General features: G+C 53.8%; 53 protein-coding genes and 3 pseudogenes (1 of these 56 running past the window's edge). 30 read left to right on the top strand and 26 right to left on the bottom strand.

The annotated features are described in order from the left end of the window. The 3 genes in view from AB9F29_RS18035 to AB9F29_RS18025 are tightly spaced (at most 3 nt apart) and all read right to left on the bottom strand, a layout consistent with a single transcriptional unit that may run on beyond the window. Positions 1 to 501, bottom strand: partial view of an amino acid ABC transporter ATP-binding protein gene (locus AB9F29_RS18035; protein ID WP_369756669.1) — the 5' portion only. Its footprint begins 231 nt before the window's first position; 501 of the gene's 732 nt are visible here — the first part of the coding sequence; the start codon lies at positions 499 to 501; its stop codon lies off the left edge, out of view. Continuing rightward, positions 498 to 1172: an amino acid ABC transporter permease gene (locus tag AB9F29_RS18030; RefSeq protein WP_369756668.1), complete on the bottom strand. Its 675-nt coding sequence runs from the start codon at positions 1170 to 1172 to the stop codon at positions 498 to 500. Before AB9F29_RS18030 ends, AB9F29_RS18035 begins: the two co-directional genes overlap by 4 nt. A 3-nt stretch (positions 1173 to 1175) precedes the next feature. Next, on the bottom strand, positions 1176 to 1934 hold the full coding sequence (locus AB9F29_RS18025; protein ID WP_369756667.1) for an amino acid ABC transporter substrate-binding protein: 759 nt from the start codon (positions 1932 to 1934) through the stop codon (positions 1176 to 1178). Between the two features lie 516 nt (positions 1935 to 2450). Between AB9F29_RS18025 and AB9F29_RS18020 the strand changes: the two genes are divergently transcribed. Continuing rightward, a complete protein-coding gene (locus tag AB9F29_RS18020; protein WP_369756666.1) occupies positions 2451 to 3128 on the top strand; it encodes a type 1 glutamine amidotransferase domain-containing protein in 678 nt (225 codons plus the stop codon). Between the two features lie 75 nt (positions 3129 to 3203). Here the strand turns inward: AB9F29_RS18020 and AB9F29_RS18015 are convergent, their stop codons facing one another. The 5 genes from AB9F29_RS18015 to AB9F29_RS17995 all read right to left on the bottom strand — a co-directional run bounded on the left by AB9F29_RS18015 (position 3204) and on the right by AB9F29_RS17995 (position 9121). Beyond that, complete coding sequence (locus AB9F29_RS18015) at positions 3204 to 3572, bottom strand: hypothetical protein (RefSeq protein WP_369756665.1); 369 nt, start codon at positions 3570 to 3572, stop codon at positions 3204 to 3206. A 28-nt stretch (positions 3573 to 3600) separates the two neighbouring features. After that, on the bottom strand, positions 3601 to 3741 hold the full coding sequence (locus AB9F29_RS18010; RefSeq protein ID WP_369756664.1) for a hypothetical protein: 141 nt from the start codon (positions 3739 to 3741) through the stop codon (positions 3601 to 3603). A 335-nt stretch (positions 3742 to 4076) separates the two neighbouring features. Further along, positions 4077 to 4646, bottom strand: a complete 570-nt coding sequence (locus AB9F29_RS18005; RefSeq protein ID WP_369756663.1) for a fasciclin domain-containing protein — start codon at positions 4644 to 4646, stop codon at positions 4077 to 4079. Positions 4647 to 4828: 182 nt separating this feature from the next. Then, positions 4829 to 7945, bottom strand: a complete 3117-nt coding sequence (locus AB9F29_RS18000; RefSeq protein ID WP_369756662.1) for an efflux RND transporter permease subunit — start codon at positions 7943 to 7945, stop codon at positions 4829 to 4831. A 21-nt stretch (positions 7946 to 7966) separates the two neighbouring features. Further along, the gene (locus AB9F29_RS17995; protein ID WP_369756661.1) at positions 7967 to 9121 is read right to left on the bottom strand and encodes an efflux RND transporter periplasmic adaptor subunit; all 1155 of its coding nucleotides are present in this window, start codon (positions 9119 to 9121) and stop codon (positions 7967 to 7969) included. Between the two features lie 198 nt (positions 9122 to 9319). Between AB9F29_RS17995 and AB9F29_RS17990 the strand changes: the two genes are divergently transcribed. The 5 genes from AB9F29_RS17990 to AB9F29_RS17970 all read left to right on the top strand — a co-directional run bounded on the left by AB9F29_RS17990 (position 9320) and on the right by AB9F29_RS17970 (position 12603). Continuing rightward, on the top strand, positions 9320 to 9991 hold the full coding sequence (locus AB9F29_RS17990; protein WP_369756660.1) for a TetR/AcrR family transcriptional regulator: 672 nt from the start codon (positions 9320 to 9322) through the stop codon (positions 9989 to 9991). Positions 9992 to 10177: 186 nt separating this feature from the next. Continuing rightward, the gene (locus AB9F29_RS17985; protein WP_369756659.1) at positions 10178 to 10717 is read left to right on the top strand and encodes an SCP2 domain-containing protein; all 540 of its coding nucleotides are present in this window, start codon (positions 10178 to 10180) and stop codon (positions 10715 to 10717) included. Between the two features lie 2 nt (positions 10718 to 10719). After that, on the top strand, positions 10720 to 11697 hold the full coding sequence (locus AB9F29_RS17980; protein ID WP_369756658.1) for a peptidase U32 family protein: 978 nt from the start codon (positions 10720 to 10722) through the stop codon (positions 11695 to 11697). 4 nt (positions 11698 to 11701) lie between these two features. After that, on the top strand, positions 11702 to 12169 hold the full coding sequence (locus AB9F29_RS17975) for a hypothetical protein (RefSeq protein ID WP_369756657.1): 468 nt from the start codon (positions 11702 to 11704) through the stop codon (positions 12167 to 12169). Further along, positions 12103 to 12603 (top strand): U32 family peptidase, encoded by a 501-nt coding sequence (locus tag AB9F29_RS17970; RefSeq protein WP_369756656.1) that lies wholly within the window; start codon positions 12103 to 12105, stop codon positions 12601 to 12603. Before AB9F29_RS17975 ends, AB9F29_RS17970 begins: the two co-directional genes overlap by 67 nt. Before the next feature lie 109 nt (positions 12604 to 12712). Here AB9F29_RS17970 and AB9F29_RS17965 read toward each other — a convergent pair whose 3' ends face one another. Further along, a complete protein-coding gene (locus AB9F29_RS17965; protein ID WP_369756655.1) occupies positions 12713 to 13786 on the bottom strand; it encodes a ParB N-terminal domain-containing protein in 1074 nt (357 codons plus the stop codon). Further along, entirely contained in the window at positions 13783 to 15093 is a 1311-nt protein-coding gene (locus tag AB9F29_RS17960) for an AAA family ATPase (protein WP_369756654.1), read from the bottom strand. The genes AB9F29_RS17965 and AB9F29_RS17960 overlap by 4 nt, the downstream gene beginning before the upstream one ends. 383 nt (positions 15094 to 15476) lie before the next feature. Here AB9F29_RS17960 and AB9F29_RS17955 point away from each other — a divergent pair, with 383 nt between their 5' ends. Further along, positions 15477 to 16190, top strand: a complete 714-nt coding sequence (locus AB9F29_RS17955) for a DnaA N-terminal domain-containing protein (protein WP_369756653.1) — start codon at positions 15477 to 15479, stop codon at positions 16188 to 16190. Positions 16191 to 16384: 194 nt separating this feature from the next. Continuing rightward, positions 16385 to 16972 (top strand): CBS domain-containing protein, encoded by a 588-nt coding sequence (locus AB9F29_RS17950; RefSeq protein ID WP_369756652.1) that lies wholly within the window; start codon positions 16385 to 16387, stop codon positions 16970 to 16972. Between the two features lie 149 nt (positions 16973 to 17121). Here the strand turns inward: AB9F29_RS17950 and AB9F29_RS17945 are convergent, their stop codons facing one another. Both AB9F29_RS17945 and AB9F29_RS17940 read right to left on the bottom strand, forming a co-directional pair. Further along, entirely contained in the window at positions 17122 to 18735 is a 1614-nt protein-coding gene (locus AB9F29_RS17945; protein ID WP_369756651.1) for a DUF1254 domain-containing protein, read from the bottom strand. A gap of 157 nt (positions 18736 to 18892) precedes the next feature. Next, the gene (locus AB9F29_RS17940) at positions 18893 to 19822 is read right to left on the bottom strand and encodes a MurR/RpiR family transcriptional regulator (protein WP_369756650.1); all 930 of its coding nucleotides are present in this window, start codon (positions 19820 to 19822) and stop codon (positions 18893 to 18895) included. A gap of 188 nt (positions 19823 to 20010) precedes the next feature. On the opposite strand from AB9F29_RS17940, the gene AB9F29_RS17935 reads away from it, so the two are divergent. From AB9F29_RS17935 to AB9F29_RS17910, 6 genes are all read left to right on the top strand, one after another. Beyond that, entirely contained in the window at positions 20011 to 20532 is a 522-nt protein-coding gene (locus tag AB9F29_RS17935; RefSeq protein ID WP_369756649.1) for a TRAP transporter small permease, read from the top strand. Beyond that, positions 20529 to 21812 (top strand): TRAP transporter large permease, encoded by a 1284-nt coding sequence (locus AB9F29_RS17930; RefSeq protein ID WP_369756648.1) that lies wholly within the window; start codon positions 20529 to 20531, stop codon positions 21810 to 21812. Before AB9F29_RS17935 ends, AB9F29_RS17930 begins: the two co-directional genes overlap by 4 nt. A gap of 37 nt (positions 21813 to 21849) precedes the next feature. Further along, on the top strand, positions 21850 to 22890 hold the full coding sequence (locus tag AB9F29_RS17925; protein ID WP_369756647.1) for a DctP family TRAP transporter solute-binding subunit: 1041 nt from the start codon (positions 21850 to 21852) through the stop codon (positions 22888 to 22890). 89 nt (positions 22891 to 22979) lie between these two features. After that, the gene (locus AB9F29_RS17920; RefSeq protein WP_369756646.1) at positions 22980 to 24446 is read left to right on the top strand and encodes a M81 family metallopeptidase; all 1467 of its coding nucleotides are present in this window, start codon (positions 22980 to 22982) and stop codon (positions 24444 to 24446) included. Continuing rightward, positions 24446 to 25498 (top strand): D-TA family PLP-dependent enzyme, encoded by a 1053-nt coding sequence (locus AB9F29_RS17915; RefSeq protein ID WP_369756645.1) that lies wholly within the window; start codon positions 24446 to 24448, stop codon positions 25496 to 25498. The genes AB9F29_RS17920 and AB9F29_RS17915 overlap by 1 nt, the downstream gene beginning before the upstream one ends. Before the next feature lie 51 nt (positions 25499 to 25549). Then, on the top strand, positions 25550 to 25954 hold the full coding sequence (locus tag AB9F29_RS17910) for a RidA family protein (protein ID WP_369756644.1): 405 nt from the start codon (positions 25550 to 25552) through the stop codon (positions 25952 to 25954). A 131-nt stretch (positions 25955 to 26085) separates the two neighbouring features. Here the strand turns inward: AB9F29_RS17910 and AB9F29_RS17905 are convergent, their stop codons facing one another. From AB9F29_RS17905 to AB9F29_RS17895, 3 genes are read right to left on the bottom strand one after another with little or no spacing between them, the layout of a single operon-like run. Continuing rightward, entirely contained in the window at positions 26086 to 27552 is a 1467-nt protein-coding gene (locus tag AB9F29_RS17905) for an NAD(P)H-dependent flavin oxidoreductase (protein WP_369756643.1), read from the bottom strand. 56 nt (positions 27553 to 27608) lie between these two features. Further along, a complete protein-coding gene (locus AB9F29_RS17900; RefSeq protein ID WP_369756642.1) occupies positions 27609 to 28343 on the bottom strand; it encodes a 5-formyltetrahydrofolate cyclo-ligase in 735 nt (244 codons plus the stop codon). 37 nt (positions 28344 to 28380) lie between these two features. After that, positions 28381 to 29304 carry a LysR substrate-binding domain-containing protein gene (locus AB9F29_RS17895; RefSeq protein WP_369756641.1) on the bottom strand — a complete coding sequence of 308 codons (924 nt, stop codon included), beginning with the start codon at positions 29302 to 29304 and terminating at the stop codon, positions 28381 to 28383. A 164-nt stretch (positions 29305 to 29468) separates the two neighbouring features. On the opposite strand from AB9F29_RS17895, the gene xdhA reads away from it, so the two are divergent. The 5 genes from xdhA (at position 29469) to guaD (ending at position 37144) form a co-directional block, all read left to right on the top strand. Beyond that, entirely contained in the window at positions 29469 to 30932 is a 1464-nt protein-coding gene (xdhA, locus tag AB9F29_RS17890; protein WP_369756640.1) for a xanthine dehydrogenase small subunit, read from the top strand. A gap of 14 nt (positions 30933 to 30946) precedes the next feature. Continuing rightward, positions 30947 to 33265 carry a xanthine dehydrogenase molybdopterin binding subunit gene (xdhB, locus tag AB9F29_RS17885; RefSeq protein WP_369756639.1) on the top strand — a complete coding sequence of 773 codons (2319 nt, stop codon included), beginning with the start codon at positions 30947 to 30949 and terminating at the stop codon, positions 33263 to 33265. A 3-nt stretch (positions 33266 to 33268) separates the two neighbouring features. Further along, positions 33269 to 34219, top strand: a complete 951-nt coding sequence (gene xdhC / locus AB9F29_RS17880; protein WP_369756638.1) for a xanthine dehydrogenase accessory protein XdhC — start codon at positions 33269 to 33271, stop codon at positions 34217 to 34219. Further along, positions 34194 to 35777, top strand: coding sequence for a xanthine/uracil/vitamin C permease (locus AB9F29_RS17875; protein WP_369756637.1), 1584 nt, complete (start codon positions 34194 to 34196; stop codon positions 35775 to 35777). The genes xdhC and AB9F29_RS17875 overlap by 26 nt, the downstream gene beginning before the upstream one ends. A gap of 62 nt (positions 35778 to 35839) precedes the next feature. Beyond that, entirely contained in the window at positions 35840 to 37144 is a 1305-nt protein-coding gene (guaD, locus tag AB9F29_RS17870; RefSeq protein ID WP_369756636.1) for a guanine deaminase, read from the top strand. A gap of 3 nt (positions 37145 to 37147) precedes the next feature. Here guaD and AB9F29_RS17865 read toward each other — a convergent pair whose 3' ends face one another. The 5 genes from AB9F29_RS17865 to bhcA all read right to left on the bottom strand — a co-directional run bounded on the left by AB9F29_RS17865 (position 37148) and on the right by bhcA (position 42534). After that, positions 37148 to 38128, bottom strand: a complete 981-nt coding sequence (locus AB9F29_RS17865; protein WP_369756635.1) for a type I glyceraldehyde-3-phosphate dehydrogenase — start codon at positions 38126 to 38128, stop codon at positions 37148 to 37150. Between the two features lie 43 nt (positions 38129 to 38171). Next, positions 38172 to 39140 (bottom strand): iminosuccinate reductase BhcD, encoded by a 969-nt coding sequence (gene bhcD / locus AB9F29_RS17860; RefSeq protein ID WP_369756634.1) that lies wholly within the window; start codon positions 39138 to 39140, stop codon positions 38172 to 38174. Positions 39141 to 39204: 64 nt separating this feature from the next. Beyond that, positions 39205 to 40368 (bottom strand): 3-hydroxy-D-aspartate aldolase BhcC, encoded by a 1164-nt coding sequence (gene bhcC, locus AB9F29_RS17855; RefSeq protein WP_369756633.1) that lies wholly within the window; start codon positions 40366 to 40368, stop codon positions 39205 to 39207. A 13-nt stretch (positions 40369 to 40381) separates the two neighbouring features. Beyond that, positions 40382 to 41344 (bottom strand): beta-hydroxyaspartate dehydratase BhcB, encoded by a 963-nt coding sequence (gene bhcB / locus AB9F29_RS17850; protein ID WP_369756632.1) that lies wholly within the window; start codon positions 41342 to 41344, stop codon positions 40382 to 40384. Continuing rightward, positions 41344 to 42534, bottom strand: a complete 1191-nt coding sequence (gene bhcA / locus AB9F29_RS17845; protein ID WP_369756631.1) for an L-aspartate--glyoxylate aminotransferase BhcA — start codon at positions 42532 to 42534, stop codon at positions 41344 to 41346. Before bhcA ends, bhcB begins: the two co-directional genes overlap by 1 nt. A gap of 169 nt (positions 42535 to 42703) precedes the next feature. Here bhcA and bhcR point away from each other — a divergent pair, with 169 nt between their 5' ends. Beyond that, positions 42704 to 43537: an HTH-type transcriptional regulator BhcR gene (gene bhcR, locus AB9F29_RS17840; protein WP_369756630.1), complete on the top strand. Its 834-nt coding sequence runs from the start codon at positions 42704 to 42706 to the stop codon at positions 43535 to 43537. 31 nt (positions 43538 to 43568) lie between these two features. Here the strand turns inward: bhcR and AB9F29_RS17835 are convergent, their stop codons facing one another. Then, positions 43569 to 44804 carry a urate hydroxylase PuuD gene (locus AB9F29_RS17835; protein ID WP_369756629.1) on the bottom strand — a complete coding sequence of 412 codons (1236 nt, stop codon included), beginning with the start codon at positions 44802 to 44804 and terminating at the stop codon, positions 43569 to 43571. Positions 44805 to 44903: 99 nt separating this feature from the next. Here AB9F29_RS17835 and AB9F29_RS17830 point away from each other — a divergent pair, with 99 nt between their 5' ends. Continuing rightward, positions 44904 to 45833 (top strand): LysR family transcriptional regulator, encoded by a 930-nt coding sequence (locus AB9F29_RS17830; RefSeq protein ID WP_369756628.1) that lies wholly within the window; start codon positions 44904 to 44906, stop codon positions 45831 to 45833. Here AB9F29_RS17830 and uraH read toward each other — a convergent pair. Continuing rightward, positions 45818 to 46171, bottom strand: coding sequence for a hydroxyisourate hydrolase (uraH, locus tag AB9F29_RS17825; protein WP_369756627.1), 354 nt, complete (start codon positions 46169 to 46171; stop codon positions 45818 to 45820). The two genes, AB9F29_RS17830 and uraH, sit on opposite strands and share 16 nt — an antisense overlap. A gap of 163 nt (positions 46172 to 46334) precedes the next feature. Between uraH and puuE the strand changes: the two genes are divergently transcribed. The 3 genes from puuE to AB9F29_RS17810 are packed head-to-tail and all read left to right on the top strand — an operon-like array spanning position 46335 to position 49721. Beyond that, positions 46335 to 47747, top strand: a complete 1413-nt coding sequence (puuE, locus tag AB9F29_RS17820) for an allantoinase PuuE (protein ID WP_369756626.1) — start codon at positions 46335 to 46337, stop codon at positions 47745 to 47747. Then, positions 47744 to 48223, top strand: coding sequence for an ureidoglycolate lyase (locus AB9F29_RS17815; RefSeq protein WP_369756625.1), 480 nt, complete (start codon positions 47744 to 47746; stop codon positions 48221 to 48223). Before puuE ends, AB9F29_RS17815 begins: the two co-directional genes overlap by 4 nt. Before the next feature lie 55 nt (positions 48224 to 48278). Continuing rightward, on the top strand, positions 48279 to 49721 hold the full coding sequence (locus AB9F29_RS17810) for a solute carrier family 23 protein (RefSeq protein ID WP_039003043.1): 1443 nt from the start codon (positions 48279 to 48281) through the stop codon (positions 49719 to 49721). 69 nt (positions 49722 to 49790) lie between these two features. Here the strand turns inward: AB9F29_RS17810 and AB9F29_RS17805 are convergent, their stop codons facing one another. Next, positions 49791 to 50624 carry a bifunctional allantoicase/(S)-ureidoglycine aminohydrolase gene (locus AB9F29_RS17805; RefSeq protein WP_369756624.1) on the bottom strand — a complete coding sequence of 278 codons (834 nt, stop codon included), beginning with the start codon at positions 50622 to 50624 and terminating at the stop codon, positions 49791 to 49793. 321 nt (positions 50625 to 50945) lie between these two features. On the opposite strand from AB9F29_RS17805, the gene AB9F29_RS17800 reads away from it, so the two are divergent. From AB9F29_RS17800 to AB9F29_RS17785, 4 genes and pseudogenes are all read left to right on the top strand, one after another. Next, the gene (locus AB9F29_RS17800) at positions 50946 to 51188 is read left to right on the top strand and encodes a type II toxin-antitoxin system ParD family antitoxin (protein ID WP_369756623.1); all 243 of its coding nucleotides are present in this window, start codon (positions 50946 to 50948) and stop codon (positions 51186 to 51188) included. After that, positions 51178 to 51477 (top strand): type II toxin-antitoxin system RelE/ParE family toxin, encoded by a 300-nt coding sequence (locus AB9F29_RS17795; protein WP_369756622.1) that lies wholly within the window; start codon positions 51178 to 51180, stop codon positions 51475 to 51477. Before AB9F29_RS17800 ends, AB9F29_RS17795 begins: the two co-directional genes overlap by 11 nt. A 172-nt stretch (positions 51478 to 51649) precedes the next feature. Continuing rightward, positions 51650 to 51880 (top strand): annotated as a pseudogene (locus AB9F29_RS17790) (IS6 family transposase); the annotation flags it as partial. A 48-nt stretch (positions 51881 to 51928) separates the two neighbouring features. Next, positions 51929 to 52676 (top strand): annotated as a pseudogene (locus tag AB9F29_RS17785) (IS6 family transposase). An 873-nt stretch (positions 52677 to 53549) separates the two neighbouring features. On the opposite strand, the gene AB9F29_RS17780 reads toward AB9F29_RS17785, so the two are convergent. Continuing rightward, the gene (locus tag AB9F29_RS17780; RefSeq protein ID WP_369756621.1) at positions 53550 to 54467 is read right to left on the bottom strand and encodes a fatty acid desaturase; all 918 of its coding nucleotides are present in this window, start codon (positions 54465 to 54467) and stop codon (positions 53550 to 53552) included. 214 nt (positions 54468 to 54681) lie between these two features. Here AB9F29_RS17780 and AB9F29_RS17775 point away from each other — a divergent pair, with 214 nt between their 5' ends. Further along, complete coding sequence (locus AB9F29_RS17775; protein WP_369756620.1) at positions 54682 to 55599, top strand: LysR family transcriptional regulator ArgP; 918 nt, start codon at positions 54682 to 54684, stop codon at positions 55597 to 55599. Positions 55600 to 55672: 73 nt separating this feature from the next. Here the strand turns inward: AB9F29_RS17775 and AB9F29_RS17770 are convergent, their stop codons facing one another. Next, complete coding sequence (locus tag AB9F29_RS17770; RefSeq protein WP_369756619.1) at positions 55673 to 56158, bottom strand: hypothetical protein; 486 nt, start codon at positions 56156 to 56158, stop codon at positions 55673 to 55675. A gap of 682 nt (positions 56159 to 56840) precedes the next feature. Beyond that, the gene (locus AB9F29_RS17765; RefSeq protein ID WP_369756618.1) at positions 56841 to 56969 is read right to left on the bottom strand and encodes a hypothetical protein; all 129 of its coding nucleotides are present in this window, start codon (positions 56967 to 56969) and stop codon (positions 56841 to 56843) included. Between the two features lie 15 nt (positions 56970 to 56984). On the opposite strand from AB9F29_RS17765, the pseudogene AB9F29_RS17760 reads away from it, so the two are divergent. Then, positions 56985 to 57209: pseudogene (locus tag AB9F29_RS17760) on the top strand (DDE-type integrase/transposase/recombinase); the annotation flags it as partial. Positions 57210 to 57245: the final 36 nt, after the last annotated feature.

Genomic DNA, 57245 nt, shown 5'->3' with positions numbered 1-57245 from the left:
TGTGGGCTCGTCAAACAGCATCAATCCGGCATCCAGCGCCATCGCACGCCCGATCCCAACGCGTTGTTGTTGCCCGCCGGATAAAGCGGCGGGATAGGACGATGCCTTTTCCGCCAGCCCCGTTTCACTCAGGATTGCGTCCGCGCGTTGGTTGGCAACGGCCCTTGACTGCCCTTTGACCGTAATCAACGCTTCGGTGATGTTTTCACGAGCGGTCTTGTTGGCAAAAAGCGCGTAGTTTTGAAAGACAAAGGCCGTGCTGCGCCGCAGGGCCAAAATTTGAGCGCGCGTGGCGTTGGCTGCATCCACCGACAGATCGCCCACACGAATGATGCCGCCTTCCGGTCGATCAAGGAAATTGATACAGCGCAACAGCGTAGACTTACCGGTGCCCGAAGGCCCAATGATGACCACCCGTTCGCCAGAAGCTATATCGAAGGAGATGTCCTTGAGAACGGCGGTCGCCCCAAACGTTTTATTTATTCCTGAGAGTGAGATCATCTGGCATGCGCCTTGTTCAAATAGATTTCCAAGCGACGCTGCGCCCAAGAAAGCGCTTCAACGATAACCCAGTATATCGCCGCCACGACCAAGAACGCCTCGAAATACAAAAAGCTCCCTGCGGCCTCTTTCTGTGTGGCGCCCATCAACTCGGTTACGCCAAGGGTAAAGGCGAGTGAGGTGCTTTTGATCATGTCGATGAAGTAATTCACCAGAGTCGGGGCCGCTACGCGCGTCGCCTGCGGCAGGATAATTTTCCGCATCATCTGGCCTTGGGTCATTCCAACCGCTTGCGCGGCCTCCCACTGGCTGCGATCAACACCAAGGATCGCCCCGCGGATGCTCTCTGCCATATAGGCCGAAAAATGCAGGGTCAGGCCCATGATCGTCGCCGTCACACCGTTGATGCCCGTGAGGAAAGGCAGCATTTGCGGCAAGCCGTAGTAGAACAAAAACAGTTGCACAAGCAGCGGCGTCCCGCGAAAGAAGCTTATGAAAAGTCGAACGAATGCGTCCAACACTGGCACCTGAAACACCCGCTCCACCGCCATGACCGACGCGAGGAGTAGTGCAACCACCATCCCCACGACAGCCATAAAAAGCGTCAACGGAACATAGCTCAACAATACCGGTAGCAGGTCGAGCATGTAAGTGAGATCAAGGGCCCGCATGGGCTATTCCACGACGGTGATGTCGGTGCCGAACCACTTCATCGAAATCTCGGTCAGCGTTCCGTTCGCTTTCAAAGTCGTGATTGCCGCGTCAACCTCATCCCGCATTGCGCGACCTTCTTCGGTATTGGCGAAGGGGAGCGCATTGTGAATTTCGCTGAACGGCGGGCCAGCCAACGCAAGCGGCAGTGGGCTTTCCTGAATGAGTTGCACCGACGACACCCGATCCATGGCAAAGGCATCCATACGTCCCAGCGCCGTTTCCTGCGCAATGTTGCTTTCATAGGTGCGTATGTCGATTTCCGCGGCATTGGGCAGCGCATTCAGCAGCTCTTCGAAGTTGGAACCAAGGTTCACCGCAACGGTTTTGCCACTCAAGTCCGCGACACTTTTGATGGTGTCTTCGTTGCCCGCCTTAACCACGATCTGTGCGCCGTCAAAAACATAGGGTTGTGAAAAGGCAAACTTCTCCTCCCGCTCCGGCGTGATCGTGATCTGGTTTGCGATGGTGTCGATCCGCCCCGCGTCCAATGCGCCGACCAGCCCAGAAAAGGACATGGTAACGAAATTGATATCACTCCCGATTTCAGCGCCAATTGCATTCATGAAATCAACTTCAAAACCCTGAAGCTCGTCCAGCTTAACGAAGGTGAAAGGAAAATAACCGCCAGACATACCGACGTTCAAGGTCTCGGATTGGGCTGGGCTGACAGATGGGATCAGCGCGAATGCGAATGCCGCGATAGCGAGTGCTTTGGTCATGTGGTGCTCCGTTCAGTCAATTTTGGTCCAACAATTTGCTGACGCACCTATACTAGGATAATGTGGACCGCCGTATTAAAGTAGCGTTGATCACGAATTGTTGTGGCGCCCCTTTTAGGTGACGTTTGAATATCCTGCCGCCGACGATCGGGGAATGATCTTCGGCGGCAGGATATTCTTAGCAGTCGTCAAGAGCATCCAAGTAGATCAGCCCGCTCGGGGGGGCGATTAAAAGAGCGTTCCGATCAATGTGGACAACGCACTTACGGGTATGCTGTTCCCTAAAAAATTTAAATTTCTTTGGTGACCCCACGTAACTTCGCAAGAAACCCCTTATACGCTGGTTTCTCGCCAACCTTTGGAACAAATGCGGCTTTGCCACGTTGAATTACGCGATCACAATGCGGATATAATGAATGATCCTGCTGCCTTTATTGGGTTTCTGCAGGGCACGATTTTCGCCAAGCGGGGTCTCCGCAATGGCTCGAATACGTACCAAAATCTAAGGAGACGAACATGAAGATTCTAATGGTCCTGACATCGCACGACAAACTGGGTGACACTGGCAAGAAAACCGGCTTCTGGTTGGAGGAATTCGCCGCACCATACTACGTTTTCCAAGACGCAGGTGCAGAGATCGTTTTGGCGTCGCCTAAGGGTGGTCAGCCACCGGTTGATCCAACAAGCGATCAACCCGATGCACAAACCGACGCAACGCGCCGCTTCAAGGCGGACGACGCCGCCCAAGCGGCACTCGCCGATACCGTCACCTTGAAAAGTGTCGATGCCGACGGTTTTGACGCCATCTTCTATCCTGGCGGGCACGGGCCCCTTTGGGATCTTGCTGGCGACGCAGACAGCAAACGCCTAATCGAGGTTTTCGCAGGAAGTGACCGTCCAGTTGGCGCAGTCTGCCACGCGCCTGCGGTGCTGCGCGACACAGTTGCCAGCAACGGTAAGCCACTGGTTTCGGGACGCAAAGTCACGGGTTTCACCAATACCGAAGAAGAGGCTGCGGGGCTGACAGACGTCGTGCCGTTCCTCGTTGAGGATATGTTGAAAGCGAATGGCGGCGACTATTCCAAGGGTGACGACTGGGCAGAATACGTCCTCGTTGATGGAAAACTCGTGACCGGACAAAACCCAGCCTCCTCGTCAGAGGCAGCGCGGGCAGTGCTCAAACTACTGAAGTAATTTGGTACTATCGCAGGCAGAAAAACCAAAGTTTTTTTGCCTGCGACCGAGGGGTCGGTACTGTCCCCTCGGTCATCACATGGCGGTATCTGAATTCTGAATTAAACTCTCCAGCTCACGAGCGTGTAAGCTGGATAGGGTTCCGATCGTTGCCAATTCTATGGTCACCCAAGCTGATCGCCAAAAGAAAGAGTTGTTCAAATCGAGGTAGGGTTGGACGGAGAACCCCTCGACCCCGCCCTTTTCGGCCAAAATCGAGAAGCGAAAGATGTAAGCGCAGGCCTCGAGAAAAGGGAGAATGGCGATCTGGGCTGGGTTTTCACCGAACGTCGGCCGGTTGTTGCGAAGCTCGGACAATTTTGCGAAGGCTGCATCGGCGTCGGCTAGGTTTGGCAATTGATTGAGGTCAGGCTGGGACGAAAGGCCGTCATCGGCGAGTTCCACAGCGCCAACACCCGCAAGCGTGATGACATCATATTGCGGCCGTTGCTTCCTCGAAAGGTTTTGCAATGTGGTCCAGAACAGCAAGTCCGGTGTTGTCGGACCACGTCAAAAGATGAACGGTTTTGCCCGAAAAATCTTGGCTCCCTGCGGCACGGACAATCGCGGGCATAGCCAAAACGCCTGCCATTCCAGCACCAGCTTTTAACGCAGCGCGCCTCGTAAGTTAGAAAGTCATGGTTAGATATCCTTCGTGTTATCGATGCTTGGCTGTCAAATGCGACAACGGTCCCGCATTTCATCGCAGAGACTTAAGGTGTGAAAAATGGCAATAAATTAGACCAAAATTGCATAACAATGAAACTTTGTTTTTGGCGCTTTCCAGAACACGGTGATATCAATTCAAAATTCAATCGCTTGTATTGATTAAATGTAAAACGGCCCCAGAAAACTGAGGCCGTTTAGGGAGAAGTACAATTTTGAACTCGTTAAATAGGAACCACGTAATTACATTTTAGGAAGTAAAACCGCATCAATTACGTGAATCACACCGTTAGATTGCACAACATCCGCAATCGTAACCGTCGCCATGCCACCGTTCTCGTCCTGCAAAGTCATAACGCCGTCCGCATAGGACGCTTGCAGAGTACAACCGCCAACAGTTGGAACAGGATGAACGCCACCGTCATCCGCGATCATGCCTTGCAACGCTTCAGCCATCACAGCTTTGGCAACAACGTGGCAGGTCAACACCGTGGTCAACATCTCTTTGTTTTCTGGTAGGAGCAGCGTCTCGACAGTGCCTTCTGGCAGGGCATCAAACGCGGCATTCGTAGGAGCGAAAACAGTAAACGGACCCTCGCTTTGCAACGTTTCTACAAGGCCCGCAGCCGTAACCGCAGCCACAAGTGTTGTGTGATCCGCAGAGTTAACCGCGTTTTCGACAATGTTTTTGTCCGCAAACATTGCGGCGCCGCCGACCATTGGGTTTTTCATGGCATCGCCATCAGCAAAGGACATGCCCGCAGAAATTACAACAGCAACAGTCGCGCTTAGAACAGTTTTGGTAAAAGACATAATATGTTTCCTTTTCAAGTCGCCCAGAGTTTTTCGGGGAGATACAAGGAACCACGAGTGCGGGCGGCAGAAAGTTTCAATATTTTTTACTTTTTTTAAAAAAGTAAAATGGGCGCGATTTTGGGCGGTATGTTTGCCGCTCTAGGAAACATACCGCCAATGCCAAACCCTCGTATTCTGCGTTACGTCGGTTCAGACTCGTTTGCTTTTTGCCGACCCAACATCTTGCGCACCAAGATAAAGAACAGTGGCACGAAGATAATGCCAAGAACCGTCCCCGTAATTGTCCCGCCAAGCACGGCTGCGCCAATCGCACGACGACCACCAGACCCCGCACCAGATGACAACACGAGCGGCACAACTCCAAGCGAGAACGCGAGCGACGTCATGATGATCGGACGGAACCGCAGGCGCGCAGCGGTCGCGACGGCCTCGAAAATGTCCTTGCCGCTCTCGGCCTGTTCTCGGGCAAACTCCACAATCAAAATGGCGTTCTTCCCCGTCAATCCGATGACCGTTAGAAGGCCCACTTGGAAAAACACGCCGTTCTGAAAGCCAAAGTGCCAAGCGGTAAAGAGGGTACCCAAAATCCCGACGGGCATGACCAACATCACCGAAAGCGGGATCGCCCAACTCTCGTAAAGGGCCGCAAGACAGAAGAAAATCGCCGCGAGGGACAAGGCATAGAGTAACGGTGCCTGAGAGCCAGATTCACGCTCTTCAAGGGATAGCCCAGTCCAAGCCACAGAAAAACCGGGCATTTGCTCGACGAAACTTTCGATTTCCAACATAGCTTCGCCGGTTGTCACACCCTCTGCAGGTGACCCTTGGACCTGCATCGCAGGCGCACCGTTATAGCGGTACAGTCCTTGCGGACCATATTCCCAGCGTTCACTGGAGAAGTTGGAGAAGGGCACCAATTCACCCGACGTGTTGCGCACCCGCCATTTTTGCAGATCAGACGGTGTTGCGCGAGCGTCGGATTCGCCTTGCACATAGACCCGTTTGGTGCGGCCATTATCGTTGAAGTCGTTGACATAGGTTCCGGCCATCGCGATCGCCAAAGTGTTGCCCACGGTTGTCGGCGACACACCCATTGCGCCAGCGGCGCGCCAGTCGATGTCTAGGTTGAACTGCGTCGCATCCTCAAGGCCAGACGGGCGTGCGGAGGCAATAAGCGGGCTTTGCGCCGCCATGCCCAACACCGCATTGCGGGCTTCAAGAAGTTGCTCATGCGATTGGCCGCCCTGTGCTTGCAGGTAGAAATCAAAGCCAGACACGTTTCCAAGTTCCGTCACCGCAGGGGGGACGATGGGAAAGGCCATGGCTTCTTTGATGCCCATCATCACAGGGAAGGCACGCCCCGCGATGGCCTGAACGGATTGCGCAGGGCTTGGGCGTTCTTCCCAGTCTTTCAACCGCACGAACGCAAGGCCGTTGTTTTGACCCGCCCCCGCAAAGGAGAAGCCTACAACACTAAACACGGAATCGACGTTTTCACTTTCGGTCTTGAGGAAGTGATCCTGAATTTGCTGCGTAGCTTTTAGTGTGTTCTCGGCCGTACTCCCCGAAGGGCCCTGAACGAAAGCGAGCATAATGCCCTGATCTTCATCCGGCAAAAATCCCGTAGGAGTTTGCATGAAAAGCCAAACAATCCCTGCACTCATCGCTGCATAAACCAGCAACATGCGCAACGGACGGCGGATAACAAAATTCACCGTCCGGCCATAACCGCCAGCAAGCTTATCAAAGCCACGATTGAACAACCCGAACGGGCCGCGCGTCGTATGCTCGGTATCCTTACTTTTCAAAAGCGTCGCGCAAAGCGCTGGCGTCAACGTGAGGGCCACCAAAACAGACAGCATCATCGCCGACACAATCGTCACCGAGAACTGCCGATAAATCACGCCCGTAGAGCCGCCCAAAAATGCCATCGGAACGAACACAGCAGAAATCACAAGCGCGATCCCCACCAGCGCACCGGTGATTTGGTCCATGGATTTGCGCGTGGCTTCGCGGGGGGAAAGCCCCTCCTCTTCCATGATCCGCTCGACGTTTTCCACCACAACAATGGCGTCGTCCACCAGCAAACCAATCGCAAGCACCAAGGCAAGCATAGTCAACACGTTGATGGTAAATCCGAACACACCAAGAATCGCAAACGTCCCAAGAATAACAACAGGAACCGCAAGCGTCGGAATAAGCGTCGCTCGCAGATTTTGCAGAAACAACAGCATCACAAAGAACACGAGGATGATCGCTTCGATCAGCGTTTTTTGCACTTCGTGAATGGAAATTTCGACAAACGGCGTGGTGTCATAGGGAATGACATAGGTCATGCCTTCGGGGAAAAATTCCGCATATTCCGCAATTTTCTCGCGCACGAGTTCCGATGTATCAAGCGCGTTGGCCCCCGGTGCAAGTTGGACCGCCATCCCCGATGCGGGGTTGCCGTTAAACTGCGCGATGGCCATGTAGTTTTCGGCGCCAATCTCGACACGGGCCACATCTTCGAGCAACACAAGTCCGCCATCGCCTTCTGATCTCAGGATGATGTTGCGGAAATCTTCAGGCGTTTCCAGCAGGGATTGCGCCGTGATGGTTGCCGTAAAGGCCTGACCGTCAAGCGAAGGAAGCGAGCCGAAAGAGCCTGCCGATATCTGCGCGTTTTGCGACGAAACAGAAGCGACCACATCGGAGGGCGTCATGTCGAAGGCGGCAAGTTTGGAAGGATCAAGCCAAATCCGCATGGCATATTTTGCCCCGAAAACCTGTGTGCCGCCCACGCCTTCAATGCGACTAAAGGCATCCACAAGGTTGGAGTTCAGATAGTCCGACAAATCGGCCTGATCCATTTTGCCATCTTCGGAGATCAAACCGATCACCATCAGGAACCCAGCCGAGGATTTTTGCACCGTCACACCTTGGCGCTGTACGGCTTCGGGCAAAAGCGCGGTGGCTTGTGACAGTTTATTCTGCACCTGAACTTGCGCAATATCAGGGTCCGTGCCCGTCTCAAACGTCAAGGTAATCGACGACGACCCCGATGAGGTTGACGACGATGACACGTAGCGCATCCCGTCAAGGCCGGTCATTTGTTGCTCAATAACTTGGGTCACCGTATTGGCCACGGTTTCCGCCGATGCCCCCGGATAGGCCGCGTTAATTGTCACCGAAGGCGGTGCAATCTGGGGATACTGCGCCACCGGCAGCGTTGTAATCGACAACACTCCGAGGCCCATAATGAGGATCGAAATCACCCATGCAAAAATGGGGCGGTCAATGAAAAAACGGGCCATGGGATACTCTCAGATCTGAGCTTAGTTGTTTTCAACAGGAGGCTCTGTGGCCCCTTGTTCTTGAGGAGCCACAGTCGCGCCGGGCGCGGTTTTTTGCAGCCCAGAGACAATGACACGGTCGCCAGCCACAACACCTGCGGTCACAACCCAGTCGTTGCCGTGATCGCGCAAAACGGTCAGCGTACGTTGCTCAACCACATTGTCAGCGTTGACAACCAGCGCCATAGGCACGCCGCGACGATCACGGCTAACGGCTTGTTGTGGCACCAAAATCGCGTCTTTCACCACACCTTGCGGCATTTCAACCTGCACGTACATCCCAGGCAGAAGGAAGCCTTCGGAATTGGGGAACGACAGGCGCAACACAATGGTGCCCGTGGTTTCTTTCACATGCGGCTCAGCGGCGGAAAGCTCGCCTTGATGTTCATAGATCGTGCCATCGGCAAGTTTGAGTTCCACGACCTGACCAAGCTCTTCGGCGAATTTTGCACCACCATCAGCGCGGCGCCACCGGAGGATATCGGCGGCGGCTTGCGTCACATCGACATGGACCGGATCAATCGTGCGGATCGTGGTAAGCGGCGTGGCTTGGCCAGCGGTCACAAGCGCGCCCTGACTAACTTCGCTCAACCCGACTACCCCTGCAATTGGCGCGCGAATGTCGGTGCGCTCCAAGTCGATATTGGTCGTCAGCAGATGCGCCTCCGCGACTTTCACGCTGGCTTCTGCAATCTCGCGGGCCGAAATAGCGTTATCGAGATTCTGTTGCGAAACAACATTGCGCGCTTTCAATTCCTGCTGGCGGTCAAATTCCCGCTGAGCAGACCTGAGTGCTGCATGGGCCTGCGCGAGTAGCGCTTCAGACGATGCTTTTTGCGCTTCATACGAAGATGCCTCAATGCGATAAAGCAGATCACCCTTGGCAACCGGACGCCCCTCAACATAAAGGCGTTCGCGGATAATGCCGTTCACCTGTGGCCGAACTTCCGCTTGCGCCGAGGCCGCAACACGACCAGGAAGCGAGGCGGTCAAGGTAACATCGCTGGCTTCAAGCGTCACAACAGTAACGGCAGCGGGAGGACGGCCCTCTTGGGCAAACGCACTCAGCGGGAGGCTTACAGCGAGGATAAGTGCAGCCGGTAGTTGACCCAACCGTGCGAAAAGTGAACGAGGCATTGAGAATGGCTCCAATGGATTGGGCAATCACGGGGATCGGTCGTGAAACAGTGACGGATAGCGATATTTGCTATCTGATTGCGCGATGAACTAAAAATACTCTTGCGCCGCGAATATGGAAACCCGATAGTTTTGTAAAGTGCATTCGTTTAGGCTAATGTGAAGCACACTTCAATAAACGGTGATAGGAGCGAGGCAATGAAAAAAGAGGGAGACTTATCCGAAGACACAACTTGTTGCGGTAAAACACGGCGTGGGCGCCCGCCCCAAATGCAGCGCCCTGCCCGCGAAGCCGCGATTCTTAGGGTGACGACGCAATTGCTTTTGGAAATACCCTTTGACGATGTGACCATGGCGGTGATCGCGACCAAAGCTGGCATGTCCAAACGTACCGTGTACGAGCATTTCAAAAACCGCGAAGATTTGCTAGTAAGCGCCATCATCGATGTCTCGCGCACCATTTTTCTACCGTTGAGTTCCGAAGACGCACAACGCCCCTTACTTGAACGATTATCGCTTTTATTGCAGATTAATACTCCGTCGGGGTTTGAGGCAAACAAGCTGGAATGCCTAAGGTCGATCATCGCAAAAGCGCAAGCCTATCCGGTTTTGGCCCAACAACTCTACGCAAACGGGTTTGGCGCGTTGACAGGTTTTGTTCACACCGAACTTTCGCAGGCCATCAAAAGTGGTGAAATCGTTTTGGCCGAACCCGACGTGGAAATGGCCGCGGAAATGCTCTTGGATATGGCGTTTGAAAACACCCTGACCCGCCTATTGCATCCAAATGCTCCGCCACCAAATGAAACCGAAGTAGAGCGGCGCCGTGAATTCGCTATCACTGTTTTCCTGCGAGGATGCGCACCCTGACTCGGTCCTCATCTACCCGTGCAAATCATCAAAATCACTGACCTATCGTTCAACATGCACGCGCAATCAAAGGCGTAGCCACAGCGCCGCGGTCAGGCGTGAACTTGGTGCGCCTGCTTGACGGGCGTCAAGGGCTTCTCACTTCAGGTTTGATAGACGAAGGCCAAAACCTACGAAGGAAATGTGATGCCGCACCGCCCCTTGGCCATTGAAACAACCCCCCGATTGCTGGCTTTTGCCCTTCGCCCCCTGCCCCTGCGTCCCCTTGCCGCCGCGCTCTCGGCGTTGACGCGCAGTGTCGCAAAACGGCACCCCGCGCTGTTTCGCCGTCTTGGGCCGCATGCCACAGCCTGCTTTGTGTTGGACCCGACCGACCTGCCCTTCGTGATCTGCCTCTATCCAACCACCACCAATCCGCATGTGACCCTGCACCGCAACAGTCAAGTCGGCGATGCCAAGATTGCCGGCCCCATGTCGGCCTTGCTTGGCCTCGTGCATGGCGCCTTCGATGGGGACGCGCTGTTTTTCTCGCGTGATTTGGTGATCGGGGGCAATACCGAGGCGGTTTTGGCGCTGCGAAATGCGATTGATGATGCGGAACTCGATATCGGCGCCGAATTGCAGGCGGTCTCGGGGCTTTTCGCCCGCCCCCTGCGCCGCGCGATTGATATCGCACAGGCGCGCACGGGGTTTAGCCTGACACGATCAGAAAACGAAGGGTTTTGAGAATGGAAATCGTTTGCCCTGCGGGCACTCCCGCATCCCTGCGCGCGGCCGTCAAAGCGGGGGCGCATACCATCTATTGCAGCTTTGCCGATGAAACCAACGCCCGCAATTTCCCCGGCCTGAACTTTGATCGCTCCGAAATGCGCGATGGCATCGCTTTTGCCCATAACCATGGCGCTAAAGTATTGATTGCAATCAATACTTTCCCCCGTGCCGGAGCTGAGGCTATCTGGCATGCAGCGATTTCGGATGCCGCAGATTTGGGAGCAGATGCGGTGATCCTCGCCGACCTTGGCCTGCTCAGTTTTGCCGCCGAGTCCCATCCTGATCTGCGCCGCCATCTATCGGTACAAGCGGCGGCGGCAAATGCAGATATGGTCAACTTCTACGCCGAGGCGTTTGGTGTGAAACGAGTGGTCTTGCCGCGGGTTTTGTCGGTTCCCGAAATCGCCGCGATCAATGCAGAAACCGAGATCGAGACCGAAGTTTTTGTGTTCGGCGGGCTCTGTGTGATGGCCGAAGGGCGGTGCTCGCTCTCGTCCTATGCCACGGGAAAATCACCCAATATGAACGGTGTTTGCTCGCCCCCGAGCCATGTGGATTACCGTGAGGACAAGGGCGTTTTGCAGGCGCGCTTGGGGGGATACCTCATCCATAGCGCCGCCAAGGACGAACCTGCGCCCTATCCAACCCTGTGCAAAGGCAGCTTCACGGCAGGCGACAATAGCGGCTATCTGTTTGAGGATCCCGTCAGCTTGAACGCCGAACAATTGATCCCCCAGCTTCAAAAAGCGGGGGTGACCGCGCTCAAAATCGAAGGCCGACAACGTTCCGCCTCCTATGTCGCGCAGGTGGTGAAGAATTTCCGCGCGGCGGTTGATCCTTTGGCCGCAGGACAGGCGATGCCTGCGGGCATGCTAACACGATTGTCCGAGGGGCAAGCCAGCACCGTGGGTGCCTATAAAAAAATATGGAGATAGACCTGTGAAACTCACCGTTGGCCCGAACCCGTTTTTCTGGAAGTCCGAAGCATGGGCTGCATTTTACGACTCTCTTGCAAAGGCCCCCGTCGATCATGTGGCGCTCGGCGAGGTTGTCTGTTCCAAGCGGTTGCCGTTTTACCAAAACACCTTACCCGAAGCGATAGCGGCCCTGCAAGAGGCGGGCAAGACCGTGGCCCTGACCAGTCTTGCGCTGGTGACATTGAAACGCGAGCGCAAGATGACGGCGGAGTTGTTTGAGGTCGGCGTAGAGGTCGAGGTCAATGATCTGACCGCCCTCGCGGATCTGCCCAAAGACACGCCCTTCAGCATCGGCCCCTTGGTGATGTCTATAACGAAAGCACGCTGCGATGGCTTGCCAAGCGTGGGGCCACGCGAATTTGCTTGCCACCGGAACTACCGCTTGAATCCATCGCAACCTTGGCCGCCGCTGCCCGCGAGCTTGGCGTAGAGATCGAAGTTTGGGGGTTTGGCCGCATCCCGTTGGCAATTTCAGGGCGCTGCTATCATGCGCGCCTGCATGGCCGCACCAAGGATAATCGCCAGTTCGCCTGTGAGGATGATCCCGACGGCCTGCCCGTACAAGCCCGCGAAGGCCAACCATTTTTGGCGATGAACGGTGTGCAAACACTATCGGATTCCCATGCCTGCATGGCATTACACGCCGAGGCGCTGGCGCAGGCAGGGGTTTCTTCCTTGCGCCTCTCGCCCCAAACTGGTGATTTTGGACAGATTTGCGCGCTGTTCCACGACTTAACTCAAGGGCGGATTTCCGGTGATACTTTGGTCAAGAAATTACAGGCCCAAAACGCCAACCTGCGCCTGTCAGACGGTTTCCTCCGCGGGGCCCGCGGCGCCGATTGGTCAGGGGCCAGCGCATTCTAAGCGCGAAACTCATGCGCAGACGGGCAGCGTTTCCAGCACGCCTGCGCAACATAACCAATTGTTTTATAACAATTATACTACAAAAACCTCAAGTAACCCATGGGTTACCTCATAGCTTGGTAATCCGTGGGTTACCCTTATCCGCGAGGGCTGCTTCGAAGGCCTTCACAGCCCGTTCCAGCTTCTCTCGGGGAACGGACGCGAAATCTTCACGACCCACAATGCGAACCTCACCCTTGCGCGCAACCACACGAAAGCTCCCTGCCCTAAACTCGAATTTTTCTCGCGCAATCGCCGGCCCCTTGCGTGTGACTGGCTTGGCTTCGGTCAGAAAAGCAGCAAGCCTCGTCGCCTGTTCCGACGCCGAGGTACAGCGCCCAAGGTCACTGCGCAAACCGGCAACGTCCCCCTGCCCCGCCTTCAACGCCCGCGCAACATCCACTCCCAAATTTCGAGCAACCTCTTTGGGAAACGGCAACGCCCCCTCAAGAGTTTCGAGCAGATAGACGAAGCTACGAATGTAGGACCGTTTCATTTTATGAAGTGCACCGTAAAGCCGCCCGACCAAAACCTCGGCGCTCTCTTCGGGGACACCCGCATCCTGCGCGGCAACGATCGCAACCTGCGCCATCTCTGCAAAACTCAGATCTTCGCGGATGACATTTTCTTCGACCATATCCACATATCGCGAAATACGCTCCTGAGTTCCCCCCTCAACGCGCGCCAAAATAGTGGCAAAATTTGCGTCACCCGTCTCAGCAAAAAGTTGTGAAAGGGCCGTAAAACGACGCCAGCCTTTTTTCAACTCAAACCGCCCCTCAGACCCATGGTAAACTTCAATAGGCTCCTTTTGACCGCGCGCTCGAATGGACGCCTTAAGCTCCTCCATCTCATCCGATGTAGCCACTTCCTCCAGCGCCAAACGGTCACGCGGCAGGTCCTTTGTGGAAATTTGCGTCAGCGGCAAAGCCACCAAAACGCGGCCTTCTTCATGGGCGATGCGGAACGCCTTTGCGTCGTCCGAATTGCGGCGGCGCTGTTCTATCTTGGCCTCGGTCGACCCCTGCAAACTTTCTGCGGCCTCGCGCACGGCGGCCCCCATCGGCCCAACAGATCGCTCGCGTGGCGGCTCAGAAGGTTTCGCTTCAACTGGGGCAAAGCCGAATTTGTTTTTAGACTTCATTGGTCAATCTCCTTTCGCTCTGCGTTTTCGGACCATGATTTCATCAAAGTATCGCGGAACTCGCCATAGGCGCGGTCGAAACTCTGTCGCGCACGCTTCCATGTTTCACGGGTCATTTGACGATAGTCCTGTTCGTACACCGAATTTTGGAACCGCCCTGATTGCTCAACCGCGCGGGTCATCTCAATTGGGTTGCGGCAAACATCGGCACCAAAAACATTCTGGAACGCCTCGCTCATTGCCTGATGCAACGGGTTGGTTACTTCAAAGCGCGTCATCAATACCCGCACGTCCATGAATTCCTTTGGCAGGGTCAAGCCTGCGTCCTTGGCGAGGGGGCCGAAACCTTCCGAGATATCGGCAAGCGCGTCGCCCAATTGGCCAAGGAAACTTGTGGTGCTATCGTATTCCCAATAGCCGGGACCGGAAGGGATATAGAGAATGTCGGCGGCGAAAGCAGCGTTGAGCGACTGGTAGCCAATGGCGGGGGGACAGTCGAAGATGATAATATCGTACTGGTCATCGGGGAGTTCATCGAGGTAGCGCGAGACACAGCCAAAAAAGCTCCAGGCCTTGTGAAGGGCGCGGTACTGCGCACTGGCAAATTCCACGAAGGCTGCATTGGCGCAGGACGGGATAATGTCGATTGTGGGCCAGCAGGTGGGTTGAATGAAATCCATAAACCGTTGCGCGCCAATTTCTTGCACGTCTTGGGGCAACTCGTCAGAAGAAGGGTAGGGGCAGTCGTCGGGGTCGTCATAGGTTTCGGTAATACGGTCGGATTCTCGACACAGATCGCGGCACATGATGCCCCAGACCGTATTCCATTCCTTGACTTCAACGATGCCCATGGAGTGCGTCAGGGTGGCTTGCGGATCAAAATCCACACAGAGAACACGGTAGCCATCCAGCGCGGCGGCGTTCGCAAGATGCTGCGCCACGACGGTTTTCCCAACGCCTCCTTTAAAGTTCGACACGGCGACACGGATAGCGCGCCCCTTGGGCCGTTTGGGCAGGAGCGTTTTACCCCGAAAACGGACACGGCGACGGAGTTCGTTGATTTCCTCTAGAGTGAACCAACGCTGTCGGCCATCCTCTTCGGTCTCGCCTTGAGGCAGGGTCGGGTCGTCGGCAAGTTTTTTACGCAAGGTGTCAGCGGGCACATCAAACATAAAGGTACAGATTTCCCAGATGGAGAAGGGTCGCAACTCCTTGGTTTCACCCGGACTAAAGGTTGCACGGCGCACGTTGGATTGCTGCGCAAGACTGCGTTCGTTCATGGCCTGTAAATCAGAGTGGTTCCGCATGGTGTGCCTCTTGTTTTTTTACTATAATCCCTGAATAGCGGGATTTCACAGATTTCGCAAAACAGAAATTTCAAAATTCGCGATTTTCGCACCGTTTTAAGGAAAAAGCGGATATTGCAAGGAATGTTGCATTCAACCAGTGTCTATTTAGGGACAACTAGAGCCTGTTTTACGCAAATAGGGTGACACCAATAGCCGCTTTTAGGGACATCATGAGTGTCCCCCTTAACCATTTAACCTAAGATTCAAATATATAAATTGATTAAACCAGATTTTCCCGTATTTCAAAGGGAGTTGACAAATTGCGGGATAATTCGCCATGTTAAACCCAATTGAGAATCGAATCGAATACAAGATCGAACTTGAGCAGCGGCGGGCAGAACATGGCACAAATAAACCTAACCGGACCAAGCGCCGGAACCCAGAAATATGATCTACTCACGGCTTTGTCTGTGGCGGGGCTTCATGGCAAGCCAGTTTTTCAAATGTCGATGATGCGGCTGATTGCATTGGTCACGGCGCGCTACAATTGGCGTAGCAATGAGGTTTCAATTGGGCAAAGAGATTTGGCGCGGATGTGGAATGTAAACGAACGCACAGTCAAACGCGAAATGAAGCGGCTCATTGATACCGAAATCCTTGTTTGCTCCCGCGCCGGTGTTCGTGGCAGAGTCGGGGCTTATCGCCTTAATTTTGAGACGGTAAAGCGACTCTCCGATCCGCTCTGGGAATCGGTGGGGCCGGATTTCCAAAAGCGAATGGAGACCCAACCGATTGGTTTGAGAAGCAAAGTGGTCAAAGTGGATTTTGGCGGCGCAAAATCGCAGGCGCCACCGGAAGCGCTACCGCAAAAGGACGAGGGTGAAAAAGGAACATGGCTCGCGGTACAGCATCGATTGAATGGTGAAGATCACACAATCTATTCAAGCTGGTACAAGCACCTTTCTTTTTCGGGTTATCAGGAAGGCGAAGTTACCCTCAAGGCCCCGAGTAAATTCATTGGGTCCTATATTGAAACCCATCTGTTGCCTCCCCTTACGCGCGCGCTAAGAGCGGAATTTAATGCCGTTCATACCATCAGAATATCGATAGCTTGATACTTTGCCTCTACGTCCAAAATGGGGTCATCGGCCTGTTATTCACTCAAAAATGAACGTACCTTTTTCGCATTTTCCTGAGATTTTCTGCATATTGACGTTGAGGTAATTGCGATGCGGTCCCCAACAGTCCTTTGGCCCAGCCATGGTCCGCCATTGTCGGGAATACCTTCGCGGTCGCAATGAACGCAACGATGAATCCCGATGCCATTGCGGACCTCGGATTTTGGTTCGCGCTGACACCGGTGCCGCTTGGCACCGGTGTGCTAGTGTTGATCGCCATTGTATACGCCCGATTGACGGGCAGGCGGTATCCGTTTCGCCATTTTGATGACCTGAACAGCCATGGCACACAGGACCGAGACCCCGTAGATCGCTACAGCCAATCGTTTAACTTGGGCACCGAAGATTTGGCACGCTTAATCGGAGCGGCGGAACTGCAAGCCGCAACCCATAAAACGGGTGTAGCCACGGCATCCGACATCATGTCAAAGGACATGGTTACGGTGACGCCGGACACGGACTTCGCTAGCCTGTTTAGACACCACCGGTTCACCTCTTTGCCGATTGTTGGGGAAGGAAATCGCTTCTTTGGTATTATTTTCCAAATTCATTTGATTGATCGGGCGCGCGACGATGCGCTGCGTCTTCAGCGTGGCATTCACCCTGCCATGATGCGGCTTGTTGACGCGGCCTGTACGCGCGAAGGACATTATGAGCGTCGCAGGGCAACGTTGATGCCGTGCCTGTGTTGTCTCGTGGGTGTATTGTGGGCTTTGTGACCCGAACCGATCTCATAAGCGCTCTCGCTCGGACCAGTTTGCAACAATAAGGGAAGTCGTAGTTGCCGCCTGAAAACGCCAGCAAGTGACACTGGCCCTACCTCCTAAATGAGGTGGGCCAGTGCCAGTTTTCATAAAATTAGGTGACCTTATTTAACCAATTCGATTTCGCTAACCTGCCATGATTTGTCGAAGAAGGACGGCAAGGGGCTGTAGAGGCGGAGGAGGGTGAACCAACCTTTTTTGGGGTCAGTTTGAATCCAGTTCCCACGTTCAACGCCTTCGGGTTGTTCAGGCGAGAAATAGACCGTTGTTGACCCGTCCTCGGAAGCCACAGAGGCTGGTGAGGGGTAGCTTTGCGAACCCGCACGTGGATATTTTTGTGGTGTTTGCAGCATTGAGCGGGTTTGGTTGTCGTAAAGTGTGAAGGACCAGAACGCCGCGGCGGGGATGTCTTTTGGCAGGGTGACTTTGTACGTTTTTGCGCCGTCAAACTGCTCGCCTTTGGCGTCAAGGAAGCCCATCAAATACTGTGAACCCACTTCGGGGATACGCATGATCATGCCGGGGCTGTCGAGCGTATAGGCGTAGTAGAACGCCGAGCGTGAATCCAAGGTTCTCGCACCAGTCGCAGGGTAGGGCACAAACATGCCGTCTTTAAAGGCTGGTGGAGGAGTCTCAAAGAAAGCGCCGCCTTCAAACAACATATTTCCCCACATTGAGTCCTCGTAATAGGCCCAGTCTGGGTGTTGCATGCCAAAGCGCCAGTTCAGCGACCGTCCAGCGGCCTGACCAACGGCGGCGGCATCCGTAAGGATTTTCTTCATCCGCTCGTCTGGTGCGAATTCTTTGCCGTGGACGATACCGATCGCGGCAAGTTGTCCAGCGAGTTCAACGTTATAGCTCGTTGCAGGCTCGTTTTGGACGTTCTCGTTGATCAGCTCAAAAAAGCCGTAATCACTTGGGGGGATCGTGTTAAGCGATACGCCTGTAAGCTCGTGGAACTTCATTTCGGGAACTTTTGCATTACCGCCAAGGCGCACTTTACCTTCAAGAGCCTCAGCAATACTGGTGCCAAATCCACCCGCAGCATAGGGGTAAATTTTAAGGTTATCCTTGACGTTTTGTGCGGCAGGTTTGGGATCGCCGTTCACCAAAAAGGCGCGACCAGCATAAAGAACTTTATTGGTTTTGGATTCAGCGACAAAATAGCCACCCTCGGGCAGGGGGCCGTCATACTCGGGTCCGACGAGCAAATACTTGCCGCCTTCGCCGCGGTCGGGACCAGGCTTGCCAATATCAATGATCCAAGAAAACCACATATCGTTGATGGTTCCGAGCCCGTCTGTGGGCTGTTCGAGAACCATTGGTCCTTTTGAGAGATCGATGACCGACAGATAATACAAGGTGTCGGCATTCGCGGTCAAAAACAGCGAGGCCGAGTCCATGAGACCAGAGAAAATACTGACCTCATTGTCGGCAACACCAGCGTCCTCGAAGCCCTTGGCGATGGCCAAAGCGGACGCACCTCGGAAACTGTTATTATAGACGTTGAGCCCGTTGGTGAAGTCCATCGTGTCATAGACGTCTCGTGCCGTTTTTGCAGTTGGCACGCCGTCTTTGAACTCCAATGTTCCAATGCGGGTCTCAATGCTCTCGGGCGCGGAAAGGGAGTTGAGGGTGTCTTGGCTAACGTCCGCCCAACTGGTTCCCGGCAAGAGTGCCAGCAGAATGGCACCCGTAGTAATGGCTGCTTTTTTCATACTATATATCCTCAGCTAATTATTAGGATCAAAATTCCAAATTATAGTGGAAAAGTACTTCGAGAACGAAGATGTGGCAAGCGACCGATTGGGAGAGCGCGACATTTTGCTGCACAGATTCCTCCATATAATTGCAGAATGCGCAGGCAGGGGCACCCTAATCCCCCAGCGGTTGCGGCCCCGTTCTTCCATGATATGCGGTCAACGAAGCCCTTATGCGCCTGAGGTTTTCAGTTGTTTCACTCGCCATATCTTGAGCGACCGACATGGCGAGGGCGTCGATGATAATTAGATGGGCATAGCGTGAGGCTGTCGGTTTATAAATGTCGCCATCTTCGGGAAGGTCGGCGTGGATTGCGATGTTTGTTGCATTGGATAGGCGCGTGTCCGGTTTCGTAATGCAAATAGTCGTCGCCCCATAACCGCTAGCAATTTCAGCGGCCCCAACAATGGCGTCCGCCTCGCCACTGGCGGAGATCAGAAACAAAACATCCCCCGGACCCAGAGTGGCGGCGCGCATTTGCAACACATAACTGTCGCTGACGAAAAAGGACGGAATGCCAAGGCGAAAAAACCGGTTCGCCGCTTCTTGAGCAACGGTTGAGGATCCCCCGCCAATCCCTGCGAATAAGATATGGCGCGTTTTAAGCAGGGCGTTTTTTGCCAGTTCAAGCGCCTGAAAATCGATCTGCTCGCGCATCGCGTTGGCGGTGGTAAAAAGCCCGCCAAGCACCTGATCTATGGCCGAATGGCTCGCCAGAGTGTCGGGTTCGGCGTACAAGTATTGCGCACTGACGGCGAGATTTTGCGCCAACCGCAGTTTAAAATCACGAAAGCCATCACACCCCAAACTGCGACAAAACCGGATCACGGTGGGTTTACTGACGCCGCAATCCTTGGCCAGATCGCCGATGGTCATAGAGCTAATCGCCTTGAGGTTTTCCTTGACATAATCCGCGACTTTTTGCTCCTGAGCCGCGAGACTGCCGTCGCGGCGATGCAGCGCCGAAATCACGTCCGTGATACCAAAGCGGCCCTTTTGGGGCGGCAGATCTTGGAGTTCAGGTGTGGTTGAAGCCTTGGGCACGGGTATTTTCCTAACGTCACTATTGCGTACCTTAGTTACACCCCGTCAGGAATATTGGCAACAAATTACATGATAATGGGTGTTTGCGGTGGATTTATGTACCTTAGTAACGAATAACTCTTGATTTTACCCCCGACGGCAGTGCAGAATGAAACTCGGTTACAGAATCGACATTGGGGAGGGTGTTCATGCGAAACTGGTCTGCAAATACAAGCGCACGCATAAATGTGACAGTGGAGGCGATCGTTGCCGCCCTAATGTTGGCGTTGGTTTTGGATGTCTGGCTGGGTGTGGTGGATCGCTATTATTTCCATTGGCAATTGCCTTGGCCAGAAGTTCTGGCGCGCTATCTGATGATCTGGGCCGCGATGTTGGCGGTGTCCTCTGGCATTGCACGGCGGGATCACATTGGCCTGACCGCGTTTATCATGATTTTGCCGCATCGCGTGCGGCGGGCAGTTTTGATCGCCGTTGACGTCCTTGCGCTCGCCCTTTTTCTTTACGTCACATGGTACGGCATCGGATTTGCCCTCAGCGGTGCCCCGCGCCAAGCTATGATTTTTGGCGCGAGCCTTGCGCCCTTCTACGCGGCCATTCCTGTCGCGGCGGGATTGTCTTCGCTCCAAATTGTCCTCGCCCTTCTGCGGGATATGGGCGGCCATATTGATGAACCACCTTTCAACGATCACCTTGAGGAGGACCTCGTATGATTGTCGCTTTCGCCTTCGTGGCCCTTATTCTCTTTGGCATGCCAATCGGTTTCGCCATCGGACTGGCGGGGGTCATCGGCTTGATTGATATGGGTGGCACCCAGTTTTTGCCCATTGGTCCCAGCAAGATTTTCAACGGGCTGAACAATTTTCCGTTTCTGGCGATGCCGTTCTTTATTCTCGCTGGCGAAATCATGAATGATATCGGCATCACCAGTCGCCTTGTGAAACTGGCGCAGGTGCTGGTTGGGCGGTTCCGTGGAGGATTGGCGCATACCAATATGCTGGCCTCGGTGTTTTTCGCTGGATTGACCGGATCGGCCACCGCAGATGCCGCCGCATTTGGTCGCACATTGGTTCCTGCGATGGTGAAGGAAGGCTACAAACGCGACTATGCTTGTGCGGTCACGGCGGCGGGGTCCATCATCGGGCCGACCATTCCGCCCTCGGGTTTGATGGTTGTCTACGGATCGTTGATGGGCGTTTCGATTGCGGGATTATTCGCAGCGGGGGTTCTTCCGGGCCTTGTTATTTGTGTGGTGTGCATGGGCGTGATCGCCATTGGCGGCAAACGCGAGAACCTGCCCAAAGCCAGCCGTGGCGCGACGCCGCGCGAAATTTGGGACACGTTTGTCTCGTCGCTCACAGCGCTTGCCATGCCCGTAATTATCCTCGGCGGTATTTTGGGCGGCATCGTAACACCAACCGAAGCCGCCTCAATCGCTGTGGCCTATGCGGTGTTTATCGGGGTGTTCGTTTTCCGCACGCTCACCATCAAGGGTTTCTATTCCATGCTGGTACGCACAGCGCGCATCACTGGAGTCATTTTCGTCATCATCGCCTTCGCTGGAATCCTCGGCTGGTGGATGAGTTTTGAACGCATACCCCAGTTGATTGCCGAAACAGTATTGGGGCTATCCGACAACCGCTACGCCGTCATCGCCATCATCATCTGTCTCCTTTTGGTCGTCGGCATGGTGATGGATATCACCGCAATCCTCATCATTTTGGCTCCCGTTTTGGTGCCATTGACCGAACAGGTCGGGCTAGAGCCGATCCACGCAGGTATCATTTTCATCTTGGCGCTGAATATATCGCTGATGACACCGCCAGTTGGGGCCTGCCTCTTTGTCCTGTCTTCGGTGACAGGGGAAAAAATCGAACGTATTTCCATCAAACTATTCCCGTTTCTTATAGCGGAAATCGCCATACTCTTTGCTTTTGCCTTCTGGGAAGACGCGGCCCTTTGGTTGCCCCGAATGCTCGGTTTTGCTCAATAATCCAACCCTTCAATCCCAACTCAATAGGAGAAGATCAATGAAATCCATTCTGACAAGTGCGGCCATTGTTTCAACCATTTTCGCGAATAGCGCTTTCGCTGATGGAGGCACCATCCGCTTTGGCCATGACAATAAAACCGACCCGTTTGAAAACCCCGCGCATGCCTGCACGGCAGTGTTCTCGAACCTCGTAACTTCAGGCACCAACGGCAGCGTTAATGTCGAAGTTTTCGGCTCTAACCAACTGGGATCCGCCGCAGAACACGTTCAACAAGTGCGCGACGGGATCATTCAGGCGACCCTCACATCAACGGGGGCCCTTGCCAGTTACTACCCTCGCATCGACGTTCTGAACCTGCCGTTTGCCTTCAATGGCAACGCCTCCACATACGCCGTTTTCGACGGTGAATTCGGCGACGAGCTGGCGGCGGACATCGAGGCGGAACTGGGAGATGTTGTTGTTCTGGGCTTCCCAGATACGGGTGGATTTTTCGCTGTTACAAACTCCAAACACCCGATTGCCGAATTGGCGGATTTCGACGGAATTCGCATCCGTACAATGACCCTGCCGTCGCACCAAAAGATCATGCAATCGCTCGGAGCCGAGGCCTATCCACTGGCGTGGGGCGAAGTGTATTCCGGCCTACAAACCGGTGTTATCGACGGCCAGATGAATCCCGTTCCGATCATTTCCTTTGCGAACTTTGCCGAAGTACAAGCCTATATGACGCTGACCAACCACCTGTTTTCGCCCTATACGATGATGATCAATCGCGCCTTCTTTGAGGGGCTGTCCGACAGCGAGCGCGCGACAATCCGTACGGCGGCAGAGAACTGTGTCACGGCAAGTCGCGGCCTGTCTCGCATCATCGAAGCTTCGGATCGCGGGCTTGCAGGGTTGATGGACTCCATCGAAGTAACCGCGCTTACTGCCGATCAACGCGCGGCCATGTCCGCCGCCGCTCAGCCCGCGTTTGAAGCGCACGTCGCCGAGAATATGGATGCCCGTGCTGGTGAATTGCTCGGCATGTTCAAGGCTTCCGTCGCTGAGGCCAATGCCTCGACCTATCTGGATTAATCCTTCCCGTCCGCCGAGACATCTTGGCGGATTTCCAAGGCGGGGGGCCATCCCGTGGCCCCTTGCTCCTTTAACAAACAGGAAAATGTATGCGGATTTTTTGTGCCTCACTCGCGACCGAGACGAACACGTTTTCGCCTCTCCGTACTGACTTTTCTGATTTCGAACAAAGTTTTTACGCGGCCCCCGGGGAACATCCGCAAACGCCAACGCTTTGCAGCGCGGTGTTTCCGGCCTTGCGGGAAAAAGCGAAAACCGAGGCCTTTACCCTAATCGAGGGCACGGCAACTTGGGCGGAGCCAGGTGGGTTGCTTAACGCGGATACGTGGCGGCGTCTGCGGGACGAAGTTTTGGATCAAGTCCGCGCGGCCATGCCGCTTGACGGTGTGGTGTTGGGGCTACACGGCGCGATGATCGCCGAAGGGTGTACCGATTGCGAGGGCCACTTGATCGAAGGAGTTCGCAACATTATCGGCGATAAAGCGATTATTGGCGTGAGTTTCGATCCGCACAGCCATCTCAGCCCAAAACGCGTGGACAATGCAAACATCATCACCGTTTTCAAAGAATTCCCCCACACCGATTTTGTCGAAGCGGGCAAGAATTGTGTCGACCTGACGCTGCGGGCTGTTCGCGGCGAGATTAAGCCCGTTCTCTCGGTTTTTGACGTGCGAATGATCGATATTTTGCCAACCAGCCGCGATCCAATGCGGGGATTTGTGGATCGGATGATTGCGCTTGAGGACACAAATGAGGTGCTGTCTGTATCCGCAATCCACGGTTTCATGGCCGGAGATTCCCCCGATCTTGGCGCTAAAATCATTGTCGTAACCGATAACGATCCCTCCAAAGGCGACAGGATTGCCCGCACATTGGGGGAGGAGCTTTTTTCCTTTCGTGGCCAAACCAAGCCAGAATTCCTGACCGCAAAGGCCGCGTTGAAAAAGGCCGCCTCCGCGCCAAACGGCCCCGTGGTGGTGGCCGATGTATGGGATAATCCCGGTGGTGGTGTTGCGGGCGATTCCACCTTGATGTTGCAAGAAGCCATCGCATTGGGCATGCCATCGGTTGCCTTTGGCACCATTTGGGATCCGATGGCCGTGCGGCTTTGCCACGCGGCAGGGGAGGGCGCCACGCTGGAGTTGCGTTTCGGCGGCAAAACCTCGGCCCATGCCGGAGATCCGATTGATGCCCGCGTCACCGTGCTCAAAAACCAATGCAACGCCGTGCAGAGCTTTGGCAAATCGGTTGTCCCGCTTGGGGACTGCTCGGTCATCCGCATGGGGGGCATTGAGGTGGTGCTTAATTCAAATCGCAGTCAGGCCTTTTCGCCAGACCTGTTCACCAATCTGGGCATCGACATCACGGCCAAGAAGGTGCTGGTTGTGAAATCGACGAACCATTTCCACGGTGCTTTTGCCAATGTGGCAGCAAATATTATCTATGCCGCAATCGAGGGACCCTACCCGAACGACCCGACGGTGACACCTTACAGGCATCTGACGCGCGCGATTTGGCCCATCGTCGAAAACCCGCACGAAAAGGAGTCCGTTTGATGTTTTCGGAAATGGATACTCCCGCTGTCTTGGTTGATCTTGATATAGCCGAGGCAAATATCGCTCGGTTTCAGGAGCATTGTGATGCGCACGGGTTGAAACTGCGGCCCCATATCAAAACCCACAAATTGCCGATGCTCGCCAAACGGCAGATCGAGGCGGGGGCCGTTGGTATCACCTGTCAAAAGATCAGCGAGGCAGAGGCGATGATTTCGGAAGGCGGCATCGACGATGTGCTGATAACCTACAACATCGTTGGCTCTCAAAAACTGTCGCGTTTGCGCGCGCTCGCCCAGAAAGTACGGCTGAGTGTAGTGGCCGATAACACCACCACGATCTCCGGATTGTCCGCAACTTTTGCGCAGGCCGCCACTCCGCTTTGCGTGCTTGTTGAATGTGACACGGGAGGGAAGCGCTGTGGCGTGACAACGCCGCTGGCGGCGGCCAAACTGGCGACCGAAATCAACGAAATGGCAGGGATTAAGTTTGGTGGATTGATGACCTATCCGCCAGTCGGACAGGAAGCGGCGGTACAGGCTTGGCTGAGCGAGGCCAAGGCGCTCATTGAAGCAAAAGGCATCGCCGTTCCGGTCATTTCGAACGGTGGATCGCCTGGGATGTGGCAGGCGCATGACGTGCCCATGGCCACCGAATATCGCATCGGAACCTATGTCTACAACGACCGCTCGCTGCAGGAACGCGGCGTTTGCACGTGGGATGATTGCGCCCTCAGCGTGCTGGTCACGGTCATTTCTGTCCCAACAAATGATCGTGCGGTGTTTGACGCTGGCACCAAGGTTTTGACGTCGGATTTGCTCGGGTTGGATGGTCACGGCCATGTCCTTGGGTGTCCTGACATCAAGGTGGCGGGCCTGTCCGAAGAGCACGGAATCCTCACCGCCGAGGTGATCAATCTAAAGGTTGGCGATCGTCTCAGGATCATCCCCAATCATGTTTGCGTGGTGAGCAACATGGTGGACGAGGTGCAACTGATCCGTGGCGACACTGCCCTTGGGGCGCACCCTGTGGTGGCGCGCGGCAAGGTTTGCTGATCCGAGAAAACCGATTCAAATCTACATTGAAAACCCAAAGGAGCCTCAATCATGAGCAACACTAAAATCGAACGACTTGGCGATGATCGCACGGGCGCGGGTGGTCAGGCCTTGCCATTTGCACCTGCCGTTAGAGCTGGTGATTTCGTCTTTATTTCCGGCCAAGTCGCGATGAAAGAAAATGGCGAGATCGAAGCGGGCGGCATCGAAAGCCAAACCCGCAAGACGATGGAAAACTTGATTGCCGCCTTGGCGCTCGCGGATTGTACGCTAGACGATATCGCCAAGGTTGGCGTATGGTTAGATGATCCGCGCGATTTTTGGACCTTTAATCGTGTCTACGCCAGCTATTTCCCTAACGGTGGCCCCGCACGGTCAACCGTACGCTCGCAGATCATGGTGGATGCCAAAGTTGAGATTGATGCGGTTGTCTATAAACCGCTCGACAAAAGCTGAGAGCACACCCCAATCCTGAAAAGAGACCTGCCGGAAATTTTGGTAACACCTTTAGCAGTAGGTCCCTTTCGCCGTCGTACAAGAAACCACGGCGGGGTGTTGATCGCCGCGCCGAGTGTTTTCAACTGGCTTTAGTCACCCGTCGTTAAACGCTCAATAAGTTGCTTTGCTGAGGGTATGAAAATACCGCCGTCTTCCCCATGATAGAACGGGTCTTCACCCGCTTTAAATGAATTGTGGCCAGAAAAAATGAGAGAATGGTCCAGATCGTTTCCCGCAATAGCTTTTTGCAACCCTTTGCGGATACAATGAACGCGCGGATCGGGTAATTTGCCCGTTGAATATTTTTTATCGGCGTCCTCACACCATGTACTAAGTTTGCAACTGGAAATGCACCCAACACACTCGGCGCGATGAGATTTGATCTCCTTCGACTTTTCCTTGGACACAAAAATCAGTGTGTCATCAGGTGTACGCATGGGAATTGTAAACCCATCAGCAATCCAAGCATCAACCTTCTCTATGTCCTCCGGAGAAACACCATAGTTATTGGCGGGCACACCGGGGCCTTGGATGGGTTCGTTCGGGAGGTTAGACCCTTTTTGGGCAAAAGGGACCTGCCGATTTGAACGCTCATATAATTCGCGCATCATGCCATTATTGTATGCCGATGAATAGAAACCGGTGGGGCTAAATTTGTTGAGGACTACATCCTCCTCCTTCATATCGAATAGAAGATTTTTCCACTCATCGCTTATAGGGCATTCTTTGGTCAACAGATCGCGCGTGCCGATCTGGAACGCGATTGGGCCGATTTCTGAATTCTCCAACCAGTCTTGCCAATCGCGCAAATGCCAAACGCCTCCAGCCATAACGATAGCAATATCCTGCATACCGTTTTCGTTCATGATTTTGCGCAAGGCTTTGACGCGTTCAAATGGGGCTTGCGGTTCGTCGGGGTTTTCCCGACTGGTGATGCCATTGTGGCCACCAGCCAGCCAAGGATCTTCATAGACCACGGCCCCGATGACCTTGGTATACCTGCCGGCCCAGTTTCTAAACGTACGGTTCAACAGGACCTTGAGGGCCACAACGCTTGAAATAATCGGATCAAGATAGACACCTTCGTCGGCACAAATCTGGGCGTCTTCCTCCGAGGCGAGGCCCGCCCCCATAGTAACGGCGTGAATCTTATTTCCACCACTGGGCAGACGCGTTGCCGTCAGGACCTCGCGCATAACCCGCGCTGAACCACCCGCCATTTTGAGAAAATTAATGCGGATACGCCCCAAGCCGTTACAGGCTGCATGGGCGATCTCGGCCTGTATTTGACAGCCCTTTACAGACATGGAGAGCATTTCTTCAAAGCGCCCATGGCGCGTCTTGGCGTCGTAAGTATAAGGCACTTCGCGGCCACTTTTATCATAGCCAATCGCCGCCCCGATGGCGGCAATTGTACCCGCAGCATTTTCCGCCGCCCAAGCTCCCGCACTTACACCGTTTGTCGCGCCAACCCCCTTACCCCCCTGAATAAACGGACGTATCCACGCACCATCTATGAAAACGGGACGGCTGAGTTTTTCAGTGAGCGACACCATTAGAATGCTAACTCCGGTTTTGAATTGGTTCTGTGAGTTTGGTTTGTATAGGGCTTTCACACGTGCTTGGAATTGACCTCAGTCAAGGAACCGAGCGGTAGCAAGACCTTTTGTGATCTTCCAATCAGTCCTGTTTTAGGTCGCGAGGGCCGGTTTCGGTCACAATGGCCTGCATGGCTATGTCGTGTGGCTGGGGAAAAATTGTTGCAATTTCCGAGATGTTGAGTCCGACCCCAATTGCCAAAGGGCGTGGTGTAATCGCCGCCATAGCCAAGCCGGTACCCGTTGCGATCCCAGCCAACAACGGGAGACAGGGTGATGTCGGGAAGGATATCGGGCCCTTCGGCGGGCACTGGTATATTCCAGATTCCACGCTCCATCCGCGTGTCCGGCGTCCATTCGCGAAAAATCAGCGGGGCGGCTTTGGTCTCGACCAGTGGCAGCGCGGCTCTTGCCCCGCGCGCGGCAAGGCCAGCAAGCCAGAAACGCAGGTCAATCTCTGCCTTGATCGGCCACCATGCCGAGATCGTGAGCCCGTTGATACCTATCGAGCGTTGAGCCAGCAAGCTATCGAGGTGTTCGGCAATCGAAATCGCGGCGGCTTTGCGGGTGTCGACCGATAGTGCCGCTCGTTCCGCAAGCAATCGGGCTCGTTCGGCCTTGCGCCACCGCGCCACATCCTGCGCCTGTTGCGGAGTGACGCCAAGGGGATCGAAATAAGCAGGGTCGATTTCGTGGGCGAGACAAGGGGGGGAAGCATATCCATCGGCGGGTTTTTCATCGTGCGGCACTGGCTTCTCCTTTGGGTCGAGTTGTAGAGGCCTATTTCTAGGGTCGCGATGATAGTGGAGGCGCAAAACTCGTGTGGCAATGTTGAATGATGTAATCGACAAAAGACCGCACCTTCGGGTCCTGCAATTTTCGGTGCGGATACAGACAGCCAAAAATTGTTGAAACTGGGGGGGTGTCAGGCAAGACTTCGACCAACGCCCCGCTGCGCAAATGTTCCGCGACATCAAAACGCGGTTTGTTGACGATCCCACGACAGTCTAGCGCCCAATCCGTCAGCACATCGCCATCATCGGCGTCATATTTGCCCGCGACTTCAAGCTTTCGCGGTCCGTCGATTGTTTGCAGCACCCAGTAATATTCGGGCGAGCGAGGATAGCGCAAAAGGAGGCAATTATGCTGGCCGCCCATGAGGTCATCAGGCGTGGTGGGGGAGCCGTTTCGTTCCAAATATTGCGGAGCAGCACAGAGAATGCGCTCACAATCCGCGATCTTGCGCAGTTTAAGATTTGAGTCGCGCGGCGTGCCGATGAAAAACGCCAGATCCAAACCATCAGCCAGAATATCAACCTTGCGGTCCGACAAGCGCATCTGCACTTCGGTTCCTGGAAATTCCTCGACAAAACGCGGAACAAGGGGGGCAACGACCCGTCGACCTGCGCCCAGAGGGGCCGTAATACGAATGACGCCACGCGGGGTTTCCGAGAAGGTCGCGATGGTTGCTTCGGCATCGTCGATCGACGCGAGCACCTTCTTGGCCTCCTTGTAAAACACGGTTCCAACCCCCGTTGGGGTCAGGGAACGCGTGGTGCGATTGAACAGACGCACCCCGAGATGTTTTTCCAATTCCTTGATTCGCTTGCTTGCGACGGCGGGCGTGAGGCGCAAATCCCGCCCACCAGACGTAATACTTCCCAGCTCTATAACGCGGGCAAAAACGCGCAGGCTTTCAACGTAGGACATCGGGCCTCCTAACCCTCTGACCGCAAAGGAATACGCGGTCGAGTGAGTATTTCATTTTCAACGATCTGTTGAAAGTATTTTCTAAATGCAGCTATTTTCGATAGCAGTCAAGCGCCCTAAGCTGATCACGATAGCAAGTAATCCGACCAACCAAAGGGGCCGAGATGCAACATCGCGACACCATCCGCTTTATTCTGAATGACCAAGACGTAGCCTTGAAAGACGTGGCCGCCAGCCAAACGCTGTTAGATTTCCTGCGGCTGGATCAACGATTGACGGGCACCAAAGAAGGCTGTGCCGAGGGCGATTGCGGGGCCTGTACGGTGCTGGTCGGACGATTGCAAAACGGTGCGCTAAAATATGAGGCGATCAACGCCTGCATCCGTTTTCTCGCGTCGTTGGACGGCTGCCACGTTGTCACAATCGAGTCCCTCTCTGGCCCGAACGGCACGCTTCACCCCGTCCAGCAAGCGATGGTGGAGCATCACGGCAGTCAATGTGGGTTCTGCACACCGGGGTTTGTTATGTCGCTATATGCGCTCTGGATGGAAATTCCCCAGCCGACCGAACGCCAGATTGAAACGGCCGTTCAGGGCAATCTATGTCGCTGCACAGGCTACGAACCGATCATCAAAGCGGCCCACGCCGTTAGCCAATATGGCACGCCATCCGCTGACTACCTGAATACGGAACGCGCTGCCGTGACGAAACGGATTGTCGCCTTGCGCGATGGCAAACGGGTGGTCACGGGGCCCTCGGATAACCAAGCGATCCTGCCTGCGGATGTCGATGATCTGGCCGCCGTGCTGGAGCAATATCCGAGTGCCACAATTATCGCGGGCGCCACCGATGTCGGCCTTTGGGTCACCAAATTTCTGCGCCCTATTGGGCCTGCGGTTTTTGTGGGCCATTTGGAGGACCTCAAAGCGATCACACTCACGGACGACGCTTTCGAAATGGGCGCAGGGGTCACCTATTCCGAATGCCAAGATGTTTTGGCCGAAGTCTTTCCGCATCTTGTGGAATACTGGGACCGCATCGCGGGTTGGCAGGTTCGCAACATGGGCACCATCGGCGGCAATATTGCGAACGGGTCACCGATTGGCGATACACCTCCCGTGCTGATTGCCCTCAACGCGGAAGTCACATTGCGGCGGGGCAGGGTCACACGCACGCTGCCGTTGCAGGACTTCTTTATCGACTATGGCAAGCAGGATCGCGAGGCGGGTGATTTCGTGCAAAGCGTCCGTGTGCCACGCCCAAAAGCCGGCCAGACTGATGCGGCTTATAAAATCTCAAAGCGGCGAGACGAAGATATTTCTTCCGTGGCTGTGGGGATCAGCGTTGATGTGAGCGACGGGATTATCACCGACTGTCGGATCGCCTTTGGCGGCATGGCGGCGACGCCAAAACGCGGAGCGCATACAGAGGCCGCCTTGCGTGGGAAGCCATGGGATGCGGCGGCGTTCGAGGCAGCTGCAGAGGCTCTGTCGCAAGATTTCGCGCCCCTCACGGATTGGCGCGCCTCCAAAGAATACCGCATGATTTCGGCGCGCAACTTACTGCGCCGCTTCTTCCTTGAAAACGACGCGGCGACGACGACGCCCGTTCAACTGGTAACGGCGTAGGAAAGGGTATCGAAATGAAAGACAACGTAAGCATCTCAGGCGCTATCCACACCAATCGTAAACATGACAGCGCCATCAAACACGTCACGGGACGGGCTGAATATTGCGACGATATCCCCGAACCCGCGGGCACCTTGCATGCCTATCTCGGCGTTTCCGACGTGGCCCACGCCAAGATCAAAGGCATGGATTTGTCCCGCGTTAGAGCCTCTTTTGGTGTCATCGGTGTGCTAACCGCCGATGACATTCCTGGGGTGAATGACATCAGCCCGACGGGGCAAAATGACGAACCGGTTTTTCCGACAGAAAAGATTGAATTTCACGGCCAACCCTTGTTTGCCGTTGTCGCCGAAACGCGCGATGCGGCGCGGCGCGCGGCGGAATTGGCGGTGATGGACTATGAGGTTTTGCCCCATGCATTAGACCCTATTGCGGCGCAAAACGCCGGTTACCCGCATATTACAGCGCCGCTCAAACTGGTACGGGGCGAGATTGCCCCCGCATTTGAAAACGCTGCAAACCGGATCAAGGGGCAAATTACGGTCGGCGGCCAAGATCACATGTATCTAGAGGGCCATATTGCCTTCGCCATTCCGGGTGAAGACGACGATCTGGTTGTGCATTGCTCAACCCAGCACCCAAGTGAAGCCCAACATATGGTGGCCCATGTCATGGGCATTCCCTCGAATGCGGTGACGGTGAATGTGCGTCGTATGGGCGGCGGGTTTGGCGGCAAAGAAAGCCAGATGAACCTGTTCTGTGTGGTTGCTGCGCTTGCGGCGAAAAAATGGAACCGCGCGGTTAAAATTCGCCCTGACCGCGATCAAGATATGACAGCGACGGGCAAGCGCCACGACTTCGTCATTGATTACGACGTGGCCTTTGACGATGACGGGCGGATTCAGGCCGTCGACGGAATTTTCGCGGCGCGTTGCGGGTACTCCTCGGACCTGTCTGGTCCCGTGACGGATCGCGCGCTTTTCCATGCGGATAACGCCTATTTTTACCCAAATGTGCGGCTCGTCAGTCGCCCGATGAAAACCAATACAGTGTCTAATACGGCCTTTCGTGGATTTGGCGGACCACAGGGTGTTGTCGCGGCGGAACGGATGATCGAAGAGATCGCTTATGCGACCGACCAAGACCCGTTGGATGTGCGCAAAGTTAATTTCTACGGCGGCAAGGGGCGCAACTTGACGCCCTATCATCAAGAAGTAAACGACAGTATTTTGGAACGTTTGATCGGGGAGTTGGAGGACACATCCGAGTATCGCGCGCGTCGCAAAGCGATCCTTGCGCATAATGCCGCGTCACCGATCATCAAGAAGGGGATTGCCCTGACTCCGGTTAAGTTCGGCATCTCCTTCACGGCAACGTGGTACAACCAAGCGGGCGCGTTGATCCACATTTATAATGACGGGTCTATCCATCTTAATCATGGTGGCACCGAGATGGGGCAGGGGTTGAATACCAAGGTTTCCCAGATCGTCGCCGACGCGTTTCAGGTGGATTTCGAACGGATCAAAATTACCAAAACCACAACGGAAAAAGTTCCGAACACCTCTGCTACTGCGGCGTCTTCGGGAACAGATTTGAATGGGATGGCGGCGCTCAATGCCGCCGAGCAGATCAAGGAACGGTTGATTGATTTTGCAGCGTCCAACTGGAACGTCCCCAAAGAGCAGGTCACATTCCACCCGAATGAAGTTCATATCGGTGGCGAATGTATGTCCTTTAACGCGTTCATCAAACACGCCTATCTGGCGCGGGTTCAACTTTCTGCGGCGGGGTTTTACAAAACCCCAGATATCCATTGGGATCGCGCTGCGGGCAAGGGGCGTCCATTTTACTACTATGCTTATGGTGCGGCGTGTTCCGAGGTTTCGGTGGATACGCTCACAGGCGAATACCGTGTTGAACGCACCGATATTTTGCATGATGTGGGCCGCTCGTTGAACCCTATCTTGGATAAGGGCCAAGTCGAAGGCGCGTTTATTCAGGGCATGGGATGGCTCACCACTGAGGAGCTTTGGTGGGACGATGCGGGGCGATTACGTACGCATGCGCCGTCCACGTATAAAATCCCGCTGGCCTCAGATCGTCCGCGTATCTTTAACGTAAGCCTCGCCGATTGGTCCGAGAATCGGGAGCTGACGATCAAGCGCTCTAAAGCCGTGGGCGAGCCGCCGTTCATGCTGGGGATTTCGGTGCTGGAGGCCTTGTCGATGGCCGTCGCAAGCGTCGCGGATTATCGTGAATGCCCGCGCTTAAACACGCCCGCCACGCCGGAATGTGTGTTGATGGCCGTCGAGCGGCTGCGGGCCGAGGCGTAAAAAATGGGCGCCCTCAATCACCCACTCTGTGACTTCTTTGCGCAAAACGAAGCGGTTATTCAGCTTGAACTCACGGACGTGCGGGGATCATCGCCGCGCAACGTGGGTACGGTGATGTATGTCGCGGGCGAAGCGCTTTGGGGTACGATTGGTGGCGGTCAGTTGGAATTCATGGTGATTAAACGCGCCCGCGAGATGTTGGCAAAAAGCATCCTTGCGGATCATTTGGATATCCCATTGGGGCCAGAGATCGGGCAATGCTGTGGAGGGCGGGTCAAGATTTCCCTCGCCCGCATGAGTTGGCGGGACAAAGAAAATGCGTGCATTGGCGCGCAACTTACAGAGGCGAAACTGCCCCATGTTTATGTCATGGGCGCGGGGCATGTTGGACGTGCTCTCGCCAATCAATTTCAACATCTGCCGGTACAGTGTGTCTTAGTTGATACGCGGGCCGAGGAGTTGGCCCAATGTACGGCCAATGTGGAAACGCGCCTGAGTGCGATCCCTGAATTTGATATTCAGTCCGCACCTGCGGGCAGTGCGTTTATTGTTTTAACCCATGACCATGGGCTTGATTTTTTGCTGACATCCGAAGCGCTTGAGCGCGGCGATGCGGCCTATATTGGCATGATCGGTTCCGCCACCAAACGCGCGAAATTTGCGCGTTGGTGCCGGAACATGTGTGACGGCCTGACGACCCAAGATTTGAATTGTCCCATTGGGGCGAGCGGTAGCCGCGATAAGCGGCCCAGCGTGATTGCGGCCTTTGTGGCCGCGGAAGTCATTGCTGAATTGACCTCTGAACCTGCCGTGGGTGCCTTGAACAAGGGCTTTAGCTTGCCGGAGGGCAAGCGAATAACAGGACGAAAAGTCGGGGGCTTTGCAAAGCCAAACCAACGCACGCGTCCATCAGGAGGAGGAACCTATAATGACCGACCGGAGCTACACTTATAAGCTGTTCTCAAGGAACGACTTTAGCGCTTTCTGGGCGCTTTTCACCGATAACTTGATCAATTTGATCGTGCTGGCAGGGGTCTGCCAGTTCGTCTTTAACATGCCCACCGAGATCGTTTTCGGGCGTATTTTACCGGGTGCCGCCGTGGCGATTATGGCGGGCATCGCCGTCTATACGTGGCTGGCAAAACGCACCGCCGAGAAAGAAGGCCGTGACGTGACCGCGATGCCCTACGGTATTTCAACGCCCGTGATGTTCGTCTACCTGTTTGGGGTCATTGGCCCGATTTACTGGTCCACCCAAGACGCAATGCTCGCGTGGCAAGTTGGCATTGGCGCAGGTTTTATCGGCGGGATTGTGGCCGCAATGGGCGCCCTCGTTGGCCCTGTGCTCAAGAAAGTAACACCGCGCGCGGGGATGCTCGGAACTCTTTGCGGCATCGCGCTGGTGTTCATTGGCACCGTACCGCTGGCCACCGTGTTTGAGGATCCGATCGTAGGATTTGCATCGATGATTATTATCCTTTGGGGGTTGGTCGGGCGTTTTAGGCTGCCATTCAACATTCCGGCGGGTTTGCTGGCACTGATCGTCGGGACGGTCGTGGCGTTGATGATCGGCAAGGCGTCGATCAGTTTTGAGGGCGTGGGATTCTATCCACCGCTGCCGTATTTTGGCGATCTGATTGTAGGAATCCAGCATCTCTTTGCCAATCCAGAACTGTTCTTGGTCCTGATACCCGTCCAGATTTACAACTTTATCGAAACCATGAACAACGTGGAAAGCGCCGAGGCGGCGGGCGATCATTACCCCGTCGCAACCTGTCAGGTGACCGATGGCGTTGGCACCATGATCGGTGCGCTCTTTGGATCGCCCTTCCCGACAACCGCCTATATCGGCCACCCAGCTTACAAACGGATGGGTGCAAATTCCGGCTATATCATCGGGGTTGGACTGGTCATTCCCTTCGCCGCGTTCTTTGGTTTGCTGGCGTTTCTCAATAATCTGATCCCCGTGGCGGCGGCCGCGCCGGTTCTGGTGTTTGTGGCGCTGAGCCTGATTACCAATACCGCAGCCTCGGTTAAACCCGCGCATATGGCGGCGGTGACCATTGCCATGATGCCACATGTTTCCGGCTTCTTGATGGTGAAATGGGGATCTATGATGGGAGCGCTTGGCGCGATTGGTGTCGAAGGATTGCCACGTCTTGGCGACCCTGCTCTTACCGCCGCACTCCTGCAACAAGGGGCGCATTTTGAAGGGCATTTGGCGCTCAGCCAAGGAGCCATTCTAACGGGCCTTATTTGGGGGGCGATTGTTGCAAGCGTCATTGATGGCAATTTCCGCAATGCTGGCGGTTTTGCTTTGGCAGCGTTCGGAATGTCGCTGGTTGGGATCATTCATGCGGCGAGCCTGCATATGCCAGACTTCAACGCTGTTAGCATGGGCTATTTGATCGCGGCCGTGTTCTTGTATGTTTACCCGATTTTCCACAAGGAAGACGCGTTGCAAAACGAGAACTTGCCGATGGATGAGCCCCAAGCGACTCCTGGCGAATAAACCATAAACAGGGCAGGGGGCGGGCTTACCTGACCCCTGCCAAACTTTCAAAGGCACAATATATGACCACGAAACACCTGCTCTTGCGCGGACGCATTCTGACCTTCACCGCCGAGCCTTCGGCCCCCGAAGACACCGACGCCTATACCTATATCGAGGATGGTGCGTTGCTGATTGCCGACGGCATGATCACGGCCTCTGGCCCCTATGATGTGGTCTCCGCACAGGCGAGTGGCGCAAAGGTTGTCGATCATCGGCCCAATATTCTGATGGCGGGTTTTATCGACACCCATATCCATTTCCCACAAGTACAGGTGATTGCCTCATGGGGTGCGCAATTGCTCGACTGGCTGAATACCTACACCTTCCCCGAGGAAACTCGTTTTGCCGATCCAAGCCATAGCACCCAAATGGCGGGGCGTTTCTACGATCAACTGATTGACCACGGCACCACAACCGCGGTGGCCTATTGCTCGGTCCACAAAACCTCGGCGGATGCGTTTTTTACCGAGGCGGAACGGCGCAATATGCGGATGATCGGCGGCAAAGTGATGATGGATCGCAACGCCCCTGATGGTCTGCGCGATACGCCCCAAAGCAGCTTTGACGATACCAAAGCGTTGATTGATCAATGGCATGGCAAAGGCCGCGCCCATTATGCGATCACGCCGCGTTTTGCCATTACTTCGACGCCAGAGCAACTTGAAATGGCGGGAGCGTTGGTCGCTGAAAACAGCGATTGCTATGTGCAAACCCACCTATCCGAGAACCACGACGAAATCGCTTATACCGCCAAATTGTACCCCGACGCGCGTGATTATCTTGATGTGTATCAGTCCCATGGTTTGCTAAGTCCGAAGATGCTTTTGGGCCACTCCATCCACCTAAATCCACGCGAGATTGATGCGCTGGTCGAGACGGGGGCGCATCCTGTTTTCTGTCCGACGTCGAACCTTTTCCTGGGCAGTGGATTGTTTGATGATGCGGGATTACGCGCGCGCGGTATTACCAATGCGATTGCCACCGATGTTGGCGCGGGAACAAGTTATTCGATGCTGCAAACCTTGAACGAGGGATACAAGGTTTTGCAGTTGCAAAATCAATCCCTGCACCCGTTGCGGGCCTTCCATTGGATCACGCGGGGCAATGCTGTGGCGTTGGGTCTTGAGGATAAAATTGGCACGTTGGATGTTGGAACCGAGGCCGATATCGTTGTTTTAAATCCGAAAGCAACCAAGGCCATGGCCCTTCGTTCAGAGCGCGCAACGGACCTGTTTCAAGAGTTGTTTGTATTGCAGATGATGGGCGATGATCGCGCAATCGCCCAGACCTATGTGGCGGGCGTCGCTTTGAAAAACGACGCGTGATCGCTACCTTTCAGCGAGTAGCGCCGCCATTTCGATCATGCGCGCCGAGAAGCCCCATTCGTTATCGTACCAGCCAAAGATACGGACCTGTGGGCCACTAACGATTGTTTCCGGAAGCGCGAGGATCAGAGATTCAGGTCGCGCGCGCAGATCTCGGGAAACGCAAGCATCCTCGGTCACGCCAATGACTGGGGATTGCGCTGCCAAGGACCGCAGAAATTCAACCACCGACGTGTCACTTGGAGCGTCTATTTGCAAAACCGCATCAATCGCAGAGACACTGAGGCACGGAACCCTCACGGCGGAGACGCTGATGCGCGGTCCTATCTCGGGCAAAATCCTTGCAAGTTCCTGCGCCGCACTTGTTGTGGTCGGCACCATAGACTCGCCCCCCGCACGACTGCGGGCAAGATCACCGCGCGGCGCGTCAACCATGGGTTGGCTGCCCGTAATACAATGGATTGTGGTCACATGCGCGCGCTCAATTCCCAAGCCTGCATCGAGCATACGAAAAAGCGGCGCAATGGCGTTTGTGGTGCAGGAGGAGTTCGACACGATTTGTGCCTTGCCGATGGTGTCTTCGTTTGCGCCCATAACGGCCGTTACATCGGCATGTTCCGACGGGCCCGCAATCAACACGGCCCTCGCACCCGCCTTGAGGCCGCGTTCCGCAATGTGGCGCGCGGAGACTTTGCCGGTACATTCCAATACAACGTCGACGCCGGTTAAGTCGAGGAGCGACAGGTCGGCCTCCCGCGTGGCGGGAATGGACAGGCCATTGACCACCAACCCCTTATCGGTTGTCTCCAATTTGGCGGGCAGAGGGCCAAAGGTACTGTCATATTTAAACAGGTAGGCGCATGTTTCTAGGGGCGCGATGTCATTGATGCCAACGACTTCGATGTCCTCATGCTGGGGATCGGTCAAAATCTGGCGCAAGACCGTGCGGCCTATACGCCCAAAACCGTTGATAACGATCCGCATGCCGTCCCCCTAAAAATTACGCGCAAGTTGTAGCGCCGAGAGACTAGAAATCGACGTCGATTGCAACGCCTTTCTTAACAGCGAGTGCAACGACACTTGCGGCAACTGCCAAGTCCTGCAAGCCAACTCCTGTGCCGTCAAACAGGGTTATTTCGTCAGCAGATACGCGTCCGGGATGGGTGCCGTTGATCACTGCGCCAATTTGGTTCACGTCGCTTTCCTTGATCAACCCTTCGGCGACGGCGTGTTGTGCTTCGCCGATGCTGATGGATTGCGCGACCTCATCGGTGAAAACCGTAGCGTGTGCGAGGAGAGAGGATTCAACTTCTTGCTTGCCTTTGGTATCGGTGCCCATACAGGCAATATGCGTGCCCGCGGACACATGTTTTGCCAAGAGGGATGGCGCAAAAGCAGAGGTAATTGAGATTATAACATCGGCGTCATGGCCTAATTGATCAAGCTCTACGGCCTCAAATGGGAGGCCCGCTTCATTGGCGACTTTCTCAAGGTTGGGCAGCATTTCAGGGTGGTAATTCCAGCCGATCACTTTCTCAAATTCCCGCTGCTCAAGTGCTGCGCGGAGTTGGAACGTTGCCTGATGCCCCGCGCCGATCATGCCGATTACTTTGGAATCCTTGCGCGCCAGATGTTTGATCGACACCGAAGAGGCCGCGGCGGTGCGCAAAGCGGTTAGCAGATTACCACCGACCATCGCCGTGACGCGCCCCGTGTCAGGATCGAACAAGAAAACCGTGGATTGGTGGTTGATCAACTGGTGTTTGTCCAGATTGTGCGGCCAGTAGCCACCCGCCTTGAGGCCAAGCGTCATGCCCGCCTTATCAAATCCGCCTTTGAAACCATAGAGCGCGTCTTCATGGCCAATCGCCTCGCGCACGACTGGAAAGTTATACGCATCCTGCGCGGCCATGGCGGCAAAGACCCCTTCAACCGCGTTAAAGGCTGCTTCGCGCGTCATGAGGTCTGCGATCTCGCGTTCTGGGACAATAATCATAGGGGTACTTCCGAATAATGGGGGCCGGCAGGACCGACCCCAAGTTGCTCAAGGAGGGGTCGACCTAATAGGCCTTGCCGCGCGCCGAAACAGGCCAAACCGTTTCAACCTTGCCGTTGCGCACACCAACATACCAGTCGTGCACATTGCAGGTCGGATCACAGTGGCCAGGTACCAGTTTCAACTTGTCGTTAATCTTCAAGACGCCTTTGGGATCGGCAACAACGCCGTGCTCGTCTGAACACTTGAGGTATTCCACATCGTCACGGCCAAAGATTGTCGGTAAGCCGCTGTCCACGGATTGCGCTTTGAGGCCCGCGTCAACGATGGCCTTATCGGCCTTCGAGTGGCTCATCACGGTCGTTAGGATGAACAGCGCGTTCTCCCATTCGCCGTCGTCGATGCGCTTGCCATCTTGGTCAAGGATGCGACCGTAATCGGCATCCATGAACGCATAGGAACCACACTGAAGTTCGTTATATACGCCAGAGGCGCTTTCGAAATAGTACGAACCCGTACCGCCGCCACCGACGATATCGCATTCCAAACCTTGCGATTTGAGCGCCTGAACCGCATCCGCAACCTGCGAAATCGCCGCGTCCAATTTTACTTTGCGATCCGCATAGAAGTCCATGTGCTGCATCGCGCCCTGATAGGCTTGGATGCCCGCGAATTTTAGACCGGGCGCTGCATCAATTAGCTTTGCTATACGCACAACATCCTGCGACGTGCTCACGCCACAACGTCCCGCGCCACAGTCAATCTCGACCAAAGCTTCGAGTTGCGTGCCGTGACGGACAGCCGCCTCCGAGAGAGCTTTAACGTTCTCAGGATCGTCGACACAGACCAAAACCCGCGCCCCAAGTTTGGGCATCGCCGCCAAGCGGTCGATCTTGGCAGGTTCGGTAACTTGGTTGGAAACCATCACGTCTTTGATGCCACCACGGGCAAAAACTTCGGCTTCGGACACCTTCTGACAGCAAACCCCAATCGCCGCGCCCAGATCCTGCTGAAGCTTCAGCACATCCACGGATTTGTGCATTTTGCCGTGGGCGCGGTGACGCATGCCATGCGCCTTGGCATAGTCGCCCATCTTTTTGACATTACGTTCAAGCGCGTCCAAATCGAGGATAAGACACGGCGTCTGGATATCGGCCTCAATCATACCGGGCTTGGCAGGGATATCAAAGCCGACTTCGAAATCTTCTAGGTTCGTGTGCGAATTCATAGCTTTATTCCCTTTATTTGAGCCACGGCAAGAGGTCGAGATCGACATTGCCACCAGTGATGATGATGCCGACACGCTTGCCTGCGAACCGGTCTTTGTTCTTGAGAATGGTCGCGAGCGGCACGGCGCTGCTGGCTTCCATGATGATTTTCATCCGCTTCCATGTCAGTTTCATCGCGTCGATAATCTCGTCATCGCTCGCCGTTAAAATGTCGGTCACGTGGTTGGAAACGAAATGCCACGTCAGGTCTTTGAGCGGCACTTTCAAACCATCAGCAACCGTTTCCGGCGCGTCATCGGCAATGATGTGTCCCGCTTTGAAGCTGCGATAGGCGTCGTCCGCCTGTTCGGGTTCGGCGGCAATTACCTGTGTTTCTGGTGCGATATTGCTGAGCGTGAGGCAGGTGCCCGAGATCATGCCGCCGCCACCAATCGGCGCAACAACCATGTCCAAACCGTCGGTTTGCTCCATTAACTCGCGCGAACAGGTACCTTGACCCGCGATGACGCGGGGGTCGTTATAGGGATGCACGAAGTTGCCGCCCGTTCTGGCTTGAACCTGCGCAAAGACCTCTTCGCGGCTGCTGGTCGACGGTTCGCATTCGGTGATCGTACCGCCATACCCTATCACTGCGTCTTTTTTCGCTTGGGGTGCGGTGCGCGGCATGACCACGTTGCAAGCAATTCCGCGACGCCCCGCCGCATAGCTGAGGGAGAGCGCGTGATTGCCCGAACTGTGGGTGCAAACGCCGTTTTTGGCATCCGCGTCCGACAGACCAAAGACGGCATTGGACGCTCCGCGCACTTTGAACGCACCCGCCTTCTGGAAGTTTTCACATTTGAAAAACAACTGCGCGCCTGTGAGTTCGTTTAAAAAGGACGAGGTCAAAACAGGCGTGCGATGGATATACGGTTTGATCCGTTCATGTGCCGTCTTTACGTCATCGAAAGTGGGAATATACATTGTGTCCAACATCACGCCGCGATCCTTTGAGCCAACGCGGAGTTCGAGCGGTAATACTGCTGAGCCGCCGCAACGCCAGAACCCAATGTGATATCAAGGCCAAGGTCTGCCATGCACATCTCCGCAGTGGCAAGCCCACTCAGCGTCATCACGTCGGTGAGACTGCCGAGGTGACCGATGCGGAAAACCTTGCCCGCAACTTCACCAAGGCCAACCCCGAAGGCCACGTCGTATTTTTCCGCGGCAAGGGTCACGATATCAGTCGCATTAAACCCCTCTGGCGTGCGGATCGCACTGACGGTATCGGAATAAACATCGGGCGACACCGCACAGAGGTCCAGGCCCCAAGCACTCACCGCGGCACGCACACCTTCGGCGATACGATGATGGCGGGCAAAGACGTTTTCTAGGCCTTCACCAAGCAGCATTTCGAGCGACAATTTGAGGCCGTTCATCAACCCAACTGGCGGCGTGTAGGGAAAGGCGTTGGCGTTATAGCCGTTCTGCATGTCTTTGATATCAAAGAAAGTGCGCGGCAATCCGGCGTTTTTCGATGCTGCAATGGCTTTGTCAGAAAACCCAAGGATCGCAAGGCCCGCAGGCAACATGAACCCCTTCTGGCTTCCGGTCACGGCTACATCGACGCCCCATTCATCAAAGCGGAAATCCATCGACGCGATTGAGCTAACCCCATCCACGAACAACAACGCAGGGTGGCCCGCCGCGTCCAAGGCGCGGCGCACGGCGGCGATGTCGGATTTTACACCCGTTGCGGTCTCATTATGGGTGGCGAGCACAACTTTGATGTCGTGGCTTTTGTCGGCGCGCAGAATCTCTTCGTAGCGATCTGCGGGCAATCCTTCGCCCCACGGTGTTTCCACAATTTGAACGTCCAACCCGTGACGCTGGCACATGTCAATCCAACGATGAGAGAACATACCGTTACGGGCCGCCAGAACTTTGTCGCCTTTGCTCAAGGTGTTGGACAGAGCCGTTTCCCAACCGCCTGTTCCAGTGGAGGGAAAGATAAACACTTTCGCTGTGTCGGATTTCAAAACCTGTTGTACACCCTCAAGGCAGGGATGCAGGATTTTACCAAACGTCGGTGAGCGGTGGTCAATCGTTGGCATATAACAGGCCTGACGGAGGGCCTCTGGCATATTGGTGGGGCCTGGAATGAATACTGGGTTCTGGAAGCTCATGATCGTCTCCTAATTTGCTGTTGTGCCTAGTGTAGGTCGCAGGTTTCGTTGGCGATATATTTTTGAAAACGTTTTTTAAAAGCTGCTAAGTCCAGAAAAATGTTTGTTGTCATACTATTATATTTTTCATATGATGAATAAGTATTTCACAAATCGAGAGAGTGCTCCGATGATTCCTCAGGATGACAAGAATCAAGGCCCCCGAAAACCCCGTGGCCGTCCGCGCGATTGGCATGATAAAACGGCGCAGAATACGATCAAGTCTCTGGATCGCGCCATGGAGGTTTTCGAATTTCTGAGTGATACGCAGGGCAAAGCTTTGACGACGCTTGCGAGTGATCTCAACCAATCCCCTTCCACGGTCTATCGCATTCTGGTGACTTTGGAGACGCGGGGTCTCGTGGAATTCGATCAGGTGGATCAGGTTTGGCATATCGGGGCGCGCGCCTTTGTGATCGGATCGCGTTTTCTTCGGCGCACAAGTCTGGTTGAGCGCGCACGTCCGCACCTTAGGGCGCTGATGGAGAAAACAGGCGAAACTGCCAATCTCGGCATTCGGCAACATGGGCGGGTGTTGTTTGTCAGTCAGGTGGAAACTGATGCCACTATTCGCGCCTTTTTCCCGCCCGGAACATTGTCACGGTTGCACGCGTCCGGCATCGGAAAAGCGCTTTTGGCGGAAATGGACCCGGATCGCATTGAAAAGTTAATCAGTGACGAACCGCTCGAACGCTTTACCGAGTTCACATTGACCGATCGGGATGCCCTCATGGAAGACCTGCGGATCACGCGGGAGCGGGGCTATTCCCTTGATGGCGAGGAGCGCAATTTGGGCATGCGTTGCATCGCGGCGCCCGTTTTTGACATTCATGGCGAGGCGCTTGCGGGGATCTCTGTTTCGGGCCCAACGTCGCGGGTTGGTGTTGAGCAAATTCCCGAACTAAGCGAGGCCGTCTTGGTCGCCGCGAGAAATTTGTCGGCTTCAATTGGCGGTAAATCCTAAAGTCAAAGCCAACTCCCGCGAGTGCGGCTTGTTATTCGCTTCTGCGCGCTTCCTTCACCCACGCAACGATGATTGCGCGGGATTCTTCGTCCATCTGGATTGCATTGGGCGGTGGCATCGCGTGGCTCACGCCTGCTTGGATGTAAATTTGACTTGCGTGTTTAGCGACATCCCCGACCGTTTCTAGATAGACGCCCTTGGGGGCCCATTTCATATTGCCCCAAGCAGGTTCGCGCGCGTGACACATGGAGCAGTTCCCGATGACCGTATCATAGGCCTCCTCAAAACCTTCCGCGGAGGCAAACTTCTCCTCATAGGGGGTTAACGGCCGTGCCTCGGCATCTTCCCAAGTTTCGGTTGGGCGTACTGAGGAAAGCCACGCGATGAGGATCATCAACATAACCGTCACACCCCACGTCCACGTCGGGCCTTTGCCCGTGGCATGCATCGTATTGAAATAATGACGAATAGTTACGCCTGTCAGGAAAATAAGGCTCGCGATAATCCATGCGTATTGCGTTCCAAACGACAGGGGATAATGGGTCGACAGCATCAGGAACACGACGGGCAGCGTCAGATAGTTGTTATGGGTGGAGCGCAGCTTGGCGATTTTACCGTATTTGGCATCAGGCGTGCGCCCGGCTTTGAGGTCGGCCACAACGATGCGTTGGTTCGGCATGATTTGGAAAAACACATTCGCCGTCATGATCGTTGCCGTGAACGCGCCCAGATGGAGCAAGGCGGCGCGTCCTGTGAAAATCTGATTATAGCCCCAAGACATCACAACAAGAATGACGAACAACAGCAACATCAGCAGCGTTGGATGCTCGCCCAATTTGGATTTGCACATGAAGTCATAGGCCAGCCAGCCAATCGAAAGGGAGCCCGCAGAAATTAGGATACCTTGCCAAAGTGTGAGCTCAGCTTTGGTCGGATCAAGCAGGAACAATTCGCCGCCAACCCAGTAGATGATCATCATTAGGGCCGCGCCGGACACCCAAGTGATATAGCTCTGCCATTTATGCCAAATCAGGTGTTCAGGCATGTTTTCAGGTGCAACGAGATATTTCTGAATGTGGTAAAAGCCGCCGCCATGCACTTGCCATTCTTCGCCATGCGCGCCGACGGGCATGTTTGGCGCCTTCTTCAGGCCAAGATCAAGCGCGATAAAAAAGAACGACGCGCCAATCCACGCCATGGCGGTCACGACATGTAGCCAGCGGACGGAAAACGCGATCCATTCCCACATCACAGATAGATCATACATTGAAATCTCCCAAGTTTCGAATTCTAGAGCACTCTAGACGACTGGTTATTGTTCTGGTATTGTTGCAAAACACCATGCTGTATCAAAAAAAACAAAACAATGTCATATCTTGATAACATCCGTACCTTTGTGCGCGTTTATGAACTGGGAAGCATGTCGGCCGCAGGTCGTGATCTGCGCATTTCCCCAGCAGTGACATCCTCTCGAATCTCACAACTCGAAGAACACCTTAGCATCAGATTGTTTCAGCGCACCACACGTAGTCTGACCCCAACGGAGCATGGGCGGGCTTTTTACGGCGGGGCATGTGAAATTCTAGAAACGGTTGAAAACGCAGAAGCGCAGGTGGTTAACATCACCGACAATCCAAAAGGGTCGCTTTATGTCGCGGCTCCGCTTGGGGTTGGGCGTCGGTTGATAGCGCCGCAAGTTCCGGGATTTTTGGCCGAATACCCAGAGGTCAACGTTCGGTTGCGCCTTTCCGATCGCAAGGTTGATTTGACCACTGAAGGGTTGGACCTCGCATTTTTTTTGGGACAACCCGAAGACAGCGAATTGCGGATTCGGAAAATCGCCGACGTGGAGCGCGTTTTATGCGCCGCACCTTCTTATATTGAAACGCATGGAAATCCCCTATCGGGCGAAGAGCTTGAGTCCGAACGCCATGAATGTTTGAGCCTGCGGTTCCCTGGCGCGACAGAGTTTCAATGGCGATTGATGACGCCCGAGGGGCCAAAGAAATTCCGCACAGCGGGGCGCTATGAGTCAGACGATGGCGATGTTTTGACGGATTGGGCCCTCGCGGGGAACGGAATTGCGATGAAACCCGTCTTTGAGGTGTTCGATCATATCAAGGCAGGCCGCCTTGTGCCCGTTGCTTTGAAAACACCGCCTGAACCTATTCAAATGGCGTGTCTCTTTACCCATCGCAGACGACAAGATCCGAAGACAAGGCTGTTCATGGAGTATGTAATCGAGCGGATTAGTACCGTCGTGCGCGACAGGTCTTTGGCTCAGCTGCCACGGTAAGTGGAATATCCAAACGGAGACAGCAGGAGGGGCACATGATAATGTGTGGCCTCCGACATGCCAAACCGCAGGGGGATCACATTCAGAAACCGTGGTTCTTCGGCTGGGATACCGATGGCATCAAAATAGTCGCCCGCGTGGAACACCAGTTCGTATTCACCCAATTCAAAAGCATCGGCAGGCAGGATTTGCGTGTCCGTGCGCCCGTCACTATTTGTAACGAGCGTTTTAAGATGGGTGCGCGTCTCGCCGTCGAGTTTAAAAAGGTCAATCTTGAGGCCCTGCGCCGGTTTGCCAAGTGCCGTGTCGAGCACGTGAGTTGTTAGATATCCGGTCATTGAGGCTACTCCGCATCACTTTTTTGTTCAAAGGCTGACCTATTTATAGGCTGAGTGCACCCTCTTAGGCAAATCCGAACAATAAGAGACACCTTCGCATTTTTTTTGATAAAGTTCACGTTGTTTTGAATTACAGTTCCCTAAAACGTAAAAGGAAGCCTAAATGACCCACTACCCTCGTGACATGACTGGATATGGTGCGAACCCACCCGCGGCGAATTGGCCGAACGGGGCGAAGATCGCCGTGCAAATTGTGTTGAATTATGAGGAGGGTGGCGAGAATAACGTGCTTCACGGAGATGCGGCATCCGAGGCTTTTCTGTCTGAAATCACAGGTGCACAGCCTTGGCAGGGGCAACGTCATTGGAACATGGAGTCGATCTATGAATATGGATCGCGGGCCGGTTTTTGGCGCGTTCACCGTATGTTAAGTGACCTTCCCGTGACGGTTTATGGTGTCGCGACGGCCTTGGCGCGGGCACCCGAACAGGTTGCGGCGATGAAGGCTTCGGGTTGGGAAATTGCCAGTCACGGGTTGAAATGGGTCGAGCATAAAGACATGTCCGAGGACGAAGAACGCGCGCAAATTGCCCAAGCGATTCAGCTGCACCGCGAAGTCACAGGCGCTGCGCCGCGCGGCTGGTATACGGGGCGCTGCTCCAACAACACGATACGTTTGGCGGCCGAAACGGGCCAGTTTGACTATGTTGCCGACAGCTATGCGGATGACCTGCCGTATTGGATGAACTTCGACGGGCGGGACCAGCAAATCGTGCCTTACACGATGGATTGCAACGATATGCGCTTCGCCATTCAGGCGGGTTTTACCAATGGCGGTCAGTTTGAATCCTACCTTAAGGACAGCTTTGATGTGCTTTATGAGGAGGGTGTCGCGGGCGCGCCTAAGATGTTGTCGATTGGTCTGCACTGTCGTTTGATCGGTCGACCCGGTCGCGCCGCAGCATTGCGCCGTGTCATTGAGCATTTCAAATCCCACGAAGGCGTTTGGTTTGCGACCCGCCTTGAGATAGCCCAACATTGGGCCAAGGAGCACCCCCCGATGCACCAAAAACGTCCATCCGAAATGAGCCGTGAAACCTTTGTTTCCGAGTATGGCGGCATTTTTGAACACAGCCCTTGGATTGCCGAAGACGCGTATGGGCTGGAATTAGGGCCAACACATGATACCGCACAGGGCGTTCACCAAATGCTGGCGCGGGTGTTCCGGTCAGCGCCCGACGACAAGCGCCTTAGTGTTCTAACCGCGCACCCCGATCTGGCGGGGAAATTGGCAGCGGCAAAACGACTGACTGCGGAATCCACCGCCGAGCAAGCCTCTGTGGGGCTGAATGAATTGACGGATGCGGAGCGTACAACTTTCAGCAAGTTGAACGATGGCTACACGTCGAAGTTTGGATTTCCGTTCATTATTGCGGTGCGGGATAATAATAAGGCGTCGATCATGGACGCCTTTAAGCGTCGGATCGAAAATGATCGGCCAGCGGAATTTGAGGAGGCCTGTCGTCAGGTCGAACGCATTGCCGAACTTCGCTTGCTTGAGAAATTTGCAGCATGATCATTAAGGTTCAACCCCTCACCGCCGAGGCCTTTGCGCCTTATGGCGATATCTTGGACGCATCAGGCGCGCCAGACAAACTGATCAATCAGGGGAGATGCGGGCGGTACCACGACAAGGCCCAACTCGATTTTTCAGATGGCAAGGCGGGGATCAGTATCTTCAAGGGGGAAAAGGAAACGCTGCCGTTGGCGCTGAAAATGCTTGAGCGGCACCCCGAGGGGAGCCAAGCTTTTGTGCCGATGTCTGCGGACCCGTTTCTAGTGGTTGTTGCAAGAGATGCGGGCGGGGTACCCAAAGATCCGCGCGCCTTTCTGACGCAAGCTGGTGAGGCGATCAATCTTCATCGAGGGACGTGGCATGGTGTTTTGACACCCTTGTCGGAACCCGGATTATTTGCGGTTGTTGACCGCATCGGAGAAGGGGCGAACCTAGAAGAGCATTGGTTCGATTCAGAATACACAATCGAAAATTAAAATAATGGGTCGGCGGAAAGTCGGCTTAAAACAGCGAACGGGGAGACATGAATAAATGGCAGATACATCCATAGGGACACCGGAACAGCTCCGAGATCCAAATTACACACCGGCACTCCATCGCGCCATTCCACTGGGAATTCAGCACGTCTTGGCGATGTTTGTTTCGAACGTGACTCCAGCGATCATTATCGCGGGGGCGGCTGGATTTGGGTTTGGGTCTGATGCAGGGGCACAGGGCTTTCCCGACATGACCTATCTCATTCAGATGTCGATGCTCTTTGCGGGCGTGGCAACCTTGTTTCAAACCATCGGTTTCGGACCAGTTGGCGCGCGTCTTCCCATCGTTCAGGGAACGAGCTTTGCTTTCATTCCAATCATGATACCGTTGGTCGCAGGCAAAGGCGTGGAAGCGCTGCCTGCGCTCTTTGGTGGCGTTGTTATTGGGGGGCTATTCCACACCTTTATCGCAACCTTCATCGGTAAAATCCGTTTCGCTTTGCCGCCCTTGGTGACCGGCCTCGTGGTTACGATGATTGGTTTGGCTCTCGTGAAGGTTGGCATTCAATATGCCGCTGGAGGTGTTCCCGCCATCGACCAGCCTGAGTATGGCTCGCTTCTGAACTGGTCGGCTGCCCTTGTCGTGATCTTTGTGACCTTGGGGTTGAAGTTTTATGCAAAGGGTATGTTGGCTGTCTCGGCGGTGGTGATTGGTATTATCGTTGGGTATTTCTACGCTATGATGATGGGCATGGTTACACTTGAAGGCGTCGCCACAAGCTGGAGCCGCGCAGCACCTGTCGCTTTCCCAGTGCCCTTCAAATACGGTATTGAGTTTAGTTTTGCCGCGATTATTGGCTTCTGCCTGATGGCATTTGTCTCCGCCGTTGAAACGGTGGGCGATGTTTCTGGGATCACCAAAGGTGGCGCAGGTCGCGAAGCAACTGACAAGGAAATCACCGGCGCAACCTATGCGGATGGTCTCGGTTCCACAGTTGCCGGTGTCTTTGGTGGCTTCCCGAACACATCCTTTAGCCAGAACGTTGGCCTGATTGCGATGACGGGCGTTATGAGCCGCCATGTTGTGACAATCGGCGCGATCTTCTTAATCATTTGCGGTATGATCCCAAAAGTTGGTGCAGTGATCCGCACGGTCCCGATTGAAGTTTTGGGTGGTGGCGTGATTGTTATGTTTGGCATGGTTGTGGCCGCTGGTATTTCGATGCTGTCGGATGTGAACTGGAACCGCCGCAACATGGTGATCTTTGCGATCGCTCTGTCAGTTGGTTTAGGTCTTCAGCTTGAGCCAAAAGCGGTTCAATACCTGCCAGACACGCTGCGCATCCTGATGACATCTGGTTTGTTGCCGGCTGCGTTGATTGCGATTGTTCTGAACCTTATCTTGCCAGAAGCCCTGTCAGATGAATCCACGGAGGAAGTTTCTGGTGGACTCGCGGGGCACAGCCGCGGCTCCTTGCCTAAAGACGATCACGCTTAAGGACCTATGGTAGAACTAAAAATGGCCCGATATCCATCGGGCCATTTTTGTTTGAACTTTTGAGGGTCGTTAGCGGCCAGACAATGCGCGAAGTCCCATGTGGCGATTGACGTCTTTGTAGAGCAAATACCGAAATCTACCCGGACCGCCCGCATAGCACGCCTGTGGGCAGAACGCGCGGAGCCACATGTAATCACCGGCTTCGACCTCAACCCAGTCGCTGTTCAACCGATAGACAGCCTTGCCCTCCAAAACATACAGGCCATGTTCCATCACATGGGTTTCAAGAAAGGGAATGACCGCGCCGGGTTCGAACGTCACGACCGTGACATGCATGTCGTGGCGCAAATCTGATGGATCGACGAAGCGCGTTGTGCCCCATTTCCCATCCGTCTTGGGCATAATTGTCGGCGCAATGTCTTTCTCGTTCGCGATGATTACCTCGGGGTGCGCCAGCCCCGGAACCGCCTCATAGGCCTTGCGGATCCAATGAAACCTCAGGATATCGTCCGATTTGTTGTGCAGAGTCCACTTTGTCGATGGTGGCAAAAACGCATAGCCACCTGGCTCCAAGATGTGGTCTGCACCGTCAACATTTAATGTCGCTTGGCCCTCAACAATAAAAAGCACGCCCTCGGCACCGGGGTCGATCTCTGGCTGATCTGACCCGCCACCGGGCGCGACTTCCATAATGTATTGCGAGAAGGTTTCGGAAAATCCACTCATGGGGCGCGCAATTACCCAAAGCCGTGTTTCGTCCCAAAATGGCAGAAAGCTGGTGACGATATCGCGCATCGTTCCCTTGGGAATAACGGCATAGGCGTCCGTAAAGACAGCCCGATCTGTCAGAAGTTGCTCCTGACCAGGGTGCCCACCAGTTGGGGCGTAATACTTGGCTGACATGCATTTTCCTTTTGCGTTATAACTCGTCCAAGCATGGCTAAACAACCGAGCAGGGACCACCTAGAAATTCATTACAGCACCTTTCGGCTTTTTTTGACAGTTTCGCAGAATACTCAAAAATAACTTAAAACCAGACGCTGATCATCGCGCCCAAAAAGTCTAAACAGCGCGATCACGGTGCCGACTCGGTATATTCTGCGGGGGCTCTAGCGGCATCAATGCCGTTTAGTTTTATCTTCTGGCATGGATAAATTTGCAGAGAGTAAAAATTTTTGACATTTGGCAATCTTTGCCATAATGTTGATGGTTAGGAGGCGCAGTATGGCGACAATGAACGTATCTCTTCCAGAGCAAATGAAGTCTTGGGTCGAAAACCAGTCTCAGGGTGGCCGCTTTGCCAACTCCAGTGATTACGTGCGGGACTTAATCCGCCGCGATCAGGAGCGAGGGGCAGCTATTGCTGAGTTGCAGGCGGCAATTGACGCGGGTTTGAAGAGTGGTCCTGCCGCACCGTTTGATCCAGCGGTCTTCAAGCAGAAAATGCATCAAACCCTTGACACATAGGCATTTTCTACGGCCACTTGCCGAACAAGATGTCGCTGAAATCTGGACCGACGGGGCACAGCGTTGGGATCTCGATCAAGCTGACGCCTATTTTGACGGTATGATGAGCCTATTTGATCTGTTGAGCGAGCAGCCGGAGATCGCCCGCCTGAGGCATGAGTTTAAACCACCGATAAGACTGCACATCTATCGCTCTCACATAGTCATTTTTGAGACAGTCGAAACGGGGATTGCAATTATTAGAGTTTTACATCAACGAAGAAATATCCTCGCGTTGCTTGAAGAATAGCCAAACCGTAGCACTCAATCGGCCAACTGCAAATGCACAGAGTTTTCAAAGTAGCCACAATATCCAGAAAAGGTAGTGTCAGAGGAAATCCGATTGTGAAAAGTAGGATCATTTCGTAGCTTCGGCGATAACAAAAGGCTCTCCCTTTCGCTAATTCAAAACGAGCCCCGAGATTATTCGCCTTGCGGTGATGCTCTATGTCCGATTTCCGCTCTTACTTCGAAACGTGGAGGATTTACTCCACGAACGAGGGAACGACGTCAGCCATGAGACGGTCCGGTTTTGGTGGAACAGGTTGGGTCCAATGTTCGCATCGGAAATTCGTCGGAGACGGGTTAGTAGGATGCGATGTTACTCGAATTGGCAATGGCACCTAGACGAGGTTTTTGTGAAGATGAACGGCGGGTATTGCCAAGTTGTTTGTCGCGTTTGATTTGGCTATCGCCCTCTGATGAATATTCCAACTGATATGTCGCGCCTAAAGGGCTTCCGTTATCCTCGTGAGGTCATTGAGTGCGCTGTCTGGGCGTACCACCGGTTAGCCCTGAGCACAGCTGATGTTGAAGACCTGTTGGCAGCGCGGGGTGTGATTGTCAGCCGGGAAACAGTCCGGCTCTGGGTCAATCGTTTTGGTCGACATTTTTCAGATTGCATCCGTCGGGACCGACCGCGACCGAACGACAAGTGGCTTATGGACGAAGTGGTGATCACGATCCGTGGCAAGAAGCACTGGCTGTGGCGCGCGATCGACGCGAGGGGAGACGTTCTTGATATTCTAGTACAAACGCGCCGGAATGCCAAAGCGGCAAGGCGGTTTTTCCAAAGATTGGTAGCCCGGTTTTGCGAACCAAGGGTCGTCATCACGGACAAGTTGCGCAGCTACATCAAACCGATCAAGGTGCTGGCCCGGGACGCAGACCACCGCGCCCACAAAGGCTTAAACAACGCGATCGAGGTGTCGCACCGGCCGACCCGAAAACTAGAGAAAATAATGGGCCGGTTCAAATCCCACCGCCAAGCTCAGAGGTTTCTATCCGCGCATGACCACCCTCTCATTGCTGCAAGCAGCAACTGCCGGGCAACGGATCAACCTGATCTTTCGGCCTCGTCGCTACCAACTCACCGCAACCTCATACCGCCACGCCCGCTCAGATGCGTTCAGCCTCTGGGCCGATTACATAGCTGAAATGGCAGCATGATCTACCCTTAGACAATCCCTCAAAATCTGTAGCCAACAACTTGGCAATACCCTTGGAGCCAATGAAGAAGAAGCGAGCGGAAATCCATCCATTGCCCGACAGGCGATTGCAAAGCAATCTGCCGAAAGGGGGGGGGCTCGCGGCGACGATACTTCGGGCCGCATTCAGAAGCCGGATATACGTCAGCACTCGTGAAGCCAATCCAGCTCTAACTAAGGCGTTGCAAAAAGGCGGGGTCCATGTCCATCCACACATGACACCACCGATGCAAACATTCGCGTCTTTGGCCCAAATGACCGAATTGGCAGCATTTCCATTTTTGCACAAACACACTGTTTCCAAAATTGCGCTTTGATATAAATCAAACTAATGCAATATTAGTATTTGTGATGCTTAGTAGTAGCAGCATAAGTAACGAGTTGAATTTATTAAGTAGCGAGTTGTAAAGAGTATGAATAGAATTAACGAGTTGAAGAGTTATGCTGTGTTCCTGCCCAGAGACGGGGCCGCAAATGATCCCAAAAAGATTTGGTTTCCTAAGTCTTCGACAGCTAAAAAGATTTCGCCGCTAGAGACCAGAATTCGAGGGTGCCTAGCGACTTTGACTTTGTTGAAGTCATTGCGAATGCCTGTGAGCCTCCCATGGTTTGAAACTCTTGTATTTATTGTTTTGATCTTGGGAACACGGACACAGCTCTAACAGGCACTTCTATTTGTGTATTTAAGTTAGTCCTTTTATTTGTGTATTTTGAGATAGAGTCGCCCCCAAAAGGGGCGACTTTTTAATGACGGGAAGACACGCTTCGTAATTTCACCAAGCGGAAAAAGCTTCTCGCGCCATAGAACTGAAAACCATCAGTAATTTTCTTGTTCCTAGGATGCGTCGGCTGCCAGTTGAACTATCGATCTGTGTGTTGGAAGCACCGCATGTTGTTTGCTTTGGTAAGAGGCATCTTCGGAAAGCGCTACGTGGGCGGTTTCAAGATGTCGTGCTGGGACGTTTGGAAAAAGATGATGCACTAGGTGAAAGCAATCATTCCGCGGGAAAAACAATAACCGCACGGGAAGCGGAGCCAGAACATTGCGAGAAGCTTCAAGCTCGTCTTCTGCGCCTACAATTCCAGCGTGATCCAGACAGTCTGTCCAAAAATTCAATGTCGGAAAGATGTAAAACATTGGTAGCAAGACAAAGAATGCCGACGTCGCAGGATAGAAGATCGAGAAGACAAATATCGTCACCAATAGAACCATTTTGATTCCGAAGAATAACCGACCGTCACCACCTGAAAGATTGACGCCAGAATACATCTTTAGGTGGCGTCCCAGCAATGGGGTTACAATATGCTGAAGAATTGTTTTCCTAGTCAGGGGTCTGTGCAAACCAAACTTTTCAATCGGTCCCATTTCACGGTCATGGGCATAGTCACCGAGATGTGCGTGGTGAGAAAGGTGATCGTCTTTGTAATGCTGAAAACACCCAGACAGGAGCGAAGAACACAGTCTGCCAATAGCCACGTTGTCTTCACGGTGCTCTGAAAAGGATGAATGCGTGCATTCGTGAACAATGTTGTTTAGCCCACGTAGTCGCGTGCCAATAAACACCGAGGTCAGGATCATCAGAAAAACTGTTCCCACAGACAATGTTAATGACAAAAGATAATGCCCTAGAAATATACCAGCCAACACTTGTGCTAGATACATCCCAACGATTACCCATGAACCGAGGCGAGAATATTTAGTCATTCCGAAGAATTGACGCGAGAATTGATGACGTAATTGCTGCCCAGACATATGTGCTCCTAGTACTGTTTGGAAACAATCATTACCGCTAAGTGCCATTGTTGAATAGCTTTTTTTGACACGAGGTTCCGACCGCTGCTCAAAAACAATCAGAGTTGCTAATAAATAGCTTGGAGAATCAGGGCAGAAATCAACATTTAGATTGATTTTCTTAACGACATACTAACATTGTATTAGGAACTCTAATGAAAAAAGTTGTTCTGACATGCAATATGATTATGATTCATTGCTCGCTTTAGATGCGGTTGTACGAGAAGGCGGCTTTGATGCAGCTGCAAAAGCGCTCGAAGTGACGCAATCTGCGGTCAGCCAGAGAATCAAACAGCTTGAGGATAGGGTCGGCACAGTTCTGATTGTCCGCGGTCGCCCGTGTGTTCCAACTGAAATCGGGTTGCAATTGTGCCAGCATTTTGAACAGGTAACTCTGTTACAACACGAACTAGCTGATCGAATGAGCAATCTGATAGACCGATCTGGTGTAAATGCGGCAACGGTCCGAATTGCGGTAAACAATGACAGTCTCGCAACATGGTTTCCATATGTGATGAAACGCGCTGTAAACGACCTTAACGTGCAAATTGAGATCACCCCAGACGATCAGGAGCACACGGAAAAGAGCCTGAAATCTGGCGACGCACTCGCGGTTATCACAGACGTCGAAAAGCCTGTGCAAGGATGTCGTCGGATATCGCTTGGTGCAATGGAATATATAGCTGTGGCTTCGGCTGAATTTTATGATGCAAATTTTAAAAAAGGGGTAACGCTCGACACGATTGAAAACACCGCATGTCTAGCGTTCAATCGAAAGGATACAATACAGGATCAGTGGATGAAGCAGTGTTTTGGCAGATCTGTAAAAACGTTAACCCATATGGTGCCTTCATATGAAGGATATGTCGCATGTTGCCTGAATGGTACCGGTTGGGGTCTGGTGCCGGGGATCGCTGGATTGCCCTATTTGGAAAGTGGTGAGCTTATAGAACTGGTTTCCAATGAACGAATTCAGATTTCCCTACATTGGCAATCTAGTACGCAGTCGAGCGAAATATTACGGCGGCTCGGAGAAATTGTGAAAGAAGAGGCGCTAATTCACTTAATGCCAGATAGCTTTCGGACCATGTAATGCGAAACCTGTCTTAGAATACAGATTGCTGCACTTGGTCGTAGATCGTTTTTGCGAAGGCTATGCTCCAGAGTTATCGCTCACACGGTAAGTGGGAATAATCGGTCGGGTGTTCTTCGTTCAGATAGAATCTTACACCAAATCTGTCGCCGTCCAAGAAAAGCCTGTTGATAAGACGGGTATTCAATAGTCGTTTCACACTTTTACCGACGGTGAACACAACTTCATTTTTTGCACTCAAAACTTTAGTTGCACTATTCACATCATACGGATTGTAGATAGCAATGTTTTCGATCGTGACGGTTTTCTTGCCTGCCTCCGCCGCTACCTTAACAAATTTTCGGATTGTAGATAGCTGCTTACGTGGACCTAAATCTTTTATGCTGCCCCAGCTGATAGAAACCGAGCTCAGTGTTTCGTCAAACTTTGGAACTTGTCGCTTCTTTTTGAAAGCTTGATCTGCGTTTACTTTACTCGTTTTTTGATGCGGCGACGCGGCACGATTTTGTAGATCTTTGGTCGCCGGCACGACAGAAAAGTGCTCTAGTTGATGTTGCATATTAATTCCCCAGTTTGTATAGAAACGCCCTTAAATTAGATGAAGATGTTTTGATCTGTGCGGCAGGACCGAAAAACCGATCTAGTTGTCGCATGTGCAAACCCACTGGACATGTTGAGGTCTGGGCGACTTGTTTTTGCGTGAGAATTTGACTCGATGCTGTTCAATGCAGCATCACGACGTGAACGAGCTATTGTGATAAAGTTGGAATTCATGGTGTTCTCCTGAGTGTTAAGATTTTGTATCTGCCATCTCAGGTTGTAGTAATTCGGACAATTGTAGAGTCTTTTTCCAAAAACAAACTATTTCCGAATCAGTTGTAGTCGGACACATTTTGAACAAGATTTGAAATTTTCGGAACAATCAGGGCAAATTGTAGGCTAGAAATGCCTTTTTTTTGCCATAGTTCGCCAATTTTAAGGGCAAAGTTCAAAAACTCTGCAGATAGAATTCGTCAATACGCCGTCATATTTGAGGCGAAATTTGGCCTAAACACCGAATCATAGCACCCTAATCACAATCATTAGCGCATCTTATGAATTATAAGTAAACCATCAAATCCTTCACCGATGAGTAAGATATCAAATTTGCAGCAAACAGACTGAGCAACCCGACTTGCGCTGGCTTTTCGATTTTTCCTGCTGAGCTTAGCCCCAAACTCCTTCCAGCTTGCACCGAGACCCTAGAGTGAAATGTCGCGGCGCAGTTGAAACAAACCACTTTGCCCCGCAGAACCGTCGTCCATGCGCAGCGCTGCGAAGGTCCGCCGTCCGCCTTTACTGTCGTCGACGCGTGCAGTTGGTACTGTCATGTCTGGACGTATATGGGTCGCTGGAAAAACAATCGCGCTGAGAATTCACACTTGCCGTTCCGACGACGAGAACGTGCCATGCAGCGCTTCCGTCGAATGCGAAGTTTGCAGAAATTTACCTCCGTTCATGCATCCGTTTTCAACCACTTCAATCAGGAGCGCAGCCTTTCCCAAAGAGATCATTTCAAAGCCAATCGCACTGCCGCGCTCACAGAGTGGCGCGGTCTTTGTGCGGCATAAACGGGCAGGGGTACTGGCCTGGCCGAGACGAGTTCG

This window comes from Falsihalocynthiibacter sp. S25ZX9 (genome assembly GCF_041205405.1).
Classification (GTDB): domain Bacteria; phylum Pseudomonadota; class Alphaproteobacteria; order Rhodobacterales; family Rhodobacteraceae; genus Falsihalocynthiibacter; species Falsihalocynthiibacter arcticus.
The sequence above is the reverse complement of the archived record's forward strand: the minus strand, read 5'-3'. Positions and strand labels throughout refer to the sequence as shown.

Bases quoted from the DNA above. Each gene is read 5' to 3' on its own strand.
- AB9F29_RS18030 (WP_369756668.1), bottom strand. From the start codon at position 1,172: ATGCGGGCCCTTGATCTCACTTACATGCTCGACCTGCTACCGGTATTG.
- AB9F29_RS18025 (WP_369756667.1), bottom strand. From the start codon at position 1,934: ATGACCAAAGCACTCGCTATCGCGGCATTCGCATTCGCGCTGATCCCA.
- AB9F29_RS18020 (WP_369756666.1), top strand. From the start codon at position 2,451: ATGAAGATTCTAATGGTCCTGACATCGCACGACAAACTGGGTGACACT.
- AB9F29_RS18010 (WP_369756664.1), bottom strand. From the start codon at position 3,741: ATGCCCGCGATTGTCCGTGCCGCAGGGAGCCAAGATTTTTCGGGCAAA.
- AB9F29_RS18005 (WP_369756663.1), bottom strand. From the start codon at position 4,646: ATGTCTTTTACCAAAACTGTTCTAAGCGCGACTGTTGCTGTTGTAATT.
- AB9F29_RS18000 (WP_369756662.1), bottom strand. From the start codon at position 7,945: ATGGCCCGTTTTTTCATTGACCGCCCCATTTTTGCATGGGTGATTTCG.
- AB9F29_RS17995 (WP_369756661.1), bottom strand. From the start codon at position 9,121: ATGCCTCGTTCACTTTTCGCACGGTTGGGTCAACTACCGGCTGCACTT.
- AB9F29_RS17990 (WP_369756660.1), top strand. From the start codon at position 9,320: ATGAAAAAAGAGGGAGACTTATCCGAAGACACAACTTGTTGCGGTAAA.
- AB9F29_RS17985 (WP_369756659.1), top strand. From the start codon at position 10,178: ATGCCGCACCGCCCCTTGGCCATTGAAACAACCCCCCGATTGCTGGCT.
- AB9F29_RS17980 (WP_369756658.1), top strand. From the start codon at position 10,720: ATGGAAATCGTTTGCCCTGCGGGCACTCCCGCATCCCTGCGCGCGGCC.
- AB9F29_RS17965 (WP_369756655.1), bottom strand. From the start codon at position 13,786: ATGAAGTCTAAAAACAAATTCGGCTTTGCCCCAGTTGAAGCGAAACCT.
- AB9F29_RS17960 (WP_369756654.1), bottom strand. From the start codon at position 15,093: ATGCGGAACCACTCTGATTTACAGGCCATGAACGAACGCAGTCTTGCG.
- AB9F29_RS17955 (WP_369756653.1), top strand. From the start codon at position 15,477: ATGGCACAAATAAACCTAACCGGACCAAGCGCCGGAACCCAGAAATAT.
- AB9F29_RS17950 (WP_369756652.1), top strand. From the start codon at position 16,385: ATGAATCCCGATGCCATTGCGGACCTCGGATTTTGGTTCGCGCTGACA.
- AB9F29_RS17945 (WP_369756651.1), bottom strand. From the start codon at position 18,735: ATGAAAAAAGCAGCCATTACTACGGGTGCCATTCTGCTGGCACTCTTG.
- AB9F29_RS17935 (WP_369756649.1), top strand. From the start codon at position 20,011: ATGCGAAACTGGTCTGCAAATACAAGCGCACGCATAAATGTGACAGTG.
- AB9F29_RS17930 (WP_369756648.1), top strand. From the start codon at position 20,529: ATGATTGTCGCTTTCGCCTTCGTGGCCCTTATTCTCTTTGGCATGCCA.
- AB9F29_RS17925 (WP_369756647.1), top strand. From the start codon at position 21,850: ATGAAATCCATTCTGACAAGTGCGGCCATTGTTTCAACCATTTTCGCG.
- AB9F29_RS17920 (WP_369756646.1), top strand. From the start codon at position 22,980: ATGCGGATTTTTTGTGCCTCACTCGCGACCGAGACGAACACGTTTTCG.
- AB9F29_RS17915 (WP_369756645.1), top strand. From the start codon at position 24,446: ATGTTTTCGGAAATGGATACTCCCGCTGTCTTGGTTGATCTTGATATA.
- AB9F29_RS17910 (WP_369756644.1), top strand. From the start codon at position 25,550: ATGAGCAACACTAAAATCGAACGACTTGGCGATGATCGCACGGGCGCG.
- AB9F29_RS17905 (WP_369756643.1), bottom strand. From the start codon at position 27,552: ATGGTGTCGCTCACTGAAAAACTCAGCCGTCCCGTTTTCATAGATGGT.
- AB9F29_RS17895 (WP_369756641.1), bottom strand. From the start codon at position 29,304: ATGTCCTACGTTGAAAGCCTGCGCGTTTTTGCCCGCGTTATAGAGCTG.
- xdhA (WP_369756640.1), top strand. From the start codon at position 29,469: ATGCAACATCGCGACACCATCCGCTTTATTCTGAATGACCAAGACGTA.
- xdhB (WP_369756639.1), top strand. From the start codon at position 30,947: ATGAAAGACAACGTAAGCATCTCAGGCGCTATCCACACCAATCGTAAA.
- xdhC (WP_369756638.1), top strand. From the start codon at position 33,269: ATGGGCGCCCTCAATCACCCACTCTGTGACTTCTTTGCGCAAAACGAA.
- AB9F29_RS17875 (WP_369756637.1), top strand. From the start codon at position 34,194: ATGACCGACCGGAGCTACACTTATAAGCTGTTCTCAAGGAACGACTTT.
- guaD (WP_369756636.1), top strand. From the start codon at position 35,840: ATGACCACGAAACACCTGCTCTTGCGCGGACGCATTCTGACCTTCACC.
- AB9F29_RS17865 (WP_369756635.1), bottom strand. From the start codon at position 38,128: ATGCGGATCGTTATCAACGGTTTTGGGCGTATAGGCCGCACGGTCTTG.
- bhcD (WP_369756634.1), bottom strand. From the start codon at position 39,140: ATGATTATTGTCCCAGAACGCGAGATCGCAGACCTCATGACGCGCGAA.
- bhcC (WP_369756633.1), bottom strand. From the start codon at position 40,368: ATGAATTCGCACACGAACCTAGAAGATTTCGAAGTCGGCTTTGATATC.
- bhcB (WP_369756632.1), bottom strand. From the start codon at position 41,344: ATGTTGGACACAATGTATATTCCCACTTTCGATGACGTAAAGACGGCA.
- bhcA (WP_369756631.1), bottom strand. From the start codon at position 42,534: ATGAGCTTCCAGAACCCAGTATTCATTCCAGGCCCCACCAATATGCCA.
- bhcR (WP_369756630.1), top strand. From the start codon at position 42,704: ATGATTCCTCAGGATGACAAGAATCAAGGCCCCCGAAAACCCCGTGGC.
- AB9F29_RS17835 (WP_369756629.1), bottom strand. From the start codon at position 44,804: ATGTATGATCTATCTGTGATGTGGGAATGGATCGCGTTTTCCGTCCGC.
- AB9F29_RS17830 (WP_369756628.1), top strand. From the start codon at position 44,904: ATGTCATATCTTGATAACATCCGTACCTTTGTGCGCGTTTATGAACTG.
- uraH (WP_369756627.1), bottom strand. From the start codon at position 46,171: ATGACCGGATATCTAACAACTCACGTGCTCGACACGGCACTTGGCAAA.
- puuE (WP_369756626.1), top strand. From the start codon at position 46,335: ATGACCCACTACCCTCGTGACATGACTGGATATGGTGCGAACCCACCC.
- AB9F29_RS17815 (WP_369756625.1), top strand. From the start codon at position 47,744: ATGATCATTAAGGTTCAACCCCTCACCGCCGAGGCCTTTGCGCCTTAT.
- AB9F29_RS17810 (WP_039003043.1), top strand. From the start codon at position 48,279: ATGGCAGATACATCCATAGGGACACCGGAACAGCTCCGAGATCCAAAT.
- AB9F29_RS17805 (WP_369756624.1), bottom strand. From the start codon at position 50,624: ATGTCAGCCAAGTATTACGCCCCAACTGGTGGGCACCCTGGTCAGGAG.
- AB9F29_RS17800 (WP_369756623.1), top strand. From the start codon at position 50,946: ATGGCGACAATGAACGTATCTCTTCCAGAGCAAATGAAGTCTTGGGTC.
- AB9F29_RS17780 (WP_369756621.1), bottom strand. From the start codon at position 54,467: ATGTCTGGGCAGCAATTACGTCATCAATTCTCGCGTCAATTCTTCGGA.
- AB9F29_RS17775 (WP_369756620.1), top strand. From the start codon at position 54,682: ATGCAATATGATTATGATTCATTGCTCGCTTTAGATGCGGTTGTACGA.
- AB9F29_RS17770 (WP_369756619.1), bottom strand. From the start codon at position 56,158: ATGCAACATCAACTAGAGCACTTTTCTGTCGTGCCGGCGACCAAAGAT.
- AB9F29_RS17765 (WP_369756618.1), bottom strand. From the start codon at position 56,969: ATGACAGTACCAACTGCACGCGTCGACGACAGTAAAGGCGGACGGCGG.